General features: G+C 58.0%; 39 protein-coding genes and 1 tRNA gene. 26 read left to right on the forward strand and 14 right to left on the reverse strand.

Annotated features, from left to right (window positions below; translation table 11 throughout):
* Positions 1-316: 316 nt before the first annotated feature.
* Entirely contained in the window at positions 317-1,192 is an 876-nt protein-coding gene (locus AB1Z34_RS09370) for a methyltransferase domain-containing protein (protein ID WP_048732862.1), read from the forward strand.
* Between the two features lie 3 nt (positions 1,193-1,195).
* On the opposite strand, the gene budA is transcribed toward AB1Z34_RS09370, so the two are convergent.
* The 3 genes from budA to glgA form a co-directional block, all read right to left on the reverse strand.
* On the reverse strand, positions 1,196-1,945 hold the full coding sequence (gene budA, locus AB1Z34_RS09375; protein ID WP_080969585.1) for an acetolactate decarboxylase: 750 nt from the start codon (positions 1,943-1,945) through the stop codon (positions 1,196-1,198).
* Positions 1,946-2,075: 130 nt separating this feature from the next.
* Positions 2,076-3,599, reverse strand: a complete 1,524-nt coding sequence (locus AB1Z34_RS09380; protein WP_284797345.1) for a cellulase family glycosylhydrolase — start codon at positions 3,597-3,599, stop codon at positions 2,076-2,078.
* Between the two features lie 202 nt (positions 3,600-3,801).
* Complete coding sequence (glgA, locus tag AB1Z34_RS09385; RefSeq protein WP_042388572.1) at positions 3,802-4,998, reverse strand: glycogen synthase; 1,197 nt, start codon at positions 4,996-4,998, stop codon at positions 3,802-3,804.
* Between the two features lie 112 nt (positions 4,999-5,110).
* Between glgA and glgC the strand changes: the two genes are divergently transcribed.
* Complete coding sequence (gene glgC / locus AB1Z34_RS09390; protein WP_042388575.1) at positions 5,111-6,328, forward strand: glucose-1-phosphate adenylyltransferase; 1,218 nt, start codon at positions 5,111-5,113, stop codon at positions 6,326-6,328.
* Positions 6,329-6,667: 339 nt separating this feature from the next.
* Here glgC and AB1Z34_RS09395 read toward each other — a convergent pair whose 3' ends face one another.
* Positions 6,668-7,342: an O-methyltransferase gene (locus AB1Z34_RS09395; RefSeq protein ID WP_049193703.1), complete on the reverse strand. Its 675-nt coding sequence runs from the start codon at positions 7,340-7,342 to the stop codon at positions 6,668-6,670.
* A gap of 158 nt (positions 7,343-7,500) precedes the next feature.
* Between AB1Z34_RS09395 and sigE the strand changes: the two genes are divergently transcribed.
* The 4 genes from sigE to tatB all read left to right on the forward strand — a co-directional run bounded on the left by sigE (position 7,501) and on the right by tatB (position 10,624).
* Positions 7,501-8,154 carry an RNA polymerase sigma factor SigE gene (gene sigE, locus AB1Z34_RS09400; RefSeq protein ID WP_049193704.1) on the forward strand — a complete coding sequence of 218 codons (654 nt, stop codon included), beginning with the start codon at positions 7,501-7,503 and terminating at the stop codon, positions 8,152-8,154.
* Between the two features lie 51 nt (positions 8,155-8,205).
* On the forward strand, positions 8,206-8,598 hold the full coding sequence (locus AB1Z34_RS09405; protein ID WP_052317810.1) for an anti-sigma factor: 393 nt from the start codon (positions 8,206-8,208) through the stop codon (positions 8,596-8,598).
* Positions 8,598-9,917 (forward strand): trypsin-like peptidase domain-containing protein, encoded by a 1,320-nt coding sequence (locus AB1Z34_RS09410; RefSeq protein WP_049189281.1) that lies wholly within the window; start codon positions 8,598-8,600, stop codon positions 9,915-9,917. Before AB1Z34_RS09405 ends, AB1Z34_RS09410 begins: the two co-directional genes overlap by 1 nt.
* Before the next feature lie 110 nt (positions 9,918-10,027).
* The gene (tatB, locus tag AB1Z34_RS09415) at positions 10,028-10,624 is read left to right on the forward strand and encodes a Sec-independent protein translocase protein TatB (protein ID WP_070603702.1); all 597 of its coding nucleotides are present in this window, start codon (positions 10,028-10,030) and stop codon (positions 10,622-10,624) included.
* A gap of 256 nt (positions 10,625-10,880) precedes the next feature.
* Here tatB and AB1Z34_RS09420 read toward each other — a convergent pair whose 3' ends face one another.
* On the reverse strand, positions 10,881-12,014 hold the full coding sequence (locus AB1Z34_RS09420) for an Mrp/NBP35 family ATP-binding protein (RefSeq protein ID WP_049193006.1): 1,134 nt from the start codon (positions 12,012-12,014) through the stop codon (positions 10,881-10,883).
* A gap of 319 nt (positions 12,015-12,333) precedes the next feature.
* On the opposite strand from AB1Z34_RS09420, the gene AB1Z34_RS09425 reads away from it, so the two are divergent.
* On the forward strand, positions 12,334-12,816 hold the full coding sequence (locus tag AB1Z34_RS09425) for a general stress protein (RefSeq protein WP_042388577.1): 483 nt from the start codon (positions 12,334-12,336) through the stop codon (positions 12,814-12,816).
* A 43-nt stretch (positions 12,817-12,859) separates the two neighbouring features.
* Here the strand turns inward: AB1Z34_RS09425 and AB1Z34_RS09430 are convergent, their stop codons facing one another.
* Complete coding sequence (locus tag AB1Z34_RS09430) at positions 12,860-14,083, reverse strand: magnesium and cobalt transport protein CorA (RefSeq protein ID WP_049171991.1); 1,224 nt, start codon at positions 14,081-14,083, stop codon at positions 12,860-12,862.
* Between the two features lie 43 nt (positions 14,084-14,126).
* On the opposite strand from AB1Z34_RS09430, the gene AB1Z34_RS09435 reads away from it, so the two are divergent.
* Complete coding sequence (locus tag AB1Z34_RS09435; RefSeq protein WP_272715737.1) at positions 14,127-14,882, forward strand: hypothetical protein; 756 nt, start codon at positions 14,127-14,129, stop codon at positions 14,880-14,882.
* A 352-nt stretch (positions 14,883-15,234) separates the two neighbouring features.
* Here AB1Z34_RS09435 and AB1Z34_RS09440 read toward each other — a convergent pair whose 3' ends face one another.
* The 3 genes from AB1Z34_RS09440 to AB1Z34_RS09450 form a co-directional block, all read right to left on the reverse strand.
* Positions 15,235-18,903 carry a multifunctional oxoglutarate decarboxylase/oxoglutarate dehydrogenase thiamine pyrophosphate-binding subunit/dihydrolipoyllysine-residue succinyltransferase subunit gene (locus AB1Z34_RS09440; protein WP_070605123.1) on the reverse strand — a complete coding sequence of 1,223 codons (3,669 nt, stop codon included), beginning with the start codon at positions 18,901-18,903 and terminating at the stop codon, positions 15,235-15,237.
* Positions 18,904-19,006: 103 nt separating this feature from the next.
* Positions 19,007-22,825, reverse strand: a complete 3,819-nt coding sequence (locus AB1Z34_RS09445) for an ABC transporter ATP-binding protein (protein ID WP_367158253.1) — start codon at positions 22,823-22,825, stop codon at positions 19,007-19,009.
* A gap of 105 nt (positions 22,826-22,930) precedes the next feature.
* On the reverse strand, positions 22,931-23,797 hold the full coding sequence (locus tag AB1Z34_RS09450) for a hypothetical protein (protein WP_049171995.1): 867 nt from the start codon (positions 23,795-23,797) through the stop codon (positions 22,931-22,933).
* A 129-nt stretch (positions 23,798-23,926) separates the two neighbouring features.
* Here AB1Z34_RS09450 and AB1Z34_RS09455 point away from each other — a divergent pair, with 129 nt between their 5' ends.
* Together AB1Z34_RS09455 and AB1Z34_RS09460 are read left to right on the forward strand one after the other, a co-directional pair.
* Entirely contained in the window at positions 23,927-24,748 is an 822-nt protein-coding gene (locus AB1Z34_RS09455) for a (2Fe-2S)-binding protein (RefSeq protein WP_367158254.1), read from the forward strand.
* Between the two features lie 198 nt (positions 24,749-24,946).
* Positions 24,947-25,780: a hypothetical protein gene (locus AB1Z34_RS09460; protein WP_048732832.1), complete on the forward strand. Its 834-nt coding sequence runs from the start codon at positions 24,947-24,949 to the stop codon at positions 25,778-25,780.
* Between the two features lie 28 nt (positions 25,781-25,808).
* Here the strand turns inward: AB1Z34_RS09460 and AB1Z34_RS09465 are convergent, their stop codons facing one another.
* On the reverse strand, positions 25,809-26,363 hold the full coding sequence (locus tag AB1Z34_RS09465) for a hypothetical protein (protein WP_049194129.1): 555 nt from the start codon (positions 26,361-26,363) through the stop codon (positions 25,809-25,811).
* Between the two features lie 277 nt (positions 26,364-26,640).
* Between AB1Z34_RS09465 and AB1Z34_RS09470 the strand changes: the two genes are divergently transcribed.
* The 5 genes from AB1Z34_RS09470 to AB1Z34_RS09490 all read left to right on the forward strand — a co-directional run bounded on the left by AB1Z34_RS09470 (position 26,641) and on the right by AB1Z34_RS09490 (position 32,759).
* Positions 26,641-27,723: a hypothetical protein gene (locus tag AB1Z34_RS09470; protein ID WP_367158255.1), complete on the forward strand. Its 1,083-nt coding sequence runs from the start codon at positions 26,641-26,643 to the stop codon at positions 27,721-27,723.
* Positions 27,724-27,978: 255 nt separating this feature from the next.
* Positions 27,979-29,118 (forward strand): trypsin-like serine protease, encoded by a 1,140-nt coding sequence (locus AB1Z34_RS09475; RefSeq protein WP_246819660.1) that lies wholly within the window; start codon positions 27,979-27,981, stop codon positions 29,116-29,118.
* A gap of 110 nt (positions 29,119-29,228) precedes the next feature.
* Positions 29,229-30,158, forward strand: coding sequence for a NaeI family type II restriction endonuclease (locus tag AB1Z34_RS09480; protein ID WP_367158256.1), 930 nt, complete (start codon positions 29,229-29,231; stop codon positions 30,156-30,158).
* A 164-nt stretch (positions 30,159-30,322) separates the two neighbouring features.
* Complete coding sequence (locus AB1Z34_RS09485; RefSeq protein WP_367158257.1) at positions 30,323-31,324, forward strand: DNA cytosine methyltransferase; 1,002 nt, start codon at positions 30,323-30,325, stop codon at positions 31,322-31,324.
* A gap of 52 nt (positions 31,325-31,376) precedes the next feature.
* Positions 31,377-32,759 carry an MFS transporter gene (locus tag AB1Z34_RS09490; protein ID WP_367158258.1) on the forward strand — a complete coding sequence of 461 codons (1,383 nt, stop codon included), beginning with the start codon at positions 31,377-31,379 and terminating at the stop codon, positions 32,757-32,759.
* On the opposite strand, the gene AB1Z34_RS09495 is transcribed toward AB1Z34_RS09490, so the two are convergent.
* Complete coding sequence (locus AB1Z34_RS09495) at positions 32,756-33,688, reverse strand: bile acid:sodium symporter family protein (protein WP_049194126.1); 933 nt, start codon at positions 33,686-33,688, stop codon at positions 32,756-32,758. The two genes, AB1Z34_RS09490 and AB1Z34_RS09495, sit on opposite strands and share 4 nt — an antisense overlap.
* Before the next feature lie 713 nt (positions 33,689-34,401).
* Here AB1Z34_RS09495 and AB1Z34_RS09500 point away from each other — a divergent pair.
* On the forward strand, positions 34,402-36,570 hold the full coding sequence (locus AB1Z34_RS09500; protein ID WP_367158259.1) for a DEAD/DEAH box helicase: 2,169 nt from the start codon (positions 34,402-34,404) through the stop codon (positions 36,568-36,570).
* Between the two features lie 171 nt (positions 36,571-36,741).
* Here the strand turns inward: AB1Z34_RS09500 and AB1Z34_RS09505 are convergent, their stop codons facing one another.
* The 3 genes from AB1Z34_RS09505 to putP all read right to left on the reverse strand — a co-directional run bounded on the left by AB1Z34_RS09505 (position 36,742) and on the right by putP (position 39,613).
* Entirely contained in the window at positions 36,742-37,242 is a 501-nt protein-coding gene (locus AB1Z34_RS09505; protein ID WP_367158260.1) for a DUF2269 domain-containing protein, read from the reverse strand.
* A 108-nt stretch (positions 37,243-37,350) separates the two neighbouring features.
* Positions 37,351-37,992, reverse strand: coding sequence for an HNH endonuclease family protein (locus AB1Z34_RS09510; RefSeq protein ID WP_306295429.1), 642 nt, complete (start codon positions 37,990-37,992; stop codon positions 37,351-37,353).
* A gap of 97 nt (positions 37,993-38,089) precedes the next feature.
* Positions 38,090-39,613 (reverse strand): sodium/proline symporter PutP, encoded by a 1,524-nt coding sequence (gene putP / locus AB1Z34_RS09515; protein WP_367158261.1) that lies wholly within the window; start codon positions 39,611-39,613, stop codon positions 38,090-38,092.
* A gap of 578 nt (positions 39,614-40,191) precedes the next feature.
* Here putP and AB1Z34_RS09520 point away from each other — a divergent pair.
* The 10 genes from AB1Z34_RS09520 to AB1Z34_RS09565 all read left to right on the forward strand — a co-directional run bounded on the left by AB1Z34_RS09520 (position 40,192) and on the right by AB1Z34_RS09565 (position 52,892).
* Positions 40,192-43,431: a DEAD/DEAH box helicase gene (locus AB1Z34_RS09520; RefSeq protein ID WP_367158262.1), complete on the forward strand. Its 3,240-nt coding sequence runs from the start codon at positions 40,192-40,194 to the stop codon at positions 43,429-43,431.
* Positions 43,431-44,489: a hypothetical protein gene (locus AB1Z34_RS09525; RefSeq protein WP_070429342.1), complete on the forward strand. Its 1,059-nt coding sequence runs from the start codon at positions 43,431-43,433 to the stop codon at positions 44,487-44,489. The genes AB1Z34_RS09520 and AB1Z34_RS09525 overlap by 1 nt, the downstream gene beginning before the upstream one ends.
* 2 nt (positions 44,490-44,491) lie before the next feature.
* Positions 44,492-45,667 (forward strand): DNA repair exonuclease, encoded by a 1,176-nt coding sequence (locus tag AB1Z34_RS09530; RefSeq protein WP_070652904.1) that lies wholly within the window; start codon positions 44,492-44,494, stop codon positions 45,665-45,667.
* Between the two features lie 3 nt (positions 45,668-45,670).
* The gene (locus AB1Z34_RS09535; protein ID WP_367158263.1) at positions 45,671-48,328 is read left to right on the forward strand and encodes an AAA family ATPase; all 2,658 of its coding nucleotides are present in this window, start codon (positions 45,671-45,673) and stop codon (positions 48,326-48,328) included.
* Positions 48,329-48,342: 14 nt separating this feature from the next.
* Positions 48,343-48,834: a MarR family winged helix-turn-helix transcriptional regulator gene (locus AB1Z34_RS09540; protein WP_070595719.1), complete on the forward strand. Its 492-nt coding sequence runs from the start codon at positions 48,343-48,345 to the stop codon at positions 48,832-48,834.
* 70 nt (positions 48,835-48,904) lie between these two features.
* On the forward strand, positions 48,905-49,357 hold the full coding sequence (locus AB1Z34_RS09545) for a MarR family winged helix-turn-helix transcriptional regulator (protein WP_070437896.1): 453 nt from the start codon (positions 48,905-48,907) through the stop codon (positions 49,355-49,357).
* A gap of 169 nt (positions 49,358-49,526) precedes the next feature.
* Positions 49,527-50,729: an ABC transporter substrate-binding protein gene (locus AB1Z34_RS09550; protein WP_367158264.1), complete on the forward strand. Its 1,203-nt coding sequence runs from the start codon at positions 49,527-49,529 to the stop codon at positions 50,727-50,729.
* Between the two features lie 30 nt (positions 50,730-50,759).
* A complete protein-coding gene (locus AB1Z34_RS09555) occupies positions 50,760-51,935 on the forward strand; it encodes an iron ABC transporter permease (protein WP_038628438.1) in 1,176 nt (391 codons plus the stop codon).
* The gene (locus AB1Z34_RS09560; protein ID WP_367158265.1) at positions 51,935-52,726 is read left to right on the forward strand and encodes an ABC transporter ATP-binding protein; all 792 of its coding nucleotides are present in this window, start codon (positions 51,935-51,937) and stop codon (positions 52,724-52,726) included. Before AB1Z34_RS09555 ends, AB1Z34_RS09560 begins: the two co-directional genes overlap by 1 nt.
* A 93-nt stretch (positions 52,727-52,819) precedes the next feature.
* Positions 52,820-52,892 (forward strand) — tRNA-Arg (locus tag AB1Z34_RS09565).
* Positions 52,893-53,122: the final 230 nt, after the last annotated feature.

Here is a 53,122-nt window from a genome sequence, read left to right on the forward strand (position 1 = left end):
GATATAAGGTCTTGATGCTTATATCCGCCCGATTTACCCAGCCTAATCAGCAGTAATGCTGAAAGTCAGACACACTTTTTGCTACTTAACCCGCCTTTTCTTCTTCAGGTGATAACGGCTCGAATGAGGGTTTATGAGCAAAAAGTACGGGCTGCAAATGTGAAACTGTGCGAGTTTATGACACTTTCAAGCCAGTTTTCGGGCAATTTTTGTCATAAACGTAGTCAGTAACTCGCATTGGAGTTACTTGGCTGAGCTCGTCACGGGCTAAGATAGTGAAAATTATTTTTCTAGCTCAGTTTGAGGAGTGACCGACGTGCTAGCTGACATCATTGATGTGCTTGCTGACCCCATCGATGGCACTGATTTGAAGTTTGGTGATGCCGAACGAATGACTCTGAAGTCCGAATCCGGACATAGCTATGATGTCGCCCGCCAGGGTTACGTTACGCTCGCCGGTGGGGCTGGTCTGCGCTACACCGGCGATGACGCCAAGATGATTACCGCCCGCGAGGAGTTCCTCTCTGGTGGCCACTATGCTCCATTCGTTGAGGCAGTTACAGGCAACGTCCAGGACGTGCTTGACGACGCCAACGTGTCCGAGGCCGCCAGTCCCGTCATCTGCGAAGTCGGTGCGGGCACTGGTTACTACCTCGCACACACGCTGGACAGCATTCCCAATTCCCGTGGCGTAGGCATTGATGTGTCTGTGCCGGCCGCCAAGCACCTGGCCAAGAGCCACCCGCGCCTCGGCGCCGTTGTAGCCGATGCGTGGGCGCGTCTGCCACTGCGTGATGGCTCCATCGATGCGCTTACAGTCGTCTTCGCACCTCGCAACGCGGAGGAGTTCGCTCGCGTGCTCAAGCCGGGCGGCCAGGTCGTGGTTCTGACGGCCACTACTGGTCATTTGGGCGAGCTTCGTGAGCCACTGGGCATCATCGATGTCGAGCGCGGCAAGGTCGAGCGCATGATTTCCCAGGCAGAGGGGCACCTCGTGCCTGTTGGCGACCCGGAGCTGGTGGAGTTCGGTATGAACCTCAACCAGGGTGCAATCGCCGCGCAGATCGGTATGAGCCCGTCGGCACGCCATATTCATCCGGAGGTGCTGCAGGAACGCATTGCGGCGCTACCTGCAGAGATGCACGTCACCGCCCGTGCCTACGTCACTCGTCTTGGCCGCCCGGGAGACTAGCGTTTACTCCTTGACCTCGGTTTTGTGAATCTGTTCATCCAGGTCTTCCGGATCCAGGTCAGCATCCGAGAATTCCGCCGTTAGCGGAAGGCGAAGCTGCAGGTCAGTGCCCGGGCACAGTTCGATAGTGCCCGAGCGCAGCTTAAAGTCCAGCACATGCCCGCCTCCGGTGCCGCCTTCCGCAAGGAAGTGCACGTGACAGCCGGGCACCGAAATCCCCTTCTCGTACACCGGCGTGCGGAAGCCCGCAATCGTGCCCCGCAGGTTCTCGAAATCAACCGACGCGTCTTCTTCCGTCGCATCAACCATCTTCTGGTACGGCTTTTCCTGCTTTACGACGGTTCGAGTCTTCACCCACTCAAATTCGCCGGTAATCCGCAGTGCGTACATAAAATTTTGGCTCGGCACCAGGGAATCGATGATGGGGCTAATTTCCTTGCGAGTCAGGTTTTCCGGCGCATCCATCACCGTGTGGGGAACGAAGTTGGTGACCACCGTGTAGGGGCTGCGCTGATCCATGGTGGCCCGGGTCGCGGAGCCGTCGTGACGCACCTGCCAGCAGACACCGTCGAGGATTACCATTTCGCCATCGAGACCGTCGAAGGTGCCGATGCCGAAGTTGCCATGACCAAGGATTTCGCCAATGGTCATCTCTCCGTCGTAGATGCCATCGAGCAGTGCGGACATCAGTGAGTTTTGGAAAATTGTGTGTCGGACCGTTGGAAAATTCTCGTGAGTGGTCATGGAAGCCATTATATTCTCGATTTTTGTAGCCCAAGCGGGGGTGGGTTTTCGGTCCGATGGTGTGGGAGGACCCTGCGGCACGAAGAACGCCCTGCGGAAGAATCCACAGGGCGTGATTTGGTGAATCGAGCGGTTGGTTCTACTGCGGCTGGATGGTGACTGACACGTGGTCAGCAGTGGAGACGATATGAACCGTCTGGCCATCGGCAGCGACAGTGGCGTGGCCACCCTCGACATTCACTGTGAACCCATTCGGGAAGTTAATTGAGGGCACAACGAGCTCGCTGGTGGAACCAGGTGCGAAAGATCCGGTGCCATCGACGCGGCTATTGTTCCAGCTGGCCTGGTAGACACGGGTGTCGTGGTTCCAGTCGGTAGCTTGCGGGGTTCCTGCGACCGCTCGCAGGTGTGGAGCGGCGAGGATGGTCATCTTATCGCGGTTGAAGGCATCGGCACCTACAGGTCCTGGATCCTTCGGGTCGAAGACCATGCCCTGTTCCTTCTGGTTCTGCGTCGTCGGGTCGTCGCATCCGCAGTAGGACCAGTACTGCCAGCCGACCATGTGGCGCCGAGCAAGCGAAATTACGCCATTGAGGGTATCGGCATCGTCGGTGGCGCCGAACTCGGAAAGCAGTGTGGCCGAGCCGTTACCGGATGAGACGATTTCCGCATTGTCGAAGGTACGGCCATCGAAGAAATCACAGCCCGTGTAGGTGTTGAACAGGGCATTCGTGGTGCAGTAGACATGCCAGCTGAGAGCCGTACCAGCGGTTTCAGGAACCTTCGGGGCTGCCGGATTGGTGTTCAATCCGGTATTCCACATGGAGTAGGGCTCGTAGTGGACAATAGCGTCCGGGTCCTTGTCGACAATCTGATCGGCAGCCTTCTGGTGCAGTTCATCGAGCTTTTCCTTAGCCGGGCCGCAGTCGCCGAGAGCCAGATAGCACAGTGGGTATGCCGAGCCTGGCCACGGTTCATTTATGATGTCGTAGCCCATCAGTCCCGGCATATCGCCAAGGCGTTCGGCGACATGGCCCCACATGGCTGCGTAACGCTCCTGCAGCCCAACGCCGCCTGGCCCTTCGCGGTTATTCAGGAAGTTGTCGTATGCCCTAATGAGGCCGATATTGAGGGCCTGGTTAGCGGGGAAGCCAACCTTTAAAAGGCTGGGAACGCCGTCGTCAATGACAGCCCAATCCGGGGCAAATTCGCCTTCGAACTTCTCGTTGTACATGTCCTGGTGAGCATCGACCAAGACCGCGATTCCACGCTCGGTGAGCATAGAGATAGTGCGGGCAATGGAATCCAGGTATTCGTCGTTGTACTCGCCGGGCTCTGGCTCTACTGCTTTCCAGATAATGCCGACTCGCATGGAGTCGAAGCCCTGCTGCACGAGCCAGTCAGCATCGTCCTCGTTAAAGCCTCCGGCCTCTGGGGTGTAAGGATCGTGCTTGTAGACGATGTTCGACCCCTGAGTGAGGAAAGCACGGCCGTCACCGTCGGTAAACCAGCGACCGGACTGTCCAAGGGGACCACGCTCGGTGATGGTAGCGGTACTAGGGGATGGGGCTACTTCTGTAGCGAGCGCCTGATGCGGTACTGCACCCGCTAGCGCTATGGCAATGGCGGCACCAGCTGCTGCCACCTTCTTAGTGAATCTCATACTCAGTATGCTATTGACCAGTAATGATAAATTCAGCCAAAACTCAAATTAGGTTTAGAAAAGTGGGCAAGGGCATAAGTAAATGTCCTGAACGGGGTTAGTAAAAAGGCTAAGAAAGGCCCACCGCTTCCGCTTCGGAAGCGATGGGCCTTATGAGGAGACTCCGTCCACCGCGCAGCCGTGGCGTCTTGCAGACAGCCAGCTACATCAAAGACTTATAGACCTCAACGGTCTGCTCAGCGATATTCTCCCAGCTAAACACATCTTCAGCACGCTTCTTACCCGCCTGGCCAATCTTGGTAGCGCGGTCGCGGTCGGCGACCATGTTGTTAACCGCGGCAGCGATTCCACGCTCGAAGCCCTCCGGATCAGACTCGTCGTAGTGAACCAAAGTGCCGGTTTCGCCATCGACGACAACCTCCGGAATGCCGCCGACATCAGAGGCGACAACGGCGGTGCCACAGGCCATAGCCTCAAGGTTAACGATGCCCAGCGGCTCGTAAATGGACGGGCAGACGAACGAATCCGCGGCTGTCAGGATCTCCTGGATCTTCTCCTTCGGCAGCATGTCCTGCACCCAGAAAATGCCATCGCGCTTCTCCTGGAGGTCATGGACGAGCTGCTCAGTCTCCTTCGCGATTTCCGGGGTGTCCGGAGCGCCGGCGCACAGAACGAGCTGCACACCGTCGTCGAAAAGCGATGCGGCCTTGACCAAGTGAGCGACACCCTTCTGACGGGTGATGCGGCCGACGAACGCAACCATTGGGCGAGACGGGTCAACGCCGAGCTCCTCCAGGACGGACCAGCCGTTCTGTTCCTTGGACTCTTCCCACGTCGGGCGCGGGTGCCACAGCTCGGTGTCGATACCGTTCAGGACAACGTGAACCTTGTCGGGGGAAATACGCGGGTAGGCGTCCAGGATGGCGTCCTTCATGCGTGCGGAAACAGCAATGACAGCGTCTGCGTACTCCATAGCATTGCGCTCGGACCAGCTGGAAACGTCGTAACCGCCGCCGAGCTGCTCGCGCTTCCACGGGCGGTGCGGCTCCAGTGAGTGCGCGGTGGCCACATGCGGAATGCCCTTGAGCAGACCAGTGAGGTGACCGCCCAGGCCTGAGTACCAGGTGTGAGAGTGGACGACATCAATGTCGGTTGCCGCGGCGGCATTTGCCATGCGCAACCCCGTGGACAGCGTCTTAATCGAGGCGTTGGCATCCTTCAGCTCCGGGTCAACGCCGTGGACATATACATCCGCCTCATCGCGAGGAGCACCCATGCAGTGCACATCGACGTCAACGCCGTCGAGGCCGCGCATGAAACGAGTCAGTTCAGTTACGTGAACACCTGCTCCGCCGTAAATCTCCGGAGGGTATTCCTTGGTCATCATGGCAACACGCATAGTTCCAGCGTAACCAGATTTGACAATTTCCGTCGCTTGATATGTCTGGGTGTGGGTAGTGGGGAGGGGAGACTGGCAGCGAGGAACGTAAATCGCATATAGGTTGGTTGGTGTGAGGAGTCAACCACATGTTTTGTCCATTGTCCTTGCCGGTGGCGAAGGCAAGCGTCTCTTCCCGCTGACGGAAGATCGCGCTAAGCCCGCCGTGCCTTTCGGCGGTAGCTATCGGCTTATCGACTTCGTGCTGTCGAACCTGGTCAACGCAGGTTTCCTGAAGATCTGTGTGCTGACCCAGTACAAGTCCCACTCGCTCGACCGTCACATTTCGCAGGCGTGGCAGCTGTCCGGCATCACCGGCCAGTACGTCACCCCGGTGCCGGCTCAGCAGCGTCTGGGTAAGCGCTGGTTCACCGGTTCGGCGGACGCGATCCTGCAGTCGCTGAACTTGGTTTACGACGAGGATCCGGAGTACGTCATCGTCTTCGGTGCCGACCACGTCTATCGCATGGATCCGCAGCAGATGCTGGAGGCCCACATCGAGTCTGGCGCTGGCGTGACCGTCGCTGGTATCCGCGTCCCGCGTTCTGAGGCCAGCGCATTCGGTGTCATCGATGCCGATGACAACAACCGAATCACCGAGTTCCTGGAGAAGCCGGCAGATCCGCCCGGCACCCCGGATGACCCGAACTCGACGTTCGCGTCGATGGGTAACTACATCTTCACTACCTCCGCGCTTATCGACGCTATTAAGCGTGACTCGGAAGATGAAAACTCCGACCATGACATGGGCGGAAACATCATTCCGATGCTGGTAGAGGAGGGTGAAGCTTTCGTCTGGGACTTCAAGGACAGCTACGTTCCGGGTGAGACCGAACGTGACAAGGGCTACTGGCGTGATGTCGGTACCATCGATGCCTTCTACGAGGCCAACATGGACCTGATTTCCGTCCACCCGGTGTTTAACCTCTACAACAAGAAGTGGCCAATCCACACCTTCTCGGAGGAGAACCTGCCTCCGGCCAAGTTTGTCCAGGGCGGTATTGCTCAGGCTTCGATGGTCGGTGCTGGTTCGATTGTCTCCGGTGGTACGGTCCGCAACTCGGTGATTAGCACCAACGTTGTGGTCGAGGATGGCGCGACGGTGGAGGGCTCGGTTCTCTTCCCAGGCGTTCGCGTCGGCCGCGGAGCAGTGGTTCGCCATGCGATTTTGGACAAGAACGTTGTAGTTTCCGACGGCGCCATTATCGGTGTCGATCCGGAGAAGGACGCAGAGCGCTTCAAGGTCAGCGCTGGTGGCGTTGTGGCCGTTGGTAAGAACCAGGTTATCTAGACTGTCTGAGTTCGACCGGCTGCAAAAGGCACGTACCGTGGGGTACGTGCCTTTTTCTTCTAACCCTTTTTGCTACCTAGTTGCTACCTAGTCCAAAAACTGGCAGCCCTAAAGATTATGGGCTGCACGTGTGGCTACGGGCTTCGCATGTGAATACGGGCATGGGCTGCAAATGTGAAACTGTGCGAGTTTATGACACTTTCATGCCATTTTTCGGGTCATTTTTGTCATAAACGCAGTCAGTAACTTGGCTTGGCCCGCCGCCGCGAGTCATAAACGCAGTCAGTAACTCGGCTCGACCCGCCGACGCCAGCCAGCCGGCCGGCCAACAGTAGAAAACTACTTCTTCACCAGCACAGTGGTGCCAGCTGCTAGGGGCAGGCGCATCACGTAAGCGTCGTCAAGCTGGAGCATGTATTCGTCGGCTTCGCGGGCAGCGACGGTGTCACGGTCAGTGCGTGACGAGTCAGCAACAGTGCCGTCGAGGAGCGCGCCGGTCAGGACGAGCGCGCCGCCGGAGCGAAGCAGCGGCCAGGCCTTTTCCTGGGCGGCGCGGAGGATCGCCGGGGCGACGTCCAAGTAGACCAAGTCGTAGGAGTCGGCGGCCAGGCGATCCATGACCTCCAGCGGCTGCGAGGGCAGGAAGCGCTGTCGGTTGGGGCGGATGCCTGCGGCTCGGAAAGCGGACTTTGCCAGAGACTGGTGCTCGAGCTCCGGGTCGATGCAGGTGAGAACGCCGTCATCGCCGAGGCCGGCGGCCAGGTGCAAACCGACTACGCCTGCCGCAGGCGATGCGATGACAGCGGCGGGGTGACCGTCGCGGCGGGCACTGGTCAGGGCCATGAGCGAGGTCAAAGCGGCGCCGGTCATTGTATCGGGGACGGCAACTCCGTATTCGCGAGCGCTCTCTCGGGCGCTTTCAAGGGCCTCGGAGACTACGGTCGTGTTGTTGACGTGCTGTGCAATAGCGTCACGTGCGGATAGCGGGGTAGCAGAAGAACTCGTTTCGGACACGCTTTATAGCGTAGGAAAAAACTTCGGGCAGGGTAGCGGGGCGCGCCGGTCAGTGCCGGACTAGGTGGGTAAACAAGCCTCAAACTTGTCTGGACTCTCAAACTATTTTCAGGGTAAGGTCACTACAAACCTAAGGTTGGTAAGGAACACTGAACTTCATGCCCGAACGAGTCAAGTCCGAACGAGTCAGCGCAGGCGCCAGCCGCGAGGACGCCGCGTCCGCTGACGTAACTGAGCAACTGTCCGGCACCGCGGCTTTTGACGCAGGTGTGGGGGAGATGCCGTCGTGGTCGGAGCTGGTTCAGGCCCACGCGGATAGTGTTTATGGGCTCGCATATCGGTTGACTGGTAACCAGCAGGACGCGGAAGACCTGACGCAGGAGACATTCATGCGTGTGTTCCGCTCGCTGAAGTCATACCGTCCCGGCACTTTTGAAGGCTGGCTGCATCGGATTACCACTAACCTGTTTTTGGATATGGTCCGGCATCGGCAGGTCATCCGGATGGAGGCGTTGCCGGAGAACTACGACCGTGTCCCGGGTACGCTGAAGACCCCGGAGCAGGCCGTCGATGACGCGATGCTCGACCCGGATTTGGAAATCGCGCTGGCTGAGCTGCAGCCGGACTATCGCGCGGTGGTTGTCCTCTGTGATGTGGTGGGGCTGACCTACGAGGAAATTGCCAGCACCCTTGGGCTCAAGATGGGCACTGTGCGTTCGCGTATTCACCGGGCACGTTCCAGCTTGCGGGCGACGTTGGAGCGCCTGGAGAAGGAACGACAGGAGCTGCCGGAGTCGGTCACCGCAGGCTAGATTTCCCGCACTCAATCCGCGGGAGCGGCTATTGTGGGGCTAGTTAAATAGGTGCGATTTCTGGAGGTGCTGCAGTCTGTGATTCAGCAGGGCGATGACAAGCGTTTTTTGTCAACGGAGCATCTCGGCACCGAGGCAATTGCCGCTTTTGTTGACGGCGAGTTGTCGGTCGTAGCTGAGCGTCGTGCGCAGGCGCACCTGATGGCATGCCCGGAATGTCGCCGGGAGGTCGCGAAGCAGCGGCAGGCGGCCAAGCGTCTGCGTGATAGCGCGCCCTTGCACATTCCAGCTGAGCTGCGCGCTCGTATTGCTGATTTCGCAGGCAGTTGCGAGGACTCAGAGCCCCATCGGTCGGCGCGGCATCTCGCGCACCGTCCGCCGGAGTCGCTGAGTGCCGCGTTGGAGCAGATTGTTCGCGGTTTTCGTAAAGGTGGTAGTCACTAGTGGGCAAACATCGCTCTTTCGATGATTCCGCGTTTGCCCCGGACTCCGATCGTGCCGCCGCAACTGGCGGGTTACAGCGTGCTCCAGGGCAGAAGCTTGACGACGACACCAGTGCCACCGCCCAAGAGTATTCGCCGTGGCAGGATTCGTCGTCACGCATGACGACGGGGCGTCCAGCCCGCAAACCCGAAGCGAAAAAGAAGCCTCGCCCGAAGACGGCTCCCCGCGTCAGCGCGCGGGAAGTGATTTTTGGCCGCGAGGTGCCGTGGCGTGTGATCGCGGCGTCGTCGGCCGTGGTGCTGCTCATTGGCGGTGTTGGCGGCTTTGTTGGCGGTTGGGCTGGCAAGACTTTCCGCTCGGACTACCAGCGTGTGGAGCTGCAGCAGATCGAGGGGCGGCCGGGCAACGGTGATTTGACTGAAATCGGCAAGGTGGCGGAGGCTCTTCGTCCCGCGGTGGTGTCGATTGCGGTCAGTGCCGGTGAGGTCTCGGGCGTGGGTTCGGGGTTTGTCATTGATGGTGACGGTCATATTTTGACGAATAACCACGTCGTTTCGGCGGTGGCGGACCGGCAGGATATGCAGGTCTCCGTAACGTTTTGGGACGGCGGCAAGCTGAAGGAAGTGCCGGCCAAGATTATTGGCCGCGACCCGAAGACCGACCTCGCCGTAATTAAGGTCGAAGATGTTGCGGGGCTGACCGTGGCGCAGCTTGGTGATTCCAACGCGGTTGCGGTCGGTGACACCGTGATTGCGATGGGCTCGCCGCAGGGGCTCGGCGGCACGGTGACCTCGGGAATTGTCTCCGCGCTTAATCGGCCGGTGCGCCTGGCCGCTGAAGGGACTGACACGGACGGCTACGCCGATGCGATTCAGACCGATGCCTCCATCAACCCGGGTAACTCCGGTGGTCCGCTGGTGGATATCCGCGGTGCCATTATCGGTATTAATACGGTGATTTTCAGTAGCTCGGGTGGCTCACAGGGGTTGGGCTTTGCGATTCCAATCAATTCAGCCGTTGCCATCGCTGAGCAGCTCATTGCCGGTGAGCAGCCGGTTCATCCTGGGATTGGCGTGACAGTGCGCACGGTTTCCAATGGCGCACTGACTGGTGCCGAGATTGCCAGCATCCTGCCGGGAGGTGTTGCCGACCGGGAAGGCCTGCAGGAAGGCGACGTGATTACGGCTGTGGGAGACCGCGCGGTATCGTCCGCAGATGAGCTCACGGTGGCGCTGTGGACTGTTGGCGCTGGTAATGAGGCGGTATTGAAGATCGTTCGTCACGGAGCCGAGCTGGAGGCGAAGATCACGCCGGAGTAGGGGGCGCTGGTTTCGGCCGGTTTCGGCTGGTTTCTGCGGACTTAGCAGATTTGGTGGATTTGGCCACGCAATGCTGCATGCGAGGTGCACTGTAACTAAGGTGGTATAACGTGTTTTCTAATGTTGGCTGGGGCGAGATTCTTGTCCTCTTTATCCTCGGACTAATTCTCATCGGACCTGAGCGGTTGCCGAAGGTAATTGAGGACGTCCGCGCATTGCTTCTGGCTGCGCGCACCGCAATCAATGACGCACGCGATAACCTCTCGGACGAGTTCGGTGAAGACTTCGATGATCTTCGCAAGCCGCTGCAGGAGCTCAACGATCTCCGTCGTCTCAACCCGAAGACCGCCATCACCAGGACGCTTTTCGACGGCGATGACACCTACCTGGACATGCTCTCCGGTAAGCCCGCAGCGGGTGGTGGCGGAACTGGTGCAGCCGGAGCTGCAGGAGCGGCAGGAGCGGCCGGGCCTGCGGGTCAGCAGTACCAGCAGTCCAATACGAACCAGCCAGTGCAGCCGGCTCCGTCGCAGCAGCCGCTCCCGCAGTCGGCTCAGCAGCCAGCCCAGCAGCCGGGAACGTGGCAGGATCCAGTTGCCCAGGCCCGCCAACAGCAAGCGCAACAAACACCACAGCAGCCGCAACAACCGCAACAACCTCAGCAGCCCCGTGGGGTGCAGGCCTGGGTCGACGACGACAACCTATAGCGGTCGCAAACCGTTCCCGACCGCAAGTTACTGACTAGGTTTATGACACTTTGAGCACAAATTTTGCCACGAAAGTGTCATAAACCTAGTCAGTAAGTGCACGCAGCCGCTTCGGCGGATACACCGCTCGCACCACCGAAAACACCACCAGCAACACATACGCCCCAGACACCGCAGCCACAAAAGCAGACGCCCCCTTCCCGGCACCGAAACTACCGGGGAGGGGGCGTCGCTGTGATCGTCGTAAAGCGAAGGCCTACTTCGGAGTCACGCCCAAGCCGAGCGACTTGCCTGCGAGCGACTCGCGACGAACAACCAGCTTGTCAGCGATGGCGTTCAGGGCCTCGCCCGCGCCCGAATCCGGCTTGGACAGGACAATCGGGGTGCCCTTGTCGCCGCCTTCGCGTAGCTCTGTGTCCAGCGGCACCTGGCCGAGCAGCTCGACCTTTCCGCCGGTGATCTGGGTAAGACGACGGGCAACGGTCTCGCCGCCACCTGCGCCGAAGACCTCCATCTTGGAGCCGTCGGGCATTTCCATCCAGCTCATGTTCTCGATGACACCGGCGATGCGCTGGCGGGTCTGCAGCGAAATGGTGCCGGCGCGCTCTGCGACCTCGGCGGCGGCCATCTGCGGGGTAGTAACAATCAGCAGCTCAGCGTTCGGCACGAGCTGCGCCACGGAGATGGCGATGTCGCCGGTTCCCGGGGGCAGGTCGAAAAGCAGGACGTCCAGGTCGCCCCAGAACACGTCTGCGAGGAACTGCTGGATAGCGCGGTGCAGCATTGGCCCACGCCAGACAACCGGTGCGTTGTCGTCGACGAAGTGTCCGATAGAAATCAGTGACACGCCGTGCGCCTGCGGAGGCATGATCATGTCGTCGACCTGGTGCGGCTTTTCCTCGGAGCCCATCATGTGCGGGATGGAGTGTCCGTAGACGTCGGCATCGAGGACACCGACAGAAAGGCCCTTCGCGGCCAGCGCGGCGGCGAGGTTCACGGTCACGGAGGACTTACCGACGCCACCCTTACCGGAGGCGACGGCGAACACGCGGGTGCGGGAGTCCGGCTGGGCAAACGGGATCACAGGCTCGGAGGCGGTGCCGCGGACGGCGTTGCGGAACTCGCGGCGCTGCTCGTCATTCATCACATCGGTCGTGACGGTGACGTTGCCAACGCCCTCGATACCGTTCAGCGCCTCTTCGGTGCGCTCGATGATGGTGTTTTTCATGGGGCAACCGGCGATGGTGAGGTAAATCTCCACGGCCACGTCATTGTTGTCCGCCACCGAGATGGACTTGACCATGCCAATCTCGGTAATCGGGCGACGTACCTCAGGATCTTCGACCTGCGCCAGGGCGGTGCGAACTTCAGCTTCAGTAATCGTAGACATTATGTAGTGAATCTTATCGTGAGACCCCGCAAGACAAAGAACTACTGACAAAATCAGTAGTTTGCCGCTTTACGACGGTCACAGCGACCAACCCTTCCGGCAAGCGCGGTGGCGGTGGAACGGGCGGCGGACCAGGCGGTGGAACAATTGCCAACCGTCTGACGTTGTCCTTGATAGAACGCTTTATAGCGATAGTTTTAGCAATATTTTTAGCAACTGAGTCACCTTTTACTGTGACAACAACTGCAAGGGAACGGTGAGAGTACCGATGGCAAATGGGGAAGCGGGCAGCGGTTGGGGGAGCGGCCGGGAACAGAGCATGAAGTCCCGGTTGCCTCAGCGCCAGGTACCCGAGGGGTGGCCGGTGGGCAGTTTCACCAACTACTCCGACGCGCAGGCGGCGGTGGATTCGCTCAGTGATCGCGATGAGTTCCCGGTTTCCGACCTCACCATCGTCGGTGTTGACCTGATGCAGGTGGAGCGCGTGGTTGGCAGGCTGACCTGGCCGAAGGTGCTCGGCGGCGGCGCGCTGTACGGGCTGTGGATGGGCCTGTTCTTCGGCCTGATTCTGGGGCTTTTCCAGGAGGATTGGGTTAGTCCGCTGATTGTTGGCCTCGGTATGGGCGCCATCTTCGGCATCGTGCTGGCCGCAGTTCCGTACGCAATGCAAAACGGCAAGCGGGATTTCTCGAGCACTACGGAGATTGTTGCCCGTCGCTACGATGTCCTGTGCAATCCCCGCAATGCTGAGCGGGCCCGTGACCTGTTGGCGCAGCGGGCGCTCGGTGGGAACCGTGGGTAGGTTGCTGTATCCGTCGTAAAGCGATGCCTGCCAGAAGCAGAGCCTATAGCCACTTGTTGCGGCGCAGGACCCACACCAAAAACGCCACGATGGCGAACATGATGGCGAGGACGATGAAGTAGCCGTACTCCCAGTGCAGCTCGGGCATGTGGTCAAAGTTCATGCCGTAGATGCCGGCCAGGGCGGTCGGGACGGCGAGAATAGCCGCGTACGCCGAGATGGTACGCATATCCTGGTTCTGCTGCAGCTGGATTTTCACGGCGGCGGCGTCGATGAGGGCGGAGAGTCGTTCGTCGAGTCCGGAGACGAGGTCCGCGGCGGCGAGCTGGTGGTCGAGAACATCGGAAAGGTAACGGCTGACGTCTTTAGGCATGATGTCTTCCCGCAGATTCATCAGGGAGCGCAGCGCCGGTGTCAGCGGATCGATCGCGTGGCGCATCTCCAGAATCTCTCGTTTGAGGATGTAAATGTCCTCAATATCCGAATCCAAGTTCGGCTCGAAGACTTCGTCTTCCATGATCTCCACGCGATCTTCCAGCTGCATCGCGATGCGCAGGTACGCGTCGACGAGGTTGTCCGTCAGCGCCCACAGCACGCCCGCGGGGCCGTAGTCGATGGCGTCGGTGGTGTTCTCCACGCGTGCGCTAATGCGCTGCATATCCGAGCTCGGCATGCCCATGCGAATGGTGATGACGTACTCCGGGCCGATAACAATCATCAGCTGGCCGGAGCGAATAATCTCATTTTCGTCATCCGCGAGGCCTTCCGGGGAGTAATGAATCGAGCGAATTACAAAAACCACGTGATCATCGTGGATCTCAATCTTGGGACGCTGGCGGTTAGTCAGTGCGTCCTCCACCGTCAGCTCATCCAGCCCGTAAAGCTCGGCGATGGCGTCCATCTGTGTCGCGTTGGGACGCGACAATGACAGCCACGTGAAGCCCTCGCCAAAATTCCGTACCTCGGACAGCCCGGAGAAGTGGTCGTAGGTGCCGGGCAACCGCTTGCCGCCGATGTAGACGCCGCAATCGCGCAGGGCATCGCGCACCGCCCTCGACTGTCCTGTTCCTGTGCTTGACGACGAGCCGTTGGTGCGCGTCACCTTCGAGACAGCCGACTTCGCTGCGGATTTAGCCGCATTCGTCGCCCGAGCGGTTTTACCGGGTTTTGCTGTGGCCGACGGTTTTGGGCTTTGACTGGCCGAGCTAGTTCGCGGATTGCGAGCCTTCGCCGAAGCGCTGATGTTGCGGCTTTTCTCTTCGCCCATTCTGGGTGACCTCACAATCCGTTCGTAGGTTACGCTGGTGTCGATGATTGATTTTAGACGTGCGAACGCCGGGTTCCACTTTCGCATCCGCTCAATGGGGTGCAAGGGTAGCTCCACGGCTACTGCGTGCACTTTTACCGCCCTGGCATTGGTCACTGGGGCGACGGGGTTCGGTCTTGCCGCATGTTCTGATTTGGATCCGCAGATGCCCGTTCCTCCCGAGCAGGAGGCGGTGGTGACTGTCGGGGCAGACCTACGCAACCCTGAGCAAGCAGCTCTTGCGTACGTGTATGCGCAGAGCTTTGAGAGGATAGGGCGGCAAGCGGAGGTCGTCGGCATTCGCGATGCTGACGACCGGTTGCGGGCCGTACGCAATGAAGCGGTCCTGGTCTCCTTCGGATGCACAGGTGAGCTACTCGGCCTGAGCGACCCTGCGTCGGCGGCTTCACTGGCGGAGGAATACGCGGATGACTCCACCCCGGACAAGCAGTTCAGCGGCGGGTGGCGCGACCGCGTTTACGACGCTTTTTCGCGGTCGCTGCCGGGTGAAGTTATGGCCACCGACGCGGGCATGGCACAGGGCTGCGCAGATGTGTCAGCCGACAATGCTGGGGCTGACTTGCCGCAATGGCTTGTGCCTTTCTACGTCAAGCCAGCGCTGGACCGAGATGATCGAGTCCGCGTGCTCAATGAGATAGCGGGTTCGCTGAGCACTGAGGACTTAAAGCTGATGACCCGGGCTGTGGCTGGTGGCGCGAGCCCTGAGTTGGTCGCTCAAGAGTGGCTGGACAAGGCGTAGTCGGGGCGGCGGGGGCTAGTTGTGGCGGTATCTGACGCGTATCTGCTGTTGGCTGCCGCCAAGTTTGTTGAATAACCCATGAATGCGGGCTGCAAATGTGAAACTGTGCGAGTTTATGACACTTTCATGCCATTTTTCGGGACATTTTTGTCATAAACGTAGTCAGTAACTCGCATTGAGGACTAAGTAGTAAATGGTGCCGACCCGGTGGCACGCCGACCGGACACGCTTTTTGACTATTCGCCCTTGATGCCTGGCAACGATCGCCCAAGCAACAGGAAAGGGGCTCCAACCGAACGGTTGGAGCCCCTTAGCGTTCACACGCTAACTGGTGAAGACCAGTCAATGAGACCTACTTGAGAGCCTCTTCCAGCAGAGCCTTCTCCTCAATCTGGTGTACCTTAGCCACACCAGTTGCGGTGGAGGACTGTGCACGGCGGGAAACGCGGGTCAGCTTCGGCATATCCGGCAGAACCTCTGGGAGGTTCAGTGCCAGGAACGGCCATGGACCCTGGTTAGCCGGCTCATCCTGAACCCAGCGGACTTCCTCAAGATCCGGGTAGGACTCGAAGATGTCGCGGAGGCGGTTGTGCGGCAGCGGGTGCAGCATCTCCAGGCGAGCGATTGCAAGATCGTCGCGCTTGTCCTTCTTGCGCTTCTTCTCCAGCTCCCAGTAGATCTTGCCGGAGCAGAGCAGCAGGGTCTTGATGCCGGACTTGTCCTTGGACTCGAAGTTCGGGTCATCGATGACCGAGCGGAACTTGTTCGGGTTGGTGAAGTCCTCGACAGCAGACGCTGCCATCTTGTTGCGCAGCATTGACTTCGGCGAGAACACAACCAGCGGACGGTGCAGGTCGGACAGGACGTGGCGACGCAGCAGGTGGAAGTAGTTAGCCGGCTCGGACGGCTGAGCAACGGTGTAGGAGCCCTCGGCTGCGAGCTGCAGGAAGCGCTCGATACGTGCCGAAGAGTGGTCCGGGCCCATGCCCTCGTAGCCGTGCGGCAGCAGCAGGATCAGCTTGGAGGTCTGACCCCACTTGGCCTCGCCGGAGGAAACGTACTGGTCAATGGTGGTCTGAGCGCCGTTGGCGAAGTCACCGAACTGTGCTTCCCAGAACACTGCTGCGTCCGGGTTACCCAGGGTGTAGCCGTACTCGAAGCCCATGCCTGCGTACTCGGTCAGAGCCGAGTTGTAAATCATGAAGCGACCACCGTTCTTGGACTTACCGTAGGCGTCGATCGGGTTGTATTCCGAACCGTCCTCGGAGTCAATCAGAACTGCATGGCGAGAGGTAAAGGTACCGCGGCGGACATCCTCACCTGCGAAGCGGACGTCGATGCCAGCACCGGTGAAGGAGCCGATTGCCAGCAGCTCGGCCATGCCCCAGTCGATGCCACCTTCCTGAGTCATCTCCGCACGCTTCTTAGCGACCGGCGCAACACGCGGGTGAATCTTGAAGCCCTCAGGGAGGTTGACGTAAGACTGGCCAATCTCGACGATTTCAGCCTTGTCGATGCCGGTCTTGAGACCGTGCGGCAGCGGCTGAGAACCGGCGATACCGGTCTGCTCGCCCGGCTTTGCGTCCTGAGCTGCGCGAACCTCGTTGAAGACCGCTTCCATCTGGTCATGGAAGTCTCGGCGTACTGCTTCGTACTCTTCCTCGGAAATGTCACCGCGACCGATGAGGTCCTCGGTGTACTGAGCACGAACGCTTTCCTTCTCGTCGATGATCTTGTACATCAGCGGCTGAGTCATGGACGGGTCATCGGCCTCGTTGTGGCCGCGCTTGCGGTAGCAGACCAGGTCGATGAAGACGTCCTTGCCGTAGCGGTTACGGTACTCAACAGCCAGCTGGCCGACCCAGACGACAGCCTCCGGGTCGTCACCGTTGACGTGGAAGACCGGGCAGCCGTATGCCTTGGCGATGTCGGTTGCGTAGTAGGAGGAACGACCGGAGTCCGGCGAAGTGGTGAAGCCAATCTGATTGTTCACCACGATGTGGACGGTACCGCCGACCTTGTAACCACGCAGGGACATGAGGTTCAGGGTCTCCTGGACAATGCCCAGGCCGGCGAAGGATGCGTCACCGTGCAGCAGCAGCGGCATGACGGAGTAGCCCTCTTCGCCCTTGTTGATCTTGTCCTGGCGTGCACGAGCAAGACCCTCAACGACCGGGTTGACGGCCTCGAGGTGGGACGGGTTCGCAGTCAGGGTGACGTCAATCTCGCCCTCGCCGAACATCTGGATGTGACGGCCAGTAGTACCCAGGTGGTACTTGACGTCACCAGAACCGCCGACCTGTGCCGGGTCGATGTTGCCTTCGAACTCGGTGAAGATCTGGCGCAGTGGCTTGCCGACGATGTTTGCGAGCACATTCAGTCGACCGCGGTGTGGCATACCGATGACGACCTCATCCAGGCCAGCACCAGCAGCGGTGTCAATGGCGGAGTCCATCAGCGGAATCAGCGACTCTGCGCCCTCAAGGGAGAAGCGCTTCTGGCCGACGTACTTGGTCTGCAGGAAGTTCTCAAATGCCTCAGCGGCGTTCAGCTTCTGCAGGATGTACTTCTGCTCAGCGTGGGACGGCTTTGGCTGGCCGCCCTCAATGCGCTCTTCCAGCCACTCGCGCTCTTCGCGGTCGAGAATGTGAGCGTACTCGGAACCGACCTTGAGGCAGTATGCGTTGCGAAGGCGAGAGAGAACCTCGCGCAGCGTCATCGTCTCCTTGCCGCCGAAACCACCGACGTTGAAGGTACGGTCCAGATCCCACAGGGTCAGACCGTGTTCCTCAATATCGAGGTCAGCGTGGTTCGGAGCAGAAGTATTTGGCTGGTCAGAACGCAGCGGGTCAATGTCAGCCAGCAAGTGACCGCGGGAACGGTAGGCCTCAATCAGACGCATGACGCGGGTGTTCTTGTCAATACCCGTGTTCGGCAGATCCTGCGCCCAACGGATTGGGGTGTAAGGAACATGCATGGTCTGGAAGATGTGGTCCCAGAACTTGTCGTCGACAAGCAGATTGCTCATCGTGCGCAGGAACTCACCGGACTCTGCACCCTGGATGATGCGGTGATCGTAAGTAGAGGTGATGGTCACCAGCTTGCCGATGCCCATCTCTGCCAGACGGTCCGCGGAAGCACCGGCGAACTCAGCCGGGTAATCCATGGAGCCGACACCGATAATCGCGCCCTGCCCCTTGGTAAGGCGCGGGACGGAGTGGCGAGTACCGATACCGCCCGGGTTGGTCAGGGAAATGGTGACGCCCTGGAAGTCCTTACCGGTCAGCTTGCCGTGGCGAGCACGAACGACGATGTCCTCGTAGGCGTCGACGAACTGCTTGAAGGTCAGGGTTTCACACTCGCGGATAGCAGCAACTACGAGCGAACGAGAGCCGTCCTTAGCTGGCATATCAATGGCCAGGCCGAGGTTAATGTGCTCCGGGGTAACCAGAACTGGCTTGCCGTCAACCACCTTGTAGTTGTTGTTCATGTCCGGGTGGAGCATGACAGCCTTCACCATGGCGTAACCAATGATGTGGGTGAAGGAGATCTTGCCGCCGCGGGCGCGTGCCAGATGATTGTTAACCAGGGTGCGGTTTTCAAACATCAGACGTGCCGGCATATCGCGAACCGACGTAGCGGTCGGCATCTCCAGGGAGACATCCATGTTCTTAGCGATAGCCCGTGCGACGCCCTTCAGAGGCTCCTCGCCGGATTCAACAGCCGAAACCTTGGCTGCTGCATCCATTGGGGACTTCTTTGGCTTCGGGGACGCCGGCTTGTTCGGGGTCTTAGTGGGTTCGACCCCCTTGGATTCACGACGTCCGGTTGCCTTAGCTTCCTCCTTCGTGGCTGCTGCTGGCTTTGCCATATTGGAAAGGTCCTCGCCCTTTTGGGACGGGGTGTGGGTTGCGAAGAATTCGCGCCATTCCTGACCCACAGACTGTGGATCCTTCTGGAATTGCTGGTACATCTCGTCGACCAGCCATTCGTTCTGGCCGAAGCTCATGTCGCTGCTCACGGCAGGTACTCGCCTCTTTTCGTCTTAGTTTTACTAACTCACGTTTATTCTAATTAGCGCAAGTGTCAAAGTGTCATTCAAGGATAACGAAAACTCTGAATTACTACACCGTCGCGCTCCCCATATGGTACTTGCTCCAAAGCTCTGCGTATTGGCCACCCGCCGCTAGGAGCTCGTCATGGGAGCCGTCCTCGACAATACGCCCGTGGTCAAGTACCAAAATCCGGTTGGCCCGAGCCGCTGTAGCCAGGCGGTGGGCCACAATAATTGCCGAGCGTTGACGCGACGCACGGTCAGTGGCTTCAAGGATTGCCGACTCTGTTGCAGGGTCGAGTGTCGCGGTGGCTTCGTCGAGAAGCAGCAGTTCAGGACGCATCATTTCGGCACGAGCGAGTGCGATGAGCTGACGCTGTCCGGAGGAGAGCCCTCGGCCATCTGGGCCGACGGGGTGGTGGAAGCCACCGGGCAGGCTGGCAATGGTGCTGAGGGCACCGACGTTTTTCGCGGCCTGCTGAATTTCAGCATGACTGCTGTCCGGTAGACCGTAGGAAATATTTGTTGCTACTGTCCCCGAAAACAGGTGTGATTCTTGGGGGACATAGCCGAGGGTGCGTCGCCAATCGTTAAGAGGGAAGTCGCGGATGTCAGTTTCGGAGGCTCGCACCACACCGTCAACTGGATCGTAGAACCGAGCAAACAACTTAATGATTGTTGATTTTCCGGCGCCGGTGGATCCGACAATTGCGACTGTTTCTCCGGCAGGAATCTGCAAATCGAGAGCATCGAGAACCTGCGGGCGTTCGTGCTCAGAGTCGGCGGCGGGGTAGGAGAAAGTTACCTTGTCTAAGCGCAGGTCGCCAGCAGCTGCGCGGGACGCGCCGTCAGTAGTGCCGTGATCTGGCATGGGGGCGGTCTGTAGGAGGTCATCAATGCGATTGAGGCCGACCTTCGCCTGCTGGTAGCCGTCGAAAACATGGGACAGCTGCTGAATCGGGCCAAAGAGCATTCCTAGGTACAGCGTGAAGGCGACGAGTACGCCGGGTGTCGTGGTTCCCGAAGCAACCTGTTGGGCACCGACAGCCAATACCGCGGCTGTTGCCAACTCAGAGACGAAGTTGATGCCGGGGAAGAATAGAGCCACGGCCAGCTGTGCTCTCTGACGAATTGCGCGGTACTTATCGGATTCCTCGGCAAAGGAAGATTCGATATCGGCGACGCGGTGGTACATCTGAATCTCGCGAAGCCCACCAATAGTCTCCTGAAAATCAGCGTTGACCAAGGAGAGCTGCTCTCGCGCAGCCTTGTATAGGCGCGAGGAGATCCGGCGGAATACCAGAGTGGACACCACAATGATGGGAAGCGATGCCAACGCCACCGCGGCGAGTGACACCTGTGTGGCAAGCAACAGCGCCGTGACACCGAGCAGAGTAAACGCGGCGATTGCCCCCTCTGCCAGTCCCGTTTGCAGGAAAGAGGAGAGCGCATCGATGTCGGTTGTCATCCTCGTCATGATGGCGCCCGAGCGATTGGCCTCGAAGTAGTTAATGCCAAGCGACTGCAGGTGACGGTAGCAGCGCACACGCAGGGCATAGAGCAGCCGCTCACCAGTGCGCGCAGTAATAACAGCATTTGTGGCTACGGCAAGCCAACTGATGAGGACCGTCGCCAAGCCACCTGCGGCGCAGGCCCACAGCACGGCCTCATTGTGCTCACTGATGCCGTGGTCAATGGCGTAGCGCACGAGCATGGGGAACGCCAGATCGGCAACGGCAATGAGGGCGAGCAGCGCGATGACACTTATAAATAGGCCGCGGACATAGGAGAGCAGCCGGCGTAGAGAAAAAAGCTCGGAGTTGTCGAGTGCCGCAGCGGGCACACGCGGTTTTTCGGTAGCGGGTGGGAGGTTTCGCACACGCTCGAGAAGCTCAGGCGTCGCAGGAGCATTGGCGAGAGCCGCCCCCATGCCACCACGACCGCCGCCGCGGCCACCTGGACCGCCTCCGGCTCGGCCAACCCCGCGGCTCATTTGAGAAGTGGCACCTCCGGGAAGCCGCGCAGCGGTGTCTGGCGTGGAGTTGTCGGAGGTTGGCGCGGTTTCGTCGGGCCAGAGTTCCTCGGGGCTGGGGTCCTCACTGCCAATGGGGTCGAGAACGAGGTTTTCGATTTCGGGGTAGGCGTTCTGGTCGATGTCCATCAGCTCGGTGAAGCGCGGATGAGAAGCAATCAGTTCGGCCTTGGTGCCAATGCCAGTGATGGCACCGTCTTCGAAAATGGCGATGTGGTCCGCCTGCTCGAGAGTGGAAGATCGATGCGCCACGATGACGATAGTCGTATCCGCCAGCTGTGAGGTCAGCGCGCTGAAGATTTCCAACTCTGTCGCGGCATCGATTGCTGAGGTCGCGTCATCGAGAACCAAAACCCGAGGACGGGCGAGGAATGCCCGTGCTAACGCCACGCGTTGAGCTTGTCCGCCGGAGAGATTATGCCCGCGCTCACCGATGGCTGTGTCCCACCCCTGAGGCAGGTCGTCGACGAAGTTGACCTGGGCGGCGGTCGCTGCGGCGTTAATCTCTTCCTGGGACGCCGCGGGATTGGCGAATGCGATGTTCTCACGCAACGTGCCCGCAAATAGATAAGGAGTGTCCGGAACGACAGTAATAGCGTCATACACATCGCTGGAGAGAATGCGCGCCGTATCTGTGGATGTGCCGTGGCTGGGCGCATCGATAGTGATGGTTCCCGAATCCGGCAGATAGTGACGGCCGAGTAACTCCGTGGCGATAGTCTTTCCGGACCCCGGTGGGCCAATCAACGCTAAGGTCGCCCCTGGCGCGACGGAGAATGAGACATCGTCGATAAGCGTGCGTCCGCCACGGCTGTGGGTGACGTGGTTGAAGCTGATGCCAACGGGGCCGTCGGGGAGAGGAAGCGCGTCGGTGGGTTCGGGGTTGTCTGGTCGGGCGTCGATGACATCGGAAATGCGGTCGATGCTTGCCGACGTCAGATGTATCGAGATGACCATGTTGGAGACCAGACGCGACAGGGCAGTCAGGCTGGTGAGATACGTGGCAAAAGCTACGAACGTGCCTAGGGTGATGTGTCCGTTAATCGCGAGCCAGCCACCGACCGCGATATTTCCGACGAGGGACAGTTGCGGCAACGACTGTAGCGCCGGTTGGAATCGAGCGCTGAGTTTTGCCGCTCGCAGGCGGAGGGAGTAGAGCAGCGACGAGTTACGCTCCATCTTCGCAACTTCGTTGTCACCCTGCGCAAACGCCTTGACAACGCGGATGCCGGAAACGGTTTCCTCGACTTGTCCGGCGATCTCGCCTGCTTGCTGTTGGGCAGCCCAGGTTGCGGCATGGAGTTTGTCACGCGAATTCACTGCAATGTAGACAATCGCTGGCACCACGGCGAGGCCGACCAGTGTCAGGGGCAGCGAGAGGGCGAGCATGATGCCGATTGTGATGAACAGCTTGACGACGGATCCCAGCGTCAACGGCAACATCGCCAGTAGTCCGGACACCGCCTGGAGGTCAGAAATTGACCGTGACACAACCTGGCCGGTGTTGACTCGGTCTTGTGCTGGACCATCGAGGTTTTGTAGGGAGCGAAGGATCTTTAGTCGCAGGTCGTGCTGAACATCAATGGAGAGTTTGCCGGAGAAGAATCTGCGCCCCATCTGGGCGACGAAGCGTACTAACGCGATGGTCAGAAATACAGAAATGACTGCCTGCAGGGGAGTTAGGGAAGGCAGTAGGCGTGCGGGGACACCGCCATCGGAAGTGCCCGTTGCCACATCAATGGCATCTCTAGTGAGAAGTGGAAGTACGGACTCCAGCCCGACAACGATTAGCGCTGCGACAACGACACCATAGAGCGGTAGTGGCCTGTGAAGAGACTGTTTCCACAAGAACTTCATGGGAGAGGTTCTGAGGGGTTTGCTCTGGGCCATGGTGGGTACCGCTCTTCCATTGAAAAACGTCGCTGAAGGGTAAGTCGCTGAAGGGTAATCGGGTAAGAGGAACTACTTATTCTTCTTTTTCTTCGGCCACTTCAGCGCCGAGGGGATAGAGAACCTCGATGACCTTGAGCCCTTCTTCGAGTCCTCCGAGGTGTTGGATTTAGCCGGTAGCTTTCGTTCAAAGTCCGACCAATCCTGGGGAAGCGGGCCCAGAGATGCGCGAGTGGAGCTGATAAGAATGCCACCGAGCTTGCGGTTGGCGGAGGCCCCAACCACGGCGCCAATTCCAAATGGCAAAATCTTACCGATGATGGCCAGGCGAGCGTTCTTCATCAAGCGCTTGCGTGCCTCGCGAATCAGCAGGCGGTTTGCTGCACCCAGCTGCGGAACGCCAAGCCGTGGCAGTAGAGAATTTACGGAAGTTTTGGTCTGCTTCCGCAGCGATTCCTCGCCAAGCAGAGAGGCCATAATAGCTGTCCCCTCAGAACCACTCATGGCCGCAAGAATCAGCGTGCGACGGCGTTGCGGATCGGTGATGTCAATATTGCGCAGGGTTGCTGAGGCCAGTGTGTACCAGGCTGATGCTTCCAGGAACAGCAGCGATTCACCGGTAACCGCAGCCAAGCCCGTAATCATGCCGACGCCGGGAAGAACCGCACTGCCGCCGGCGGCACCACCGGTGCCGGTGACCAGGTTGAGGTAGTGGGAATCAATACGTTCCTGTACCTGCGCCGGAGTTTCATCTTTTTTGCGCTTGTGCAGGGAACTGACGTACCCGGTGATGGCAGACGACTGCCAGCTCATGGTCTTATCCAGGGTTTGGATAAGAAGGGTTCCCAGTTTTCCGGCATCACGTTCGATCGCTTCGGGGGTTGAGTTCACCGCATCAGTTACTGTGCGAGTTGAATCCTTCTTCGTCTTTTGGAACAAAGTAGTAGACCTCCTAAACGGGTCCGTTGAGAGCCATATGCCCATATAAACACTACTGAGCTGTGGGGAAATTCCGTAGTCGGTGGAAAAATAGACAGGTGTACGGCGATTAACACAGTCGATAGAAGGATGAGACTGGTGAACGATGTCACGCGGGGTGCCGCATTGCCTCCCGAGTACTCCCAGCTTTTGGCGGACTTTCCTCGGTTTTCCGCAGATGTTATGCCTCACGACGGCGCTGCCGAGTGGCACCTTTCTACCGAAGCTGTAGCCGCCGGAATTGAGGCTGGGAGAAAGCTGTTTCCCATGCCCGAGGTTGAGGTGGATACCCGTTTCCAGGCCCAGTTGTGGTGGTGGTCCATGTGCGGAGCATTGGTAGGGCCATCGCTGGCATGCGTGTTGGTGTCCGATCGAGTTCCGGTGTGGCAGTGGTCTTCTTGGTTCGCCTTTCTCCGAGATGACTATTGGGTTGGGTTCCAAGCTCAACAGTTTGAAAGCATTTCCGCTGAGGATGCGGATGAGCTGAAGGATTCCGGCGAAGCACTGGCTCATTTCTTGGATCCGTTGGCTCAGGTTGTTGGAGAAGTCGGGGAAATCAAGCCTGCCCCTCTTTGGGCCGTGGCTGCCGATGCCGTAGCTAACGCCGCAATATCCGCCGGTAATGAGCTGATGGAGCCCTGGCGCGGAGCGCTTATTGGCAAACATGTCGTTGAGGGAATACAGCGAGTACATCGGGTCCCTCTTCCTCGTTTCATGGATTCCTGCGGAGGCGAGGTGCTCCCCTGGGATGAAGCTGCTGCTGAGGCGGGAGAAGAACCGGACTTCGATGTAGTTACTCACCTGGAGAGAGCTACTTGCTGCATGATTTATCACAGCCCAGATGCCGATCTGTGTGTCTCCTGTCCAAAACGTTCTCGTGAGGAACGCCATCAACTCTGGGCACGCTACTGAGCGCTCTGTTTTCGAGAATCGACAGCTGGCGGCCTGCTCCTCAACCGACCGCGTTGGCGGCTTTGCAGCAGCACGCACTCTGCCGGCGCGATCTTTCGCAGCAATTGCCGGGGGCATGAGCCACCCCATGATTGCGCGTTTGTCGCTACGATTGGCTGCGGGTAGAGGCCAATTATCTTTCAAGGGAGGATTCCACCCATGAGCTTTTTCGAGCAGATTGCTGCGGCACTGGACCGCGAGGGCATTGAAAGCCGTGTCAACGATGACACCCTCTTCGTTCCCATTACCTCTGACCTGGAGGTTCAGTTCGTCACCATTGATGAGGACATCCCGGCTGCCGAAGTTTACGTAGCCGCTGCCGATGTGGATGATGAGGACGACGAGTTCGAAGCTGTTCTGGTCTCCGCTGTATTCTCCGTCGAAGACGCCGTCGCGGCAGTCGCCCACCATGTAGCTACTGACCAGGTTGTTGGCCTGCTGCGCACTCTGCTCGATGGTGATGATGACCGCATTGCTGACCTGGAGTTTGAACAGGACCCCGAAGAGGCAACCTTGGTCACCTCCGAAGTTGGTACCTCCTCGTTGGTTCAGGTTTTGGTAACTGCCCACAACAACGAGCCCAGCGCACACGTCCGCTTCATCTCTCAGGACGCGAACTTGGACGACATTGTCGACCAGGCCATCGCAGAGTTTTGGGACTCGGACACCGAAACGGTTCTCACCGATGATGACCGTCGCAAGATGTTCGCTGACCTCTACTCTGACATCCAGACCTTGCGCAATGAGGTTCTGACGCTGGGCACCTTCAAGGACTTTGACAAGCTGATGGATGTCCTTGCGCTCGTGGTAGACCGCGCAGAGGAATGGGAAGATCAGCTGGCACCCGTCGATGACGGGTACGCGGAGTATATCTACTCTGATCACGTTGCCTCCTTGGACGGGGATGATGATGACGATGACGACGATGATGACCTCTATGACGATGGCGACTATGACGACGAGGACGACGAAGAAGGCGACGACAGCGAGTAGCCGTACTGTGGCAGCACTGTGAACAGTGCTAAGCCGCTGATGGGCGAGAAGAAAAGAGCTCGTTAGGACACGGCAGTGGCCGCGCGTCCCTGGTGCCAATCCAGCTATAACGGCGCCCGGGGAGTGCGAGGTCAGTGCCGTTTTCGTGTATCTTGCTGCAGTCCTGCGCACGATGGAGTGCCTCAGCCACAGCCCGAGTACGTCGGCGGTTTTCTTCCCGCGTCCGATTCGAACCGCCAATTCCGCGGAGGACTACCTCCGATGAGGATTCCACCTTGACGGAAACGGAGTACATGAACATGGGCTCATCCTTCAGGATGAAGTATTCCGCGTGCACGTCGGCAAGCTGAGAGACCAGTGCGCGAGGAAGCGCTATCCGTGACGCGCGGACGGTGACCACAGGCCCGTCGGGAAGCGAGAAGGTGTGATCTAGCGCGCCGGGCGAATGCCTACGGCCGATGGTGGGGTGGCAGAGGATTGTGCGGATGAGGTCGAGGTCTTCGAAACATTCTGCACGGTAGGTAGCGGATAGTCGGGGAAGAGCTAGGCGGCGATGAATGGGAAACTCGTCTGCTGTGTTCATGGCTCACAAGTTATCGAACAACCCGGACTCGCATTTTCGAACATATAGAACTAATGTTCGAGATATGTTTAGCATCAATTGGCTACCCAAGTGGGGGTAGTCAATTGGCTAGGTGCCTGGTGTTATTGCAGGGACATGTGGGGTTGTGGAAACGATTCGATAACGACTTTTGTAAAAGTCCAAGAGTCTGAGAAAACGCTATTTCTGGGGGTGGGGTGGTGGATTAGTGTGGGGGATGGTCCTAAAGGAAAACTAAAAATTTGAAAGATTCGTCTCAATGAAGCACGCAAGAAGTCGAATGGCGGTATCGGCTTTCGCAGCACTTTTGTCCTTAGCAGCCCCGGTCGCGGCACATGCTGTCGTGGTTGGTCCGGGTGACCCGATTCGAACTCCCATGGAGGGAAGCCCGTGGGATGGGCACCGAAATGTCAACTCGCCGATGTGTTCGGCGGGTGTTCCGGGAACGGTGACGGACCGCAATGGGGAAAAGCATCGGGTCATGTTGACCGCAGGGCACTGTGTGAATGATGCTCCGGATGTGGGTCTGCCAATCGTTACCGGTGAGGTGTATGTGCCAACCACCGAAGGCGATAAGCGCATTGGTACGACAGGTGCTCACCGTTGGGAAGTGCCGCAGGGAGATGCCGGACTGGAGTCGTTGCCGGCGGCCTTTAATGGTGCAGACTATGGAGTAATCAACCTTGATCCAGACGTAGAAACTACCGGCGCAAGTTACTCCATCGATGAAAATGGTCAGAGCTACGGGGAGCCTGTAGCGATGACTGGCATTCAAGACAATGAAGATCTGCCGCGTGGCGAGGTCTCCTTCGATAATTTTGGCAAACCTATCTGTAAGGACGGCATGCGTACCGGACGTGCCTGTGGCTATCAGGTATTCCGGGCTCGAAACGGCATTTGGACGGTTGGTATCGGCGTTGACCACGGTGACTCGGGCGGAAATGCCTACGATCCGACCACAAATGAAGTTATTGGCGTGAATTCGATGACCTTCGGTCCGGTCTCGCGTGTGATGCCCGCGGATATTGCCATCCAGGAGGCCTACGGCATTCCCGACGGCCAGGTAAACGACCACTTTGAGGTATCGGATTCCACGGCTCAGCGTGACTCCTCCTACCGCACCCTCAATGAGGATATGGCGGCGGATCAGGAGTATGCCCGGGCGCAGGATCCGCAGGCTTCGCAGGAAGATTCTGTACCGCAGTTAGCTGATCTTGTGGACCAGCTGCCGCAGTCACCGCAGCTCCCTGAACTGCCACAATCGCCCCAATTGCCACAATCGTCACAGCCGTTTGAGCTGCCTCAATTGGCTGAAATTCAGCTTCCAAGCTTTGAGGGCTAGCGCCAGTCTGAGAATCTGACAAAAATCACCCCCGAACCGTTAAGAGAGCCAGAATCATCCAAGGTGGATGGTTCTGGCTCTTGCATTGCTGTTGAACAAACCTTTTGATGTGTAATGCGCGTGCCGTGAAGGCGAATGAACGGTTCCTCGACTGAGAATTTCACCCTAGGTTCCATTTTTGGAGAGCTTTGTAAAGGTGTTCCTAATACACTGAGTGGGACAAGTTTTCTGTACAGAAATGGAGTACCGCACACTATGGCCAGTTCAAAGAAGGTCGCCACACTCACGGCTGCACTGTCGGTAGCTGCGGGTGGCTTTGTGCCCGGAATCGCGGTAGCTGAGGCTGCACCGGCAAACTCGGATGTTGTCATCGGCCCGGGCTCGCCGTTGCGAATGCCGTTCCCGAGCAGTAAGAACATCGACGGACGGCATGTTCAGTCCCCGATGTGCTCTCTGGGAGTTCCCGGCACCGTTGTGGATCAGAATGGCGTTTCGCATCGTGTCATCATGACTGCCGGTCACTGTGTTGTGGCGAAGGATACTGAAACCGGCGAAGAGGTCACCGGCCAGTTCTTCATCCCAACCAAGGACGGCGACAAGCTGGTCAACAAGGACTACATGGGCACCGATATCATGCCGGAAGAGGGTGACTTCGACGAAAACACCACTATGCCGGAGTTCTTCAACGACCTCTTCAATAGCGGTGACTACGGCATCATTGAGGTTCAGGACGACATCAAGACCACCTCTATGTCCCACTCTGTTGATGAGTTCGGCAACGTCCACGGCGAGCCGGTTCAGATCGTCGGTATCGAGGACAAGCGCACTCTCGAGCCGATGGAGATTTCCTTCGACAACCTCGGTGAGCCCGTGTGCACCGACGGTTCCCGTACCGGCCGCGGCTGCGGCTTCCAGGTGTTCCGTGTCCGCAACGGTGTCTGGGCCATCGCTCCGATTGACCACGGCGATTCGGGTGGAAACGCTTACAACCCGGAGACTCGCGAGGCCATCGGCGTTAACTCCATGGGTATCGGCCCGCTGAGCCGCTTCCAGCCGATTGACGTTGCTCTTGAAGAGCAGTACGACATCCCGGACGGCCAGGTCAACGAGCGCTTCAAGGTAGAGACCTCCACCGAACCGCAGTCCGAGTTCCGCACGATTGACGAGGACTCCCAGTACACCAAGCAGCACGTCCCGCAGGAAGAGCCGGATTTGGGTCCGATCGGCGAGCTGCTTCCAGAGGGCGTCGAGGTCCCACCGGAGATTGCCGACATTATCTCGGAGAGCCCATCTCTCCCGGAGCTGCCGATTCCGGAGCTGTCTGGTGCGACCGCTCAGGCAACACAGCCTGTCAGCAACCTCTCCTCGCAGGCGAACCTGCCGAGCCTGTTCTAATCAGGTCACCGCAGTCTCGTAGATAGGGCGTTCGCTTTACGACGCTCCGTCCAACCCCCTATTCCGCCACAGTGGCGGGGTAGGGGGTTTGTGGCTTAAGGTCCTTAACTATGCAAAAGATAACCAATGCTGCCGATTCAGAGGTCGAAAAGGTCAAGGCACTAATTCGTGATGCTGATCCAGAAGGGGATCGGTTTGCAAAGGTTTTTAGGGAAACCTATTACTTGCTCTATAACGGCCAGAAAACAGGACGTTACCGCTGGGAACAGCTTTACAAGACTGAGAAGACCCATTTTGGAACATTGATCGAAATCGCTATCCGTCATGAGTTTGCGGAGATCATCGATGACGGCATACAGAAACATCTTGATTATCGGATCGCTGGAACCGACGTAGACTGCAAGTTTTCCATGAATAAGGGATCGTGGATGATCCCGGTAGAAGCCGAAAACGAGATTATTATTGGACTGCATTCCTCTGATGAGGATTCCTGTTTCAGCGTTTGTGTTGAGCGAGCTTCGTCGGACAAATTGACGAAACGCGGGAATCGTGACCGGAAGCGGACGTTTACTCAGGCAGCTCGATCTGGAATTGATTGGATCTTTGATGACGCTCCGCTGCCCGTAAATCGATTGCTTCATTTGTCGGAAGGTGCTCGCGAGAAGATCTTCGCCAATCAATCTGGGCAAAAGCGAGTTAACGAGTTTTTCCGGCAGGCGCTCGGATTGGTCATCAATCGAGAAGATATTGCAACGGTGGCGAAACAACGCGACTACATGAAGCGTGTGCGTGGCAATGGCGGTGCGCGAACAGCTCTGGCTGCTGAAGGCATAATTATCCTAACCGGAAAGTATATGCGGCAGATGGAAATCGCGGAGCAGTTGGCTGGTGTGAAACTGCGTTCCGATGAGTTGATTGCGCTGAGAGTTGTGTCGGTTGGTAATTCTCATCGTGGGCGGGGCGCTGTGGAAATTGACGGTCAGTCTTGGCGAGTAGCTACGAGCACTGACCCAGTGGTACAGGCGCCTATTTCATTCTGATCGGGTATGTTGACCGTAAAATCAGTCGGGGTAGTAGGGTAGGAAGCGTCATTAAGCACGATATCGAATGGATGTTCGAATTATGTCTCGTGGTGGATCCTGAGCATCGGGTAGCTTCCAGTTCGAAGAACCATTGGTTGGCGATGTAGGAGGTGGCGTTAGAGATGAGTGGATTCACATCGCTAGAGATTTGCGCCGGTGCTGGTGGCCAAGCTTTGGGGCTTGAGCAAGCCGGTTTCTATCATGTATGCACAGTAGAGAACGACCGAGATGCCTGTAATACGCTGCGTTTGAATAGGGACAACGATCTCGTTGCAGCAAAACAGCGTTGGAACGTTCGCGAGGACGATGTCCTCAACTTAAACGGTGCGGATTTCAAAGGCGTAGATCTAGTGGCTGGGGGTGTGCCTTGCCCACCGTTTTCAATTGCCGGAAAGCAGCTCGGGGCCGATGACGAGCGAGATCTTTTCCCAAAAGCGCTTGAGATTATCGCTTTGGCCGACCCGAAAGCAGTGCTTTTGGAGAACGTGAAAGGGTTGTCGCAACCACGGTTTAAGAATTACCGAGAGTCTGTTCTTAACGAACTCTTTCGTCTTGGATATGAACCACATTGGCGATTAATTTATGCTTCGGAACACGGTGTTCCGCAACTTCGTCCTCGTTTTGTGTTGGTAGCTGTGAAACAGGAGTATGCTCCATTTTTCCACTGGCCTGAACCGCAAGGTGAAGCCCCGACAGTAGGTGAAACGCTATACGCGGAGATGGCTTCGCAGGGGTGGCCAGGAGCGGAAAGTTGGGCAGCTCGTGCGAATAAAATTGCGCCGACTCTCGTTGGCGGATCTAAGAAGCATGGTGGCCCAGATGTCGGTCCTTCGCGTGCAAGAGAAGCGTGGGCCAAGCTAGGGGTTAAGGGGTCGTCAATTGCGGAGTATCCGCCTGCCGCTGATGATCCAGTGGATCAACCTCCACGGCTTACAGTTGCTATGGGAGCTCTAATTCAAGGTTTTCCGCCGGAGTGGAAAATTTCTGGAAAGAAAACTGCTGCCTGGAGACAGGTCGGAAATGCATTTCCGCCGCCTGTGGCAAGAGCATTGGGAACTTCGATTTCAAATGCACTAAATAAAAACACAGCACAGGTGCCGATTCAAGAGGTCATAGCTGTATAAAAGTCGATTCTTTTATCGAAATCGGTCAACTGAGCTAGAAAGGACCGTTACCTTGTCAGCTTCCCGTTCGCGCGACCTGCTTCGTCGTAAAGCAAAGTGCGAATCTCAGCCGGATATCGCATCGGAGGTGGGAAGCAAACCACAAGGTCTCGATCCTCGGCAGGGTGAATTAGACGGGATTAAACAACCGATTCCGCGAGAGATTTGGATTCTGGTCAGCGCTGCGTTCATCATCGCGTTGGGCTTCGGTCTGATCGCACCGATCTTGCCGCAGTACGCGCGCAGCTTCGATGTGGGTGTGTTCGCGGCCAGCTTCGTGGTCAGTTCGTTCTCCATTTTCCGGCTTATCTTCGCACCGGCATCGGGCTCACTGGTAGAGAAGCTCGGATATCGGCGCACGTACCTAACCGGCATCAGCATCGTCGCGCTCTCGACTTTGCTTGTCGGTGTTGCGCAGACATATTGGCAACTGCTGGCGTTTCGTGCGCTCGGAGGCATCGGTTCGACGATGTTCACGGTCTCGGCAATGGGGCTGATTGTGCGGATTTCACCGCCGGAGATCCGCGGTAAGAGCTCGGCCGCCTACGGCACAGCCTTCCTGTTGGGCAATGTCTTTGGCCCAATCATTGGTGCTGCAATGGGCGCATGGGGCATGAGGGTGCCGTTTTTCATCTACGGTGGCGCGCTGATTGTGGCAACGATTGTGGTCGGCATGTCGCTGAGTGCGGAGCATCTTCGCCATGTAGTGCCCAAGCGCACAACCCCGGTGCTGAGGTTCTCCGAAGCAATCCGTGACTCGGCATATCGAAGCGCACTAGTCGGAGCCTTCGCCAACGGCTGGTCGAACTTCGGCGTGCGCGTCGCGATTGTCCCGCTGTTCGCTGCGGCAACGTTTTCCCATGTTGGCGCCCCAGAACCGGGCAGCGATGGGGCAGTAGCCGCCACTGCCACAGCTGGTTTCGCGCTGACGGCCTTCGCGCTCGGCAATGTCACGGCACTGCAGTTTTCCGGCCGTCTCTCCGACCGCATCGGCCGTCGCCCTCTGCTCATCACGGGCCTGTTCATCAACGGCGTGTTCACGGGCGCTATCGGATTTAGCAGCGGTGCCATTCCGCTACTGATTCTCTCCGTCCTCGCGGGTTTCGGCGCTGGCATGATCAATCCATCGCAGCAGGCCGTGCTTGCCGACGTCATCGGCGCCAACCGCCAAGGTGGAAAGGTGCTGGCCAATTTCCAGATGGCTCAGGACTTCGGAGCGATCTCTGGCCCGCTGATTGTCGGCGCAATTGTGGATGCCGCAGGGTTCAAGGCCGGTTTCTTTGTTTGCGGTGTTATTTCGCTGGTCGCAATGGTGGGCTGGATCTTCGGGCGAGAGACTCTACCAGCCCACTCGTCGAACAGCGGAGCCAAAGAAGCCGAAGCAAAAACAGCTTAAGCAGAAGCGGATTTGCTAGTTTCCTTGCCTTCATCGACCTTTCGGCAAATAGCCACATAGATAGCGCCAGTAATGTTATGCACCACAGCGGCCACCGCGCCGGGAAGCGCTGCCTCCGGGGTAAAGAACTTCGCTGCCATACCGGAGGACAGGCCAGCGGACTGTGTGCCGACCTCCACGGCCACCGTGCGCTTGCCCGCAGTCGGCATCCCCACCAGCTGGCCTGCAAAGAAGCCGAGCACGTAGCCCAGAACGTTGTGGATGATCACAGCCACAAACACAATCAGGCCAATGTTCGCCAGGCTCTCAGCGTTCTTGGCCACGGCACCGAAGACCACGCCACCGATACCGAGAATAGAAATCCACGGCAGAATCGGCAGGATCTTATTAATAAACGAGTCGGCCACAACGCGAATAACCAGGCCACCAACCACAGGCAGGAGGACTGTCTGGCAGAGGCTCCACGCCATCCCGAGGCCGTCGACCTCCGTGTGCGCGTCGGCAAGCACGAGCATAAGAAACGGCGTCATAATCGGCGAGACCAGCGTCGACACACTGGTCATGGCGACGGACAGCGCGACGTCACCGCGTGCCAGGTATGCGATGACATTCGACGAAGTGCCGCCCGGAACAGAGCCCAGCATGAGCAGACCAACAGCGAGTGCCGGGTTGAGCCCGAGGGCTTTAGCCACGGCAATCGCCAGCAGCGGCATGATGACAAACTGCGCAATGACGCCGAAGAGAATCACCAACGGGCGCTTAGCGACCTGCTTAAAGTCCGGGGTGGTCAGGGTGAGGCCCATCGCGAACATGATGATCATCAGGAAGTACGTGATGTAATCCGTCAGCGGAGTAAACGGGGCGGGGAAGAAGAATGCCAGCGCCGAACCCGCCAAAATAAAGCCCGGAAACCCGAGAACTTCAATCATTGCCGAGAGCTTCGACGGCTCCTTATCCGCCTGCCCGCCATTCCCAGAAACCTCGTCAGGAGAATGTGGTTTTAGCGGGGACTGCCGGGGCGATGACGGCTGCGGTTCAGATGAATTACTATTGCTGGGCATTTTCGAGCGACCTTGGGTTTATACGTTGTGTAGTTGCAAAAGTCCGCCGAACGGTGGGTGTTCCACGGCGGAAAATAGCTGATATGTGTACAAACTTGTAGGGAAAATGTTAGCCACCTCACCCCAGGAAATTACAAAATAGGCACCCCGAAGTGGGTGCAATGCGCTCGCTTAACGACGGCCCCAGCGCCGGGGCCTCATCCAAGAAATCGACCGCCTAGTGTTGTGACCTTGCGGACAGGAAATGGTTTTTTGACCGACGGTGGCGTAGTCTGGGCAGTCGGTGTGAAATCCTGACGACAATGTCGCAGAGAATCTGGCAGCGGTATAAATTCGCTGGTGAAACGCTTGAAAGTGCATAGTGCATGATGGGCGCCCCTCCTCGGAAGTAAAAGCTGAATTGGGTTTGGGCGCAATTTTTCGAAGTATGTGCAAGAGAAGCGATGTCATCGCAATTCCGACGTGAGAGCACTGAAAAACAAGAACGTAAATTGGGCGGGTCATGTATGTGCGACCCAACTGTGAGTAATCAACTGTTGAATATTGAGTGTGCGGGCGAAAAGGCCCAGGAAGAGCCCCAAATGGCTAATAATGAAATGAATGGCAGCGTCGAGGAAAACCGCGAGGATCAGCGCGAAAACCGCGAGGACGCAATTGTGAAGGCCGAGGATGTAGTGGCCGAGGAAGCACCGGTGGTCGAAGAGAAGGCCGCTGAGGAAAAGACCGAGAAGGTAGAAAAGACTGCCGAGGCCGAGAAGAAGGCCGAAAAGAACAAAGACGACAACGACGACGACACCGTCGGCTTCGATGAGCTTGAGCTGCCCGATGACATTGTCAATGCAGTTCGCAAGGTTGGGTTTGAGACTCCGTCCCCAATTCAGGCTGCAACTATCCCGACTCTGATGAGCGGCCGCGACGTCGTCGGCCTGGCTCAGACTGGTACCGGTAAGACCGCGGCGTTCGCGCTGCCGATTCTGGCTCGCATTGATCGCTCCGTCCGCGCACCGCAGGCGCTGGTGCTCGCTCCGACCCGTGAGCTGGCACTGCAGGTTGCGGATTCCTTCCAGTCGTTTGCTGATCACCTGGGCAAGATTCAGGTCCTGCCAATCTACGGTGGTCAGTCCTACGGAGTGCAGCTGTCGGGTTTACGTCGAGGTGCACAGATTATCGTCGGCACGCCGGGTCGTGTCATCGACCACCTGGAAAAGGGCTCGTTGGACATCTCCGACCTGCGCTTCCTGGTACTGGACGAGGCCGATGAGATGCTGCAGATGGGCTTCCAGGAGGATGTCGAGCGCATTCTTGCCGACACTCCGGATGACAAGCAGGTCGCACTGTTCTCGGCTACCATGCCGGCTTCGATTCGTCGCCTGTCCAAGCAGTACCTGACGGAGCCGGAAGAGATCACCGTCAAGTCCCAGACTCGCACTGCGGACAATATTCGCCAGCGCTTCCTGATGGTCAGCCACCGCAACAAGCTGGACGCGCTGACCCGCATCCTCGAGGTCGAGGAATTTGAAGCGATGATCATGTTCGTGCGTACCAAGCACGAGACCGAGGAGCTCGCCGAGAAGCTGCGTGCCCGCGGATTCTCCGCTGCCGCCATCAACGGCGACATCCCGCAGACTCTGCGTGAGCGCACGATTGATCAGCTCAAGGACGGTCGCCTGGACATCCTGGTGGCAACCGATGTTGCTGCTCGTGGCCTGGACGTTGACCGCATTTCCCACGTGGTCAACTACGACATTCCGCACGACACCGAGTCCTACGTCCACCGCATTGGTCGTACCGGCCGCGCTGGCCGCTCCGGCGAGGCACTGCTCTTTGTCACCCCGCGTGAGGGACGCCTGCTGCGCTCGATTGAGCGTGCAACCAAGTCGCAGCTGCACGAGATGAAGCTGCCGACCGTCGATGAGGTCAACGACTCTCGCAAGCAGAAGTTCGCTGATGACTTGACCGAGGCGCTTGCTGATTCGCAGGTTCCGGTCTTCCGTGAGCTCATCGAGGAGTACGCAGAAGAGCACGACACCCCACTGGTTGATATCGCCGCCGCTATCGCTGCGCAGGCACAGTCGGGCGACTTCCTAATGAAGGAACCGCCGCGTGGCCGTCGTAACGACCGTGACCGTGATCGTTTCGACCGCGACCGCAACCGTGGCCGCGATGGTCGCTCCCGCGGTGAGCGCGGTCAGGGCAAGCGCGCTGACCTGGTCGAATTCGACCGCGAGGGCACCGCAACCTACCGCATCAGCGTCGGTCGTCGCCAGCACGTCCGCCCGGGTGCCATCGTCGGCGCCATCGCCAACGAGGGTGGCCTGTCCTCCAAGGACTTCGGACACATCGACATCCGTGGCGACCACACACTGGTCGAACTGCCGGCCAACCTGCCGCAAGAAGTCATCAACAACCTCTCCGATACTCGCATCTCCGGCCAGCTCATTGGGCTGAAGCTTGACGACGGCACCTCGGTCGACGACAGCGATGACTACCGCGGTGGCCGTGGTGGCTACCGTGGCGATCGTCGTGATGGCGGCCGCGGTCGCGGAGGATACCGTGGTGGTCGCGGTCGCGATGACCGTCGTGGTGGTGGCCGTGGCCGTGGTGGCTACCGTGGAAACTTCGATGACGGTGACGATTTCGGTGGCCGTGGTCGCGGTCGCGATGACCGTCGTGGTGGCGGTCGCGGTCGCGGTGGCTACCGTGGTGGCCGTGATGACCGTCGCGGTGGTTACCGAGGCGGACGCCGCTAAACCTGCTAGGTGAGGTGAGCTGGGTGGTCGTCGTCAGGCGACAACCGACGACCGCCCTTGGCGCTGACCTAGAAAATAAAAAACTGCCGGTACGCATGTACTTTCAAACCCGATTAGTCGGGCCGAAACGTACAGACGCACCGGCAGTTTTATTGTGTCTGAGCGTGAGCTCTAGATGAAGAACATCAGGATGCCGGCGACAACCCACAGCAGGGAGAAGATGCCGGAGAACATAGCCAGCTGGCCCTTCTGCTTGTCCCAGTCGAGCTCTTCAGCCTTCTTGCGACGCTCGATGAACTCCGGATCGTCAACATCCTCGTCTTCATCAGCGATGCCGAGGCCGGCCATCATCAGACGCTGACGCGGAATGATCAGGAAGAACAGCAGTGCCCAGGCGATGATTGCCAGCAGGATTGCGGCGTGCATTGCCCCGGACTTCATGTAGGTCGACACATCGGTGAACATGACACCGAAGCCGAGCAGCGGCACGAGCAGCGACCACATGCCGTAGGTGCGCGAAATGGCGTGCATGGTGCGCGCGGCGCCGACCGTTCCAGCCTCTCCGCCGCGGGCTGCAAGCGCGAGCTTCGGGAACATCGAAATTGCGACAGTCACCGGTCCAAGCAGCAGAATTGCCGCCAGGACGTGAACCATAAGAACTACGTTTTGCACGTATTACCTTTCCACGACTGAATGTAGGCCTCGCGTTCAAGCGAGGAGTGGCCTGGATATTTCTTTATTAAGACCAGTCCTTAACTTAACGTGCTCGCACTATTTTCTCTATTTCGTGCCTTTCCTCGCGCGGATTCCACACGCAGTGGCCATCGCCTTCCAGTCTGCCGACGATACGGGCAGGTCCCATTTAATGGCCACCGCTAAGTAACGATGCGAATAGTCACACGCCTTCGTATCCTCAGGAAGCCATTCGGCCGGGCTGGCATCTCCTTTATCCCGGTTGACCGCGCTTCGCGTGGGTACGAGGTTGGTCTCGATATCGTTGCCAAATCGCCGACGCCGCTCGGCATCCCAGGTGTAGGCTCCGAAATCCCACGCCGCTGCCAACGGATAAATGTGGTCGATATCGACCTCATGCGCCCCCACCGGGTCACCCGTGTAAGGGTCGGGGATTTCGCGCAGGGAGTCGTCGTCAAGCGAACATACAGAGCCCCCGAACCACGCCGCCAACACTTTATGGCGTGTATTGCAATCGGCAGAGCCTGCCCAGACGTCGAAGCGCTCGCGCTTGTACCCGGTGACGGTGGGGCGGCCTGCGACGACGCGCACAGTGCGCAGTTGCTTGACGACGGCTTCCGCGTCCGGCCCAGCGGGGGAGGATGTGACGAGAACTCGCGTAAGTGCAAAGGATGAGACAAAGGCGGCAGTCAGGGCGGCGGCTAGGATGGCAAATAAAAAAGGGCGCATACCTAGTTGGGCGCGAAAAATACTTTTTCGGTTCCCTTGTAGGTATGCGCCGGGGCTAGCCTGTGGGGCTAGCGGAGGCCAAGCTTAGATCGAAGCGTTAGACCAGAGCCTGCTTTGCTGCGTGGTCGAACTCTTCCTTGATCTTCTCATTCGGTTCCTTCGTGGCCAGCGTGACGATGATCATCACGACAGTTGCAGCGGCGAAGCCCGGGACGATCTCGTAGAGAGTGTCGCTGAGCGAGCTCATGCCCCATGCGAAGGAGACAACCGCACCGGTGATCATGCCGGCAGCAGCACCTGGCGTGTTCAGGCGCGACCAGTAGAGGGCGGCCAGCAGCACCGGGCCGAATGCCGAGCCGAAGCCAGCCCACGCGAAGCCAACCAGATCCAGAATGGAGCTGTTCGGGTTAGCAGCGATGATTGCGGCGATGATGGCGATCAGCGCGACGGCGACGCGGGAGAGAGCCATGTAGGTCTTCGGACGCAGGGACTTGTTGACCGTTGCCTTGAACAGGTCCTCGATTAGCGCGGAGGAAGACACCAGCAGCTGCGAGGAAATGGTGGACATGATTGCTGCCAGTACTGCAGTCAGAATCAGGCCTGCAATCAGCGGGTGGAACAGGATGCGGGTCATGTCCAGGAAGATGGTCTCGTAGGAAGACGCATCAGTGACCGAAGCATCTGGGTTCGTAGCGAAGAAAACAGTTGCGGTCAGCGCCACGAGGACGGAGCCGAGCATGCACAGTGCCTGCCAGCCAACGCCCCAGCGGCGGCCCTCGGTTGCGTCCTTTGCACTACGCAGAGCCATGAAGCGAACGATAATGTGCGGCTGGCCGAAGTAGCCCAGACCCCAGCCGAGCAGACCGATAATCGTGATTAGCGGAATGCCAGCGAACGGATCGAAGAAGGTCTCAACCGGCTGTCCCTCGCTGCCCGGGTACGGGTTGTTAGCAGCAAAGCTGAAGATGTCCGAGAAGGAGTTGCCGTTGTTAATCAGGTAGATGATGCCGACAGTCGGAACCGTCAGCAGCGCAATGAACATGATGATGCCCTGCACCGCGTCCGTGTAGGAGACAGCAAGGAAGCCGCCGAACAGGGTATATGCGACAGTGATCCCCGCAACCAGCAGCATGCCGACGAGGTAGCTGCCACCGAACGTCGACTCCCAGTAGCGGCCACCTGCGACCATGCCCGAGGAGACGTAGAAGGTGAAGAACAGCAGAATAATCAGGCCTGCGGAAACGCGCAGCACCTTCGACGTATCGTGCAGACGATTCTCCAGGAACGACGGCACGGTAATCGAGTTACGAGCAATCTTGGTGTAACTACGCAGGCGTGGTGCGGTGAACTTCCAGTTCAGCCATGCGCCTGCGACCAGGCCGATTGCAATCCAGGTCTGGTTCAGACCCGAAAGGTAAATCGCGCCGGGCAGACCCATCAGCAGCCAGCCGGACATGTCCGATGCACCCGCTGACAGTGCCGCGACGAACGGATGTAGGCCGCGGCCGCCAATCATGTATTCGTCATACTCTGCAGTCTTTTTCCATCCGGTCCAACCGATGTAGACCATCAACAGCAGATAAATGACTAGTGCGATGATGAACCATGTGTGTTGGTCCACAGGGCAACTCCTCATTATTTATTAGTCGTACAGTCGGACTCGCGCACTACCTAGCGCACCAAAAAGCATTTTCGGCGCACAACTCAGTTTCGCTTAATCAAGTCTGCTTGACGACGTTCACAGCGCCGCGGCAGCATCGAGCCAAAAAGTGGCCGACGTCCACGGTGGAACCTGCGGTTCGCGATTCAGCACAGCTTCAGCTTCCGGACTATCTTCGACAGTCAGCGGAGCCTACTGGCACATGCGAACCATGGCAGAACTATTGCACGAGTCACACATTTTTAATTCTTGTGGCCTATACGACGTTTTCATGTGATGCGCTGCATTGCAAGATAAGAAGCGTTGAAAAAGCTTTTAAAAATCGGTTAAGTGCGACAAATTACCTGGGAAAAGGGGTATTTGGGTAGAGGAGGAGTAATTTTTGCAAGATACATAATTCGAACATGCGTGCTAATGTTGTGGTGTGGTGGAAAAGCTGATCCGGGGTGCGTGGCAGAATCTTCATTGAACAAATATCTGGTGGCGAAGTCGCCGGGTGATTAGACGGTGATGACTGAGCAAGCAGTGGGGAGGAAGTAATGGACCAAGTTGCTAAGTCAGCGGTGCCGTTGCTGCTGCACGCGGTCTGGAAAGATGATTCGGGTCTTCACCTATGGGTGGAGCGGCCAGAGGGGCACCGGATTATTGCGGACGTGGATTTGCTGGAAGTCCCGGCGCATCAGCGTCGGCTTTTTGCAGTGCTGGACCAGGGGAGTCGAGCGCAACTGACGCTAAAACTGCGCACACCGAAGGGGCGGGCAGTAGAGAAAGCGGTACCCACATGGGTGTTCCCGCCATGGGCTGCGGTGACGGCACTGGTGCAATTGCAGGAGGAAGTTTCCTCGGCGGCGATGGCGCCGGATCTTAGGTTCTTTGTAGATGTTGTACAGGGATTGGATGCTTTCGCACGCTCTGGGCGGGCACTGGTGGCGCTGACGTGGGAAGACAATGAGTGGTGGCCGACGTGGCGGATGTCGGAGGGGTTGAGTGAGATTGCCTGGCAGAGTCAGGTCATTTCCCGTACACCACCGGTGTTGATTGATAACGGAGGTGCCACGGTGGCTGAGGATTTCATCAATCGGATGTTTCATTGGGTCACCAACGCGCTCCTGGCCGATTTGGATGAACCGGCAGAACAGCGTCAGAGTTTCGTGCGGTCGTTGTTGCAGTCGGAGTCCCTGGGGCGTGCGACACCGGGGGTGGCGCAGTCGCTGGCAAAGTGGAGGCTGTCGGCCGATGGTGAGGATGTTCGCCTGCAGCTAATGGTGCAGGAACCCGTTGGTTTTGAAGGCCAGCTGGAAGACTTGCCGGATGTGGATCTTCCGCAGCTGTTGGAGTTGCGGGATCGAGCGGATGACGAAGGCGGCTCAGTAACTCGCCTCAATCCTCGTTCAGCTGCGGTGGAACATGAGACTCTATGGCCATTGCGGATGTACTACCGCATCGGTGTCGCAGCTCCAGAGCGCCTGAACCCAGAAATGTGTCGCCGGTCCGTGCTGTCGCTACTTCGCCCGCAGCTATTGGCTGCACAAGAGGCATTCCCGACGCTCAAATATGCGAAAGCAGCGGGCCACCCGGGCTTAGATCTGCTGCTGACCTCAGAGCAGCTGATAGAGCTTATGACTGATGGCATCTCGCAGCTGGCAAAGGTCGATATCGATGTGATGCTGCCGCCGAACTGGAAGTCAGTGGAGACCACCCTGCAGTTGCACACTGAAGTCGTCCAGTTAGATCCGACGGGGCCTGCTGGGCGCCGTTCGGAACCGAAACTCGGATTTGACCAACTGGTGGATTACGAGTGGAAGCTGGCCGTGGGGGATGCCGTACTGACGGAAGCGGAAATGCGTGAGCTCGCTGCATCGAGTACGGGGCTAGTGCATCTGCGAGACCACTGGGTGCACGCGAACCCAGAGGTAGCTAGAGAAGCCCTGAAGTTTTTGGTGGAGCAGACCAAGGCCGGGGAGGAGACCGGTAAGGGGCAAGCCACCCTGAAAGAGCTGGTCTTCGACGGTGGCTTGGAGTCTCAAGCTCCAGCAGCAGTGCCAGTCGCCCCCAGGGATCCCTCTTGGCTCAAGGCGTTGGTGTCGAAGTACTCAGACGGTTCCACGGCCCTCGCAGAGTCGGTCGAGGTGCCACCGAGTTTTGTCGGTGAGCTGCGGGAGTATCAACAGCGCGGTGTGGAGTGGCTGGCGGATATGTCCAACCGCGGCTTTGGTGTCATTCTCGCTGACGACATGGGGCTTGGTAAGACTGTGCAAATTCTGGCGCTGTTGGAGTATGAGCGCTGCCGTCGTCAAGCGGATGCGAAGGATCAAGAGCACAAGGCTTCGCTTCTGGTCGTTCCGACAGGTGTGCTGCGCAATTGGGCAGCAGAAGCGGCAAAGTTCACTCCAGAGCTCAAGGTTGGGCTGCTGCATGGTTCAAACCGTCCTCATGGTGAAGAACTACAGGAATTTATCGGGAAACACGATGTTGTTGTGACGACCTATGGTGTTGCTACCCGCGATGTGAACGAACTGTCCCAAGTGCAGTGGGATCATGTGATTGCTGACGAAGCGCAGGCAATTAAGAACCCCAACGCCCAGGTATCCAGAGCGCTGCGGAGCCTGGGCTCGCGGCACAACATCGCCATGACTGGTACTCCGGTGGAAAACGACTTGGGCGAGCTGCGCACCATCATGGATTTCTGTAATCCAGGCATGCTGGGGTCGGCGAATGCATTTCGCAACAAGTTTGCGATTCCCATCGAGCGTGATGGGAATGCGGAAATGCTACTGCAATTGCAGTCGATTACAGCACCTTTTATTCTGCGCCGACTCAAGTCGGATCCAGCTATTGCGCCGGACCTGCCCAAGAAGAATGAGCAGGTGGAGATGGTTCCTCTCACGACGGAGCAGGCTTTCTTGTATCAGGAAGCTGTGAAGGACATCGAGGACAAGCTCAAGCGCTCGAAGCGGAATCGCTCTGGCAACTTCGGGCGAAAGAGCATCATCCTCGGCGGCATCATGAAGTTGAAGCAGATTTGCAACCACCCAGCGCACTACCAGCACGACGGCTCAGGGCTGCTTAATCATGGGCAGCATCGCTCGGGCAAGGTTGCACGGCTGGAAGAGCTCGTCGATGAGATTGTCCAAAACGGTGAACGCGCGCTTGTGTTCACGCAGTTCGTGGAGTTCGGCAAGATGCTCGCCCCTCATTTCAGCAAGCGCCTGGGCGTGGACATTCCGTTTATCCAAGGGGCAATGACTCCGGCACAGCGCGAGAAAGTAGTGGCAGAGTTTAATGCCCCGGACGGCCCACCAATCATTTTGCTGTCTACTCTCGCGGCAGGTGTTGGCATCAACCTGGTTGCCGCCAACCACGTCATTCACATTGACAGGTGGTGGAATCCAGCAGTTGAAAACCAGGCCACGGACCGCTCTTACCGCATCGGTCAGCGTAAAGACGTACACGTGCACAAGCTGGTCAGTGTGGGAACGCTTGAAGAGCGTATCGACGAGCTGATTTTCGAGAAGGCAGAATTGGCGGATGCGGTTGTGCGCGCTGGTGAAACCAAGCTGACGGAGATGGACTTTCACCGTTTGCGGTCTCTGTGGCAATTGGACAAGGACAAGATTCAGTCACTGCGTGAATCGATGGACGCAGCGGAGTCAAAGTCCGGTGGGACGGTGACCGATGGGGTGAACCCGGAGGGCACGGCATCGGACTCCACAATCTCGGATGACGATTCGATTCCCAACAATGTGACCCCGTTTAGGGTCCAGAAGAGGTGGTACTGATGGCCGGTGACGGAGACGTGACATGGGGCGACAATGTCATCTTTGCCGAGTTTGGCAAGGGGCCCTCTGGAAAGCGTGGTCGTAAAAGGACTACGGCGCGAAGCGCGCCAGCAACCAGCTCGACGATTGAAAAGCTCCTGGCCACCCAGGACTGGGCTGGTGCATTTACCGGACAGCAGCGACGTGGAACCGCAGCGCGCGTGGCGGTCGAGCCACGTACTACTTTTGCCCGGTGGGTGTGGGAGTTCATCATCCGTGGCGCTGATTCGGGTCGTGTTCACAGAGGTGAGAAGTACAGGTTCGACGGCAATGTGCTGGGGCTTCGAATCGCGGATGGCTACATCATCGGTGAAGTGCAGGGCAGCCAGCCGGAACCATTTTCAGTCTTTATTCGGTTCCCACGGCGGGAGCAGAAACAAACTGACGACGTACTGCGGTGGTTGGTGAACAATCCGTCGGCCTTCACAGAGTTTGAGCACGGCGAGTTGCCGTATGAGCAGATGGAAATGCTGTTGTGCGATGGCGAAGAGCACATTTACAGCGAATGCACCTGCCCGGACCCGGCACCTGTGTGTAAGCACACCGTTGCAGTTGCCGCTCAACTTGTCGCTGATATCGACCGCGATCCGCTGTCGCTACTACAGCTGCGCGATTATCCGCAGCGCGAATTGCAACGCCGGCTTCAGGAACTAACACAGCTGCGAAACCGGACTGCGCCGAAGCGCCTCGGGCTTGGTGGCGCGGTTCGGGAGAATCCCAATAAAACCGCCCAGAAGTCGAATGACGCTGGTGGAAAAGATAGCGGTGACAACGAGCAGAAGAAGGTTGCCGAACTTTTCGCTGTCGAAGCCGACTACTGGGGCAATGATTTGGAACGAGTCAGTGTTCCTTCGCTCGAGGTTATTGACCCACTAACAGTTACCGACCGCAGTTTGCTGCATGAAGCATTGCAGCCAACCTGCGTAATTTCGAGAGAGACCATTCGTGCAGTCGCTGATTTGGAAGATTGTTGGCAACATCTGCAGGAATCGCTGAGCCTGGGACAAAAGGAGCGCTAGTCATGAAATTCATTCACACCTCAGATTGGCAACTGGGAATGACTCGGTGGTTCCTAGAGCTCGACGGCGGTGAAGCCCAAGCTAGGTTCCACGAAAGTCGACTCAACGCCATCGATCGCATCGGCGAGTTGGCGATTAGCGAAGGCGCTGAGTTCATTGTCGTCGCTGGAGACGTGTTCGATTCCAACACATTGCCGGACAAGGTGTTTTTGCGGGCTCTTGAGCGAATCGCCAAGCTACCCGTGCCGGTGTATTTCCTACCCGGCAACCATGATGCGCTTGATGCTTCTTCCATTTATCGACGTAGTGCTTTCGAATCTTTGGAAGACCGAGGAGTTTACGTAATTCGCGACAGCGCGCCCATTGCAATCCGTGACGGGGTGGAACTCATCGGTGTGCCAGTGCGCGGCAAGTATTCGGCAGACGACATCGTGGCGGAAATAGCCACGGAGCTTGAGCCCGCCGATGGAATCCGAGTGATGGTCGCACACGGCCAAGTAGAAGGCTTTGGTGCTGATGCAGGAGCCACCATTGATCTGACCAGCTTGGAACAAGCTATTGACCGCGGGGCGTTGCACTATGTTGCGCTGGGGGATTCCCACTCCACGAGCCAACTCGATCATGCTGGCAGAGTTTATTTCTCCGGCGCACACGAAACCACAGCGTACGACGACAAAGAACGGGATTCCGGCAATGCACTCGTCGTCGACATTGTAGAGAGCGGCCCCGAAAAGGACTCAGTTACCGTGGCCTCCCACCGAGTGGGGCAGTGGGCTTTTCATGCCATCGACATGGATATCACTGGTGCGGAAGACCTCGATGAGTTCTTTGCTGAACTGGACGGTATCGAGGCGAAGACAGACACAGCGGTGAAGTATTCATTGCGAGGAACCGTGACACTGTCGGAGTCGACTACCTTTGAAAATCGACTTGAGCAGTATCAACAGCTTTTCGCTGCACTTTATCGCCGGGAAAGTGGCTCCGATTTGACGGTGGTTCCGTCCGAGGGGGATATCTCTAATCTCAATCTCACCGGTTATCCGCTCATAGCTGCAGAAAAACTAACGGTCTTGAGCAAAGGGCGAACCGAGAGCGGCAGCCCCCTATCAGAATCTGAAACCACCGCAGCAGCCGATGCGCTTCGCTTGCTGGCGCGCCTGGCCGGAGAGAAGGAATAAATCATGCGTTTTCACGACATCGAATTACACAATGTACGTGCGATTGATTCACTCTCAATCACAGGGCTCGCCGAGCGGGGCGTGGTAGTGATTTCCGGTGAAAACGAGTCAGGTAAGACGACAATCGCCAAAGCTATTCACGTTGCGCTGACGACAAAATGGAAGTCCAGGGCAAGCGAAGCGCTTAGTCTGAACAGTCACTCCAGCCAGGAAAAGCCGCAGGTTAAGCTCCGGCTGGAGCTTGACGGCTACGAATTTACGCTGGACAAGATCTTTGGTAGCACCAAGGACACCGGCACAATCGTCACCGTCCACTCTCCGACAGCCGAGGTTCTTAAAGATGACCAGGCGGAAGAGTGGCTGGCCGCCCGAATGCACAATGCAGACACCAAGAACCTGTGGCAGGTCTTCGTTGCCGAGCAGGGGCAAGCACAAAAGACACTCTCCTTGGGCGGTTATGCGCAGGTCACAAGCGCACTGCAGTCGGCATCGGGGCAGCGCGCGGAAACCGCAGAAGAGGTAGGCCTGTTTGAAGCCGTTGAAGCTGAATACGGCAACTATTTCCAAAAAAATGGCAAAGAGCGCAAGCAGCTTACCGACGTAGACAAGGAGCTGGCGGAAGCCCAGCGGGTGCGCGACGAAGCGGCGAAAAAGGTCCGGGAATTCGAAGCGCTCAATGAGGAAGCTGCTCGTAATGAAGAAAGCCAACACACGCAGCGGGCATCGTTGCCAGAAGCCAAAAACGAAGTCGAGCATTGGGCGCAGGCACTCGAAGAACTCGAAAAGTTCAGGGTTGCCGTGTCCCAGGCACAGGAGGTCTCTGCAGCGGCGAAGCAGCAGCTGGACTTAGCTAAACAGGCTCAGCAAGAGCGGGAAACCTTCATTCAGCAGGCACAAGATGCCAAGGACCAGCATTCCGTCGCAGAGAAGAGAGTTGCTGAACTTAAGGAAGCGTTCGATAAGGAGGTCGCAGCTTTAAAGAAGGCGCAGGAGGATCGCGATGCGGTTGTGACCGCGTACCGCGAAGCTCGAAAAGCAGAAGAGCTGGCTGCAGCTGAAGTCGCATTGGGGGAGAAGCGCGGCTTGGTCGAAGCTCTGTCGAAGCGAGTGGAGAAGCTCGATGAGCTCCGTGCACAATTGGCAGAGCACAAGGAGGTAATTGCACGAAATTCCGTTACCGAGGAGGTACTGGAAAAACTGTTGACCTGCGAACGCGAAGTTGTAACAGCCACCGCTGTGCTGGAGGCATCGAGCCCGAGTGTGCAGCTCTCGGCTAGTAGTGCGCAGGAGGTCACGGTCGACGGCGAGAAAGTGGGGCTAGCGCCGGAGGCTGAGTCAGTTCAACATGCGGTTACTAAGCCGTTGGCCATCGAAGTTGGCGACGTCACGGTTGCTGTCCAGCCCGGAGACGGCTCAGATTCGCAGCAGCGAAAGCTAGGAAAAGCAGAGATTTCGCTCAAGGAACAGCTTGAGGCGGCAGGCGCTGATTCCGTCGCGGAAGCACAAAAGGCACACACTCGACGTCGTGAAGCGGAAAAAGCAAAATTCCAGGTGGAGACATCCATAACTGCGGTGTCCGACGGTGTGGAGTATCACCAGCTCACCGCAGAGTTAGACGATGCGAAGGAAGAAGCACGAGTACAGGGCGAGCGGTATCGGGAACTTGCGGGCGAGGATGCGCCGACGGAGATTGACTTGGTGTCGGCAAAGTCGCGGCTGGAAGAAGCTGCAGTGGGGCGTAGGGATGCCGAGTCGGAGCGTGACAATGCCGATATGCGCTTGTCGAAGCTGGAAAAGCGTCCTGCACACGCCAACTATACGAAGGCTAGCAGCGAGCTTGAAGGGGCTCGGTCCGTCTTGAAGGTGCGCGAAGATTCGCTCACGACGGCGCGAGAAAAAGCCTCGGATGCCGAGATTTTTGCTGCGGTGGAAAACCGAGGCAAGGACTATGAGGTGGCAGAAGAGCAGCTGGCTGCGGCTCTGAAAGAGTTGGCGCAGCGGGATGCCGACGACGTGGAAGCATCGCTCGCGGGCGCTAAGCAGCGACGGGATGCAGTTGAGAATCGCCTGGCTGAGCTGGAAAAGCGCCGGCAAGAGATTCGGGTGCACTTGGACTATTTCGACAGCGCGAATGAGAAGCTGGCAGCTGCTGAGGGGGTAGTGGAGCGAACACAGCGAGATCGGGACTCGATGCGTCGCCGTGCAGCCGCCGCCAAGACTCTTATGGAGGTAATGACACAGGCACGTGCGGCATCGCGGAATGCGCTGGCTGACCCCTTGCTCCGCAAGCTCGAAGAGTACGGCGGCGGTGTGTTCGGTGCGGGAACCCAGTTCACGATGAATGAGGACTTGCAGATTGAGTCACGGTCCAATGCCGATGGCAAGTTCGATGTCGATGAACTATCTGGTGGAGCGCAAGAGCAGCTGGACATTCTGCTGCGCTTGGCCGTTGCCGGTGTCATGGAGGGCGGCCAAGGCGCCCCGGTGATTATTGATGATGCGTTAGGTTATTCAGACGAACACCGTTTGCGGCGGATGAATAATGCTCTTGCCAAAGCGGGGCGCGATATGCAGGTATTAGTCCTGACGTGCGATGAAGCCCGCTTTGATCGTGTGACAGGAGCGGAGTTTATGAAAATTCAGGATTTGGTTTCAAGATAGTAGGCTCTGTACATATGCAAGATGTTCCGTGGTTAAGTGATGAAGAGCAGCGGTTATGGCGCTCAATTCTGAACGCTAAACGGGCCGTTGACAGGTCAATCGACCTTCAGCTGCAAGATTCTCTCGATATTTCCACTGCAGATTTTTCGGTTCTGGTTGTTCTCTCCGAGACTGAAGACAATGTAGTGCGCATGCGCACCCTGTGCGAATCCCTGGAATGGGACCGCAGCCGAATGTCGCATCAAATTACTCGCATGGAGCGACGCGGGCTAGTAACTAAGGAACGCTGCGCCTGCGATAACCGTGGTATTGATGTCACGCTTACTGAACACGGTCGAACCGTGATTGAGAAGGCGGCGCCGAACCATGTGAAGCTTGTGCGCCATGTTTTGTTTGATGTGCTCGGTGAGAATATCGACTATCAGGGGATTTCCGCTGTGCTCGATAAGATTGCAGAGACCGCCAATGCTACGGTCACCGATTCAGTCGACGGAAAAGCAGAGTAGCCAGAAGTTTTTTGTGAGTGTTTTCTCATTTGTCTCCGCTACGAGGCTCTCACCATTAGCCTAGAGCAGTATGAACTCATTTGAATGGCTGAGTGATGATGAACAGCTCTTTTGGCAGTCGATGGTAGCTGCTTTTCGCGAGGTAGAGCGCAATATCGAGCGAAGCCTACGCACTCGAACCGGGCTGACGTTCGCGGACTTTACCCTGCTCATCGCTCTGCATGAGGTAGAGGATGGGATTCTGCATGTTGACAAGATTTGTGATCGACTGAAGTGGAACCATCCCCGCGCGCTGCTGCATACCAACAGGTTGGAAAAGCGCGGATTTATTCACACCGAAGACCACGGCGAAGACCCGGACTCGGATTATGTCGTCGTCTTAACAGGCGTTGGTCGGCACGTGTTTGCCGAGGCGGCGCCGGATTATGTAGACACTGTTCGCCAGGAAGTTATTTCACCACTTGCTAATGAAGACCGCGAAGTGATGCTGAGGTGCTTCCAGTCGGTTCTCGAAAGGAAGTAAGACTTCCACGCCCTGCTAGTAAAACAACCACTAGCAGGGCGCTTTTTTCTCTACGTTTCAAGCTGTAAGGTAAGGCGTGCCTAAAGCAAAGGGGTGACTGTTCACTTCTCTTTGTGCACCCTAAGTACCAAAAATTACGCAGAAATAAACAAGGCAGAAACTGAAACGCATGAGAGTCAATATTTTCGCCAAGGCTAAAACCGCGCCAAAGACCAAAACTCTGGCCGCAATCGGGTGTGCAGCGCTGAGCTTCGTCGCTACAGCATGCGGTGCGGACGCAGAGTCGAACGAGGCTGCCGACAACAAAGGAGAACTCACTGTCACTGATGTCGCAGGTCGCACTGTGACCTTCGACAAGCAGCCAGAACGAGTCGTGCTCGGTGAAGGCCGCGCCATGTTTGTCACCGCGATGCTTGACCAAGAAAACCCGGGTGACCACGTTGTCGCCATGGGCAGCGATTTGCATTCGGGCGCACCGTCGTTTGAAACCAAGCTTTTCGAGACGAACCCCGAGCTGAAAGACATGCCGACCATCGGCAATATCGCCAAGGGCGATGTCACAGTTGAAAACCTCATCTCCCACGACCCAGACGTGGTCGTCATGACCCTTGACCACAAGAAGGCCGCGGAGCAGTCCGGTTTCCTCACCAAGCTCGATCAGGCAGGTCTGAAGTACGTATTCACCGACTTCCGGCAAAAGCCCCTGGAGAATACCGCCAAGTCCGTCGAGCTCCTCGGCCAGATCGTCGATGAGCAGGACAATGCCAAAAAGTTCACCGACTTCTACACTGAGCGCGTCAACGAGATCACCGAACGTGCCGCCAAGCTCGAAGACAAGCCAAAGACCTTTGTCTGGCGAGCAGCTGGTCTCAAGGATTGCTGCTCGACCGTCAACAAGTCCAACCTCGGTGACCTCGTCACAGCAGCCGGCGGTGAAAACCTCGGAGACAGCCTCCTCGACACCGAATCGGGCGACGTGACCGCAGAGAAGGTCCTGTCCGTCCAGCCGGAGAAGATCATCGCCACCGGTGGTTCTTGGGCGCTCGATCCGAAGAAGCCGGAAGTGCTGCCACACGTCGAACTCGGCTACACCGCCACCCCAGAGACCGCACAGCGCACTCTGGAAGGCCTGCTGAAGACTCCGGGTTTTGACACCCTGACCGCGCCGAAGAAGGGTGATCTGTACGCCGCCTTCCACCAGTTCTACGACTCGCCGTACAACGTCTTCGCGCTCGAGCAATTCGCCAAGTGGATTCACCCAGAGGAGTTCGCTGACCTCGACCCGGTCGCTGACTTCGCCAAGTTCCACAAGGACTACCTGCCCTTCGAACTCAGCGGCACCTTCTTCACCGCGCTGGAGCCGACCAAGTAACCCATCTTCCACCATCGAAGAAGGAATCCGATGACTTACACCAATCTGCACGCTCCCGCGTCAGGGCTTGACGACGAACCCCGCGAGTCCACCTCCACCAACGGCAGTGGAGGTCAAGAGTCGCAGCCCGCCACCGAACAGCACGAGTGTCCGTCGTCAAGCACGACCTACGACTCTGCGCGACAGTACCGACGACGCTCGGCACGGAAAATCGCCATCATTGCGGTGCTGGTGGGGCTGGCCGTGTGCGCGTTTGTGGTGGCGACGATTGTGGGGCCGATGGCACTGAGCGTGGGGGACGTCGTCCGTGGCATCGTGAGCCCGAATGATGTGGACGAAACCACTCGTACGGTGCTGTGGAAGCTGCGTCTGCCTGCATCGGTGATGGCAGTGCTGATTGGTGCAGCGCTGTCGCTTGCCGGTGCACAGATGCAGACAATCCTCGATAACCCTCTGGCGGAGCCGTTTACGCTCGGTATCTCGGCTGCAGCGGCGTTCGGTGGGGCGGCATCGATTGTGCTGGGCTGGGTGATTATTCCGCATGCGCAGTTCAACCTGGCGGCCGTGGCCTGGGTATCATCCGTCGTCGCTGTGGCGATTGTGGCGGCGGCGTCGGTATGGCGCGGCTCGGGTAAGGAATCGATGATTCTGCTCGGCATTGGTCTGGTGTTTCTATTCCAAGCGCTGTTGGCGCTGTTGCAATACCGCGCGACTACCGAGGCGCTCCAGCAGATTGTGTTCTGGACGATGGGCTCGCTACAGCGCGCGAACTGGGTGGCCAACGGCATCATTGCGGCGGCGCTGCTAATCGCTATTCCGTTCACTATCCGCTATGCGTGGGCGCTGACGGTGTTGCGGCTTGGCGATGCCCGAGCAAAAGCCGTGGGCATCAATGTGGATAGGCTGCGCATTGCGACGCTGATTGTAGCCTCGCTGCTGGCAGCAACCGCAGTGGCCTTCGCCGGCATCATCGGCTTCATCGGACTGGTCGGCCCACACATTGCACGCATGCTGGTCGGTGAAGAACAGCGCTTCTTTGCCCCGGCATCGATGGCGGCAGGCGCGGCGCTGCTTGCGGCAGCTCATGCGGTATCCATCACGGTGGTGCCGGGTGTGGCAGTGCCGATTGGCATCATTACCGCAATCGTCGGTGTCCCATTCTTTGTTGGCTTGGTTTTTCTGCGTAAGAGGACGGTGTGGAACTAATGGGCGTATTTCTCGATGTCAATGACGTAGCTGCAGGCTATGGCAAGCGGAAGGTGCTGCGCGGGGCGTCGATGCGCACGCTGAAGCCGGGTACGGTGACGGGTTTGCTCGGGCCAAACGCTGCGGGTAAGTCCACACTGATGACCACCCTGGCGGGGATTCGAAAGCCCATGTCCGGGGAGATTGTGCTGACCCGTGACACTGAGCGGGTCATCGGCTCCGAACTGCGCGATGTCGTCGGCTACGTGCCGCAGGATCTGCCGGCTAGCGCCTCGCTGACCGCATTCGAATCGGTACTGGTCTCTGGCCGGCGCGCCGGGCGTCTGCGCGTGCGCGGCTCCGAGATTGAGCACACTGCGGCGGTTCTCCGGAAGGTTGGTATTGAGCACCTTGCCGACCGCTTCGTCGGCGAGCTCTCCGGCGGTCAGCGTCAGCTCGTCGCCGTCGCGCAGATGTTTGTCCGCGATCCCGAGGTCATGCTTCTCGACGAACCCACCTCCGCCCTCGACCTGCGCCACCAGGTGGAACTCCTACAGCTCGTCCGCGCGGAGGTCGCCTCACGGAGCTCCTTGGCGCTCGTCGCAATCCACGATCTCAATCTCGCAGCCCGCTACTGCGATGAGCTTGTCATGCTTCACGACGGCCACGTGGTTGCCCAGGGGAGTCCTGCTGACGTTCTCACACCGGATCTTTTGGCCCGCGTCTATGGAATTCGAGCCCGCGTGCTTAATGATGGAGGCGTGCCTGTGGTGTGTCCTATTGAGGAAGACCAGGTTTCTGAGGCCGCATAGTGCGGATTTGGCTGGGGTGCGGGGCATTTCGCTAATCGCCCCAGCCAAGTGGTAACATCTCTTCTCGTTGCACTTGTTGTACTTGTGCCCCACGCCCCCGTAGCTCAGTGGATAGAGCGCCGGTTTCCGGTACCGAAGGTCGGAGGTTCGACTCCTCTCGGGGGCACGTTTTATCCCTTAAGCGGTTAGGTTCGATTAGATTCGCCTGGTTGCTTGAGGGATTTTTGTTTCGGGTGTACCTGGCGGAAGCGAGCCAATCCGAGTTACTGACTGCGTTTATGACAAAAATGACCCAAAAAATGGCCGGTAGGGTCAGGCGGTCATTGCATCATGGATAACACCAGAGATTACCTCCCGGGGAGTTAACCCGTCGAGCACTACCCGTGGCCGGTTATT

Source organism: Corynebacterium sp. 045007 (assembly GCF_040743205.1).
In the GTDB taxonomy this organism is placed as follows: Bacteria; Actinomycetota; Actinomycetes; order Mycobacteriales; family Mycobacteriaceae; genus Corynebacterium; species Corynebacterium jeikeium_D.

What these genes read in the sequence shown, in the direction of transcription:
- glgA (WP_042388572.1), bottom strand. Translation starts at nt 4,998, where the DNA reads ATGCGTGTTGCCATGATGACCAAGGAATACCCTCCGGAGATTTACGGC.
- AB1Z34_RS09560 (WP_367158265.1), top strand. Translation starts at nt 51,935, where the DNA reads ATGGGCGTATTTCTCGATGTCAATGACGTAGCTGCAGGCTATGGCAAG.
- sigE (WP_049193704.1), top strand. Translation starts at nt 7,501, where the DNA reads ATGCCCGAACGAGTCAAGTCCGAACGAGTCAGCGCAGGCGCCAGCCGC.
- AB1Z34_RS09495 (WP_049194126.1), bottom strand. Translation starts at nt 33,688, where the DNA reads ATGATTGAAGTTCTCGGGTTTCCGGGCTTTATTTTGGCGGGTTCGGCG.
- AB1Z34_RS09470 (WP_367158255.1), top strand. Translation starts at nt 26,641, where the DNA reads ATGAAGCACGCAAGAAGTCGAATGGCGGTATCGGCTTTCGCAGCACTT.
- AB1Z34_RS09500 (WP_367158259.1), top strand. Translation starts at nt 34,402, where the DNA reads ATGGCTAATAATGAAATGAATGGCAGCGTCGAGGAAAACCGCGAGGAT.
- AB1Z34_RS09530 (WP_070652904.1), top strand. Translation starts at nt 44,492, where the DNA reads ATGAAATTCATTCACACCTCAGATTGGCAACTGGGAATGACTCGGTGG.
- AB1Z34_RS09425 (WP_042388577.1), top strand. Translation starts at nt 12,334, where the DNA reads ATGAAGTCCCGGTTGCCTCAGCGCCAGGTACCCGAGGGGTGGCCGGTG.
- budA (WP_080969585.1), bottom strand. Translation starts at nt 1,945, where the DNA reads ATGGCTTCCATGACCACTCACGAGAATTTTCCAACGGTCCGACACACA.
- AB1Z34_RS09535 (WP_367158263.1), top strand. Translation starts at nt 45,671, where the DNA reads ATGCGTTTTCACGACATCGAATTACACAATGTACGTGCGATTGATTCA.
- AB1Z34_RS09540 (WP_070595719.1), top strand. Translation starts at nt 48,343, where the DNA reads ATGCAAGATGTTCCGTGGTTAAGTGATGAAGAGCAGCGGTTATGGCGC.
- AB1Z34_RS09475 (WP_246819660.1), top strand. Translation starts at nt 27,979, where the DNA reads ATGGCCAGTTCAAAGAAGGTCGCCACACTCACGGCTGCACTGTCGGTA.
- AB1Z34_RS09520 (WP_367158262.1), top strand. Translation starts at nt 40,192, where the DNA reads ATGGACCAAGTTGCTAAGTCAGCGGTGCCGTTGCTGCTGCACGCGGTC.
- AB1Z34_RS09545 (WP_070437896.1), top strand. Translation starts at nt 48,905, where the DNA reads ATGAACTCATTTGAATGGCTGAGTGATGATGAACAGCTCTTTTGGCAG.
- AB1Z34_RS09430 (WP_049171991.1), bottom strand. Translation starts at nt 14,083, where the DNA reads ATGGGCGAAGAGAAAAGCCGCAACATCAGCGCTTCGGCGAAGGCTCGC.
- AB1Z34_RS09420 (WP_049193006.1), bottom strand. Translation starts at nt 12,014, where the DNA reads ATGTCTACGATTACTGAAGCTGAAGTTCGCACCGCCCTGGCGCAGGTC.
- AB1Z34_RS09460 (WP_048732832.1), top strand. Translation starts at nt 24,947, where the DNA reads ATGAGCTTTTTCGAGCAGATTGCTGCGGCACTGGACCGCGAGGGCATT.
- AB1Z34_RS09550 (WP_367158264.1), top strand. Translation starts at nt 49,527, where the DNA reads ATGAGAGTCAATATTTTCGCCAAGGCTAAAACCGCGCCAAAGACCAAA.
- AB1Z34_RS09525 (WP_070429342.1), top strand. Translation starts at nt 43,431, where the DNA reads ATGGCCGGTGACGGAGACGTGACATGGGGCGACAATGTCATCTTTGCC.
- AB1Z34_RS09480 (WP_367158256.1), top strand. Translation starts at nt 29,229, where the DNA reads ATGCAAAAGATAACCAATGCTGCCGATTCAGAGGTCGAAAAGGTCAAG.
- AB1Z34_RS09455 (WP_367158254.1), top strand. Translation starts at nt 23,927, where the DNA reads ATGAGACTGGTGAACGATGTCACGCGGGGTGCCGCATTGCCTCCCGAG.
- AB1Z34_RS09485 (WP_367158257.1), top strand. Translation starts at nt 30,323, where the DNA reads ATGAGTGGATTCACATCGCTAGAGATTTGCGCCGGTGCTGGTGGCCAA.
- AB1Z34_RS09510 (WP_306295429.1), bottom strand. Translation starts at nt 37,992, where the DNA reads ATGCGCCCTTTTTTATTTGCCATCCTAGCCGCCGCCCTGACTGCCGCC.
- AB1Z34_RS09465 (WP_049194129.1), bottom strand. Translation starts at nt 26,363, where the DNA reads ATGAACACAGCAGACGAGTTTCCCATTCATCGCCGCCTAGCTCTTCCC.
- AB1Z34_RS09555 (WP_038628438.1), top strand. Translation starts at nt 50,760, where the DNA reads ATGACTTACACCAATCTGCACGCTCCCGCGTCAGGGCTTGACGACGAA.
- AB1Z34_RS09380 (WP_284797345.1), bottom strand. Translation starts at nt 3,599, where the DNA reads ATGAGATTCACTAAGAAGGTGGCAGCAGCTGGTGCCGCCATTGCCATA.
- AB1Z34_RS09445 (WP_367158253.1), bottom strand. Translation starts at nt 22,825, where the DNA reads ATGAAGTTCTTGTGGAAACAGTCTCTTCACAGGCCACTACCGCTCTAT.
- AB1Z34_RS09435 (WP_272715737.1), top strand. Translation starts at nt 14,127, where the DNA reads ATGATTGATTTTAGACGTGCGAACGCCGGGTTCCACTTTCGCATCCGC.